At 69.5% G+C, this 56,095-nt stretch carries 50 protein-coding genes (2 of these 50 only partly in view); 23 read left to right on the top strand and 27 right to left on the bottom strand.

Features of this window, described 5'->3' with window-relative positions; translation table 11 throughout:
* Positions 1–36, bottom strand: the 5' end (the start) of a protein-coding gene (locus NM961_RS24260; RefSeq protein WP_369334890.1) for a hypothetical protein. The gene continues 663 nt to the left of window position 1, outside the view; 36 of the gene's 699 nt are visible here — the first part of the coding sequence; its start codon is at positions 34–36; the stop codon falls past the left edge of the window.
* A 193-nt stretch (positions 37–229) separates the two neighbouring features.
* Between NM961_RS24260 and NM961_RS24255 the strand changes: the two genes are divergently transcribed.
* The gene (locus NM961_RS24255) at positions 230–538 is read left to right on the top strand and encodes an ATP-binding protein (protein WP_369334889.1); all 309 of its coding nucleotides are present in this window, start codon (positions 230–232) and stop codon (positions 536–538) included.
* 20 nt (positions 539–558) lie between these two features.
* Here NM961_RS24255 and NM961_RS24250 read toward each other — a convergent pair whose 3' ends face one another.
* Positions 559–1,140, bottom strand: coding sequence for a hypothetical protein (locus NM961_RS24250; protein WP_369334888.1), 582 nt, complete (start codon positions 1,138–1,140; stop codon positions 559–561).
* Positions 1,141–1,399: 259 nt separating this feature from the next.
* Here NM961_RS24250 and NM961_RS04180 point away from each other — a divergent pair, with 259 nt between their 5' ends.
* Positions 1,400–2,731: a sigma-54-dependent transcriptional regulator gene (locus NM961_RS04180; protein ID WP_255911588.1), complete on the top strand. Its 1,332-nt coding sequence runs from the start codon at positions 1,400–1,402 to the stop codon at positions 2,729–2,731.
* Positions 2,732–3,008: 277 nt separating this feature from the next.
* On the opposite strand, the gene NM961_RS04175 is transcribed toward NM961_RS04180, so the two are convergent.
* Entirely contained in the window at positions 3,009–3,497 is a 489-nt protein-coding gene (locus tag NM961_RS04175; protein WP_255911586.1) for a hypothetical protein, read from the bottom strand.
* Between the two features lie 404 nt (positions 3,498–3,901).
* Between NM961_RS04175 and NM961_RS04170 the strand changes: the two genes are divergently transcribed.
* Positions 3,902–4,888, top strand: a complete 987-nt coding sequence (locus tag NM961_RS04170) for a magnesium transporter CorA family protein (protein ID WP_255911584.1) — start codon at positions 3,902–3,904, stop codon at positions 4,886–4,888.
* An 82-nt stretch (positions 4,889–4,970) separates the two neighbouring features.
* Positions 4,971–5,228: a hypothetical protein gene (locus tag NM961_RS04165; protein WP_255911582.1), complete on the top strand. Its 258-nt coding sequence runs from the start codon at positions 4,971–4,973 to the stop codon at positions 5,226–5,228.
* A gap of 26 nt (positions 5,229–5,254) precedes the next feature.
* Here the strand turns inward: NM961_RS04165 and NM961_RS04160 are convergent, their stop codons facing one another.
* Complete coding sequence (locus NM961_RS04160) at positions 5,255–7,042, bottom strand: YbhB/YbcL family Raf kinase inhibitor-like protein (protein WP_255911580.1); 1,788 nt, start codon at positions 7,040–7,042, stop codon at positions 5,255–5,257.
* Between the two features lie 230 nt (positions 7,043–7,272).
* Between NM961_RS04160 and NM961_RS04155 the strand changes: the two genes are divergently transcribed.
* Positions 7,273–7,896 carry an alpha-ketoglutarate-dependent dioxygenase AlkB gene (locus NM961_RS04155; RefSeq protein ID WP_255911578.1) on the top strand — a complete coding sequence of 208 codons (624 nt, stop codon included), beginning with the start codon at positions 7,273–7,275 and terminating at the stop codon, positions 7,894–7,896.
* A gap of 173 nt (positions 7,897–8,069) precedes the next feature.
* On the opposite strand, the gene NM961_RS04150 is transcribed toward NM961_RS04155, so the two are convergent.
* Both NM961_RS04150 and NM961_RS04145 read right to left on the bottom strand, forming a co-directional pair.
* Positions 8,070–8,750 (bottom strand): EF-hand domain-containing protein, encoded by a 681-nt coding sequence (locus NM961_RS04150; RefSeq protein ID WP_255911576.1) that lies wholly within the window; start codon positions 8,748–8,750, stop codon positions 8,070–8,072.
* Between the two features lie 502 nt (positions 8,751–9,252).
* A complete protein-coding gene (locus NM961_RS04145) occupies positions 9,253–9,699 on the bottom strand; it encodes a hypothetical protein (protein ID WP_255911574.1) in 447 nt (148 codons plus the stop codon).
* Positions 9,700–9,804: 105 nt separating this feature from the next.
* On the opposite strand from NM961_RS04145, the gene NM961_RS04140 reads away from it, so the two are divergent.
* Positions 9,805–10,629: a helix-turn-helix domain-containing protein gene (locus tag NM961_RS04140; protein ID WP_255911572.1), complete on the top strand. Its 825-nt coding sequence runs from the start codon at positions 9,805–9,807 to the stop codon at positions 10,627–10,629.
* Positions 10,630–10,750: 121 nt separating this feature from the next.
* Here NM961_RS04140 and NM961_RS04135 read toward each other — a convergent pair whose 3' ends face one another.
* Entirely contained in the window at positions 10,751–11,431 is a 681-nt protein-coding gene (locus NM961_RS04135; RefSeq protein WP_255911570.1) for a histidine phosphatase family protein, read from the bottom strand.
* Between the two features lie 533 nt (positions 11,432–11,964).
* On the opposite strand from NM961_RS04135, the gene NM961_RS04130 reads away from it, so the two are divergent.
* From NM961_RS04130 to NM961_RS04080, 11 genes are all read left to right on the top strand, one after another.
* Positions 11,965–12,345: a hypothetical protein gene (locus tag NM961_RS04130; protein ID WP_255911568.1), complete on the top strand. Its 381-nt coding sequence runs from the start codon at positions 11,965–11,967 to the stop codon at positions 12,343–12,345.
* Positions 12,346–12,364: 19 nt separating this feature from the next.
* Positions 12,365–13,300 carry a DUF2304 domain-containing protein gene (locus NM961_RS04125; RefSeq protein WP_255911566.1) on the top strand — a complete coding sequence of 312 codons (936 nt, stop codon included), beginning with the start codon at positions 12,365–12,367 and terminating at the stop codon, positions 13,298–13,300.
* A 10-nt stretch (positions 13,301–13,310) separates the two neighbouring features.
* On the top strand, positions 13,311–14,060 hold the full coding sequence (locus tag NM961_RS04120; protein WP_255911564.1) for a M12 family metallopeptidase: 750 nt from the start codon (positions 13,311–13,313) through the stop codon (positions 14,058–14,060).
* 5 nt (positions 14,061–14,065) lie between these two features.
* Positions 14,066–15,079: a caspase family protein gene (locus NM961_RS04115; protein ID WP_255911562.1), complete on the top strand. Its 1,014-nt coding sequence runs from the start codon at positions 14,066–14,068 to the stop codon at positions 15,077–15,079.
* A gap of 9 nt (positions 15,080–15,088) precedes the next feature.
* A complete protein-coding gene (locus NM961_RS04110) occupies positions 15,089–16,600 on the top strand; it encodes a hypothetical protein (protein WP_255911560.1) in 1,512 nt (503 codons plus the stop codon).
* A gap of 305 nt (positions 16,601–16,905) precedes the next feature.
* Complete coding sequence (locus NM961_RS04105; RefSeq protein ID WP_255911558.1) at positions 16,906–17,607, top strand: TorF family putative porin; 702 nt, start codon at positions 16,906–16,908, stop codon at positions 17,605–17,607.
* A gap of 42 nt (positions 17,608–17,649) precedes the next feature.
* Positions 17,650–17,739, top strand: a complete 90-nt coding sequence (kdpF, locus tag NM961_RS04100) for a K(+)-transporting ATPase subunit F (protein WP_255911556.1) — start codon at positions 17,650–17,652, stop codon at positions 17,737–17,739.
* 13 nt (positions 17,740–17,752) lie between these two features.
* The gene (kdpA, locus tag NM961_RS04095; RefSeq protein WP_255911554.1) at positions 17,753–19,465 is read left to right on the top strand and encodes a potassium-transporting ATPase subunit KdpA; all 1,713 of its coding nucleotides are present in this window, start codon (positions 17,753–17,755) and stop codon (positions 19,463–19,465) included.
* 57 nt (positions 19,466–19,522) lie between these two features.
* Positions 19,523–21,568 carry a potassium-transporting ATPase subunit KdpB gene (gene kdpB, locus NM961_RS04090; protein WP_255911552.1) on the top strand — a complete coding sequence of 682 codons (2,046 nt, stop codon included), beginning with the start codon at positions 19,523–19,525 and terminating at the stop codon, positions 21,566–21,568.
* Between the two features lie 19 nt (positions 21,569–21,587).
* Positions 21,588–22,211 carry a potassium-transporting ATPase subunit KdpC gene (gene kdpC, locus NM961_RS04085; protein ID WP_255911550.1) on the top strand — a complete coding sequence of 208 codons (624 nt, stop codon included), beginning with the start codon at positions 21,588–21,590 and terminating at the stop codon, positions 22,209–22,211.
* 91 nt (positions 22,212–22,302) lie between these two features.
* Positions 22,303–25,008, top strand: coding sequence for an ATP-binding protein (locus tag NM961_RS04080; RefSeq protein ID WP_255911548.1), 2,706 nt, complete (start codon positions 22,303–22,305; stop codon positions 25,006–25,008).
* A gap of 363 nt (positions 25,009–25,371) precedes the next feature.
* Here the strand turns inward: NM961_RS04080 and NM961_RS04075 are convergent, their stop codons facing one another.
* From NM961_RS04075 to NM961_RS04065, 3 genes are all read right to left on the bottom strand, one after another.
* Positions 25,372–26,481: an alpha/beta fold hydrolase gene (locus NM961_RS04075; protein ID WP_255911546.1), complete on the bottom strand. Its 1,110-nt coding sequence runs from the start codon at positions 26,479–26,481 to the stop codon at positions 25,372–25,374.
* Between the two features lie 322 nt (positions 26,482–26,803).
* Positions 26,804–27,700 (bottom strand): NAD(P)-dependent oxidoreductase, encoded by an 897-nt coding sequence (locus NM961_RS24105; protein ID WP_255911544.1) that lies wholly within the window; start codon positions 27,698–27,700, stop codon positions 26,804–26,806.
* The gene (locus NM961_RS04065) at positions 27,697–28,548 is read right to left on the bottom strand and encodes a dienelactone hydrolase family protein (protein WP_255911542.1); all 852 of its coding nucleotides are present in this window, start codon (positions 28,546–28,548) and stop codon (positions 27,697–27,699) included. Before NM961_RS04065 ends, NM961_RS24105 begins: the two co-directional genes overlap by 4 nt.
* Before the next feature lie 187 nt (positions 28,549–28,735).
* On the opposite strand from NM961_RS04065, the gene NM961_RS04060 reads away from it, so the two are divergent.
* Both NM961_RS04060 and NM961_RS04055 read left to right on the top strand, forming a co-directional pair.
* Positions 28,736–29,716 (top strand): GlxA family transcriptional regulator, encoded by a 981-nt coding sequence (locus NM961_RS04060; RefSeq protein ID WP_255911540.1) that lies wholly within the window; start codon positions 28,736–28,738, stop codon positions 29,714–29,716.
* Between the two features lie 189 nt (positions 29,717–29,905).
* Entirely contained in the window at positions 29,906–31,315 is a 1,410-nt protein-coding gene (locus tag NM961_RS04055; RefSeq protein WP_255911538.1) for an RtcB family protein, read from the top strand.
* A 107-nt stretch (positions 31,316–31,422) separates the two neighbouring features.
* Here NM961_RS04055 and NM961_RS04050 read toward each other — a convergent pair whose 3' ends face one another.
* Both NM961_RS04050 and olsE read right to left on the bottom strand, forming a co-directional pair.
* The gene (locus NM961_RS04050) at positions 31,423–31,794 is read right to left on the bottom strand and encodes a hypothetical protein (protein WP_255911536.1); all 372 of its coding nucleotides are present in this window, start codon (positions 31,792–31,794) and stop codon (positions 31,423–31,425) included.
* A 224-nt stretch (positions 31,795–32,018) separates the two neighbouring features.
* A complete protein-coding gene (olsE, locus tag NM961_RS04045) occupies positions 32,019–32,948 on the bottom strand; it encodes an ornithine lipid hydroxylase OlsE (RefSeq protein ID WP_255911534.1) in 930 nt (309 codons plus the stop codon).
* Between the two features lie 359 nt (positions 32,949–33,307).
* On the opposite strand from olsE, the gene lgt reads away from it, so the two are divergent.
* On the top strand, positions 33,308–34,153 hold the full coding sequence (gene lgt / locus NM961_RS04040; RefSeq protein ID WP_255911532.1) for a prolipoprotein diacylglyceryl transferase: 846 nt from the start codon (positions 33,308–33,310) through the stop codon (positions 34,151–34,153).
* Between the two features lie 134 nt (positions 34,154–34,287).
* Here the strand turns inward: lgt and NM961_RS04035 are convergent, their stop codons facing one another.
* From NM961_RS04035 to NM961_RS04010, 6 genes are all read right to left on the bottom strand, one after another.
* Complete coding sequence (locus NM961_RS04035; RefSeq protein WP_255911530.1) at positions 34,288–34,956, bottom strand: anti-sigma factor; 669 nt, start codon at positions 34,954–34,956, stop codon at positions 34,288–34,290.
* A gap of 39 nt (positions 34,957–34,995) precedes the next feature.
* Positions 34,996–35,598: an RNA polymerase sigma factor gene (locus NM961_RS04030; protein WP_255911528.1), complete on the bottom strand. Its 603-nt coding sequence runs from the start codon at positions 35,596–35,598 to the stop codon at positions 34,996–34,998.
* 332 nt (positions 35,599–35,930) lie between these two features.
* Positions 35,931–36,947, bottom strand: coding sequence for a magnesium and cobalt transport protein CorA (locus NM961_RS04025; RefSeq protein ID WP_255911526.1), 1,017 nt, complete (start codon positions 36,945–36,947; stop codon positions 35,931–35,933).
* 95 nt (positions 36,948–37,042) lie between these two features.
* Positions 37,043–38,062, bottom strand: a complete 1,020-nt coding sequence (locus NM961_RS04020; protein ID WP_255911524.1) for a zinc-binding alcohol dehydrogenase family protein — start codon at positions 38,060–38,062, stop codon at positions 37,043–37,045.
* Positions 38,063–38,241: 179 nt separating this feature from the next.
* Entirely contained in the window at positions 38,242–39,255 is a 1,014-nt protein-coding gene (locus NM961_RS04015; RefSeq protein ID WP_255911522.1) for a polysaccharide deacetylase family protein, read from the bottom strand.
* On the bottom strand, positions 39,252–39,689 hold the full coding sequence (locus tag NM961_RS04010; protein ID WP_255911520.1) for a VOC family protein: 438 nt from the start codon (positions 39,687–39,689) through the stop codon (positions 39,252–39,254). Before NM961_RS04010 ends, NM961_RS04015 begins: the two co-directional genes overlap by 4 nt.
* A gap of 85 nt (positions 39,690–39,774) precedes the next feature.
* Here NM961_RS04010 and NM961_RS04005 point away from each other — a divergent pair, with 85 nt between their 5' ends.
* Positions 39,775–40,719, top strand: a complete 945-nt coding sequence (locus NM961_RS04005) for a LysR family transcriptional regulator (RefSeq protein WP_255911518.1) — start codon at positions 39,775–39,777, stop codon at positions 40,717–40,719.
* Positions 40,720–40,764: 45 nt separating this feature from the next.
* Here the strand turns inward: NM961_RS04005 and NM961_RS04000 are convergent, their stop codons facing one another.
* Positions 40,765–42,015 (bottom strand): hypothetical protein, encoded by a 1,251-nt coding sequence (locus NM961_RS04000; RefSeq protein WP_255911516.1) that lies wholly within the window; start codon positions 42,013–42,015, stop codon positions 40,765–40,767.
* A gap of 451 nt (positions 42,016–42,466) precedes the next feature.
* On the opposite strand from NM961_RS04000, the gene NM961_RS03995 reads away from it, so the two are divergent.
* Positions 42,467–44,476 (top strand): putative bifunctional diguanylate cyclase/phosphodiesterase, encoded by a 2,010-nt coding sequence (locus tag NM961_RS03995; RefSeq protein WP_255911514.1) that lies wholly within the window; start codon positions 42,467–42,469, stop codon positions 44,474–44,476.
* 165 nt (positions 44,477–44,641) lie between these two features.
* Here NM961_RS03995 and NM961_RS03990 read toward each other — a convergent pair whose 3' ends face one another.
* The 7 genes from NM961_RS03990 to NM961_RS03960 all read right to left on the bottom strand — a co-directional run bounded on the left by NM961_RS03990 (position 44,642) and on the right by NM961_RS03960 (position 53,257).
* The gene (locus NM961_RS03990; RefSeq protein WP_255911512.1) at positions 44,642–45,430 is read right to left on the bottom strand and encodes a substrate-binding periplasmic protein; all 789 of its coding nucleotides are present in this window, start codon (positions 45,428–45,430) and stop codon (positions 44,642–44,644) included.
* A 134-nt stretch (positions 45,431–45,564) separates the two neighbouring features.
* On the bottom strand, positions 45,565–46,872 hold the full coding sequence (locus tag NM961_RS03985) for a lipoprotein N-acyltransferase Lnb domain-containing protein (RefSeq protein WP_255911510.1): 1,308 nt from the start codon (positions 46,870–46,872) through the stop codon (positions 45,565–45,567).
* Positions 46,862–47,707 carry a CorC family transporter gene (locus NM961_RS03980; protein WP_255911508.1) on the bottom strand — a complete coding sequence of 282 codons (846 nt, stop codon included), beginning with the start codon at positions 47,705–47,707 and terminating at the stop codon, positions 46,862–46,864. Before NM961_RS03980 ends, NM961_RS03985 begins: the two co-directional genes overlap by 11 nt.
* Positions 47,708–47,878: 171 nt before the next feature.
* Complete coding sequence (locus NM961_RS03975) at positions 47,879–49,243, bottom strand: DUF1501 domain-containing protein (RefSeq protein WP_255911506.1); 1,365 nt, start codon at positions 49,241–49,243, stop codon at positions 47,879–47,881.
* 13 nt (positions 49,244–49,256) lie between these two features.
* Positions 49,257–51,065 carry a DUF1800 domain-containing protein gene (locus NM961_RS03970; protein WP_255911504.1) on the bottom strand — a complete coding sequence of 603 codons (1,809 nt, stop codon included), beginning with the start codon at positions 51,063–51,065 and terminating at the stop codon, positions 49,257–49,259.
* A 111-nt stretch (positions 51,066–51,176) separates the two neighbouring features.
* Positions 51,177–52,235: a UDP-N-acetylmuramate dehydrogenase gene (gene murB, locus NM961_RS03965; RefSeq protein ID WP_255911502.1), complete on the bottom strand. Its 1,059-nt coding sequence runs from the start codon at positions 52,233–52,235 to the stop codon at positions 51,177–51,179.
* Positions 52,232–53,257, bottom strand: a complete 1,026-nt coding sequence (locus NM961_RS03960) for a quinone-dependent dihydroorotate dehydrogenase (RefSeq protein ID WP_255911500.1) — start codon at positions 53,255–53,257, stop codon at positions 52,232–52,234. Before NM961_RS03960 ends, murB begins: the two co-directional genes overlap by 4 nt.
* A 317-nt stretch (positions 53,258–53,574) precedes the next feature.
* On the opposite strand from NM961_RS03960, the gene NM961_RS03955 reads away from it, so the two are divergent.
* A complete protein-coding gene (locus tag NM961_RS03955) occupies positions 53,575–54,924 on the top strand; it encodes an OmpP1/FadL family transporter (RefSeq protein WP_255911498.1) in 1,350 nt (449 codons plus the stop codon).
* A gap of 309 nt (positions 54,925–55,233) precedes the next feature.
* On the opposite strand, the gene amaB is transcribed toward NM961_RS03955, so the two are convergent.
* Positions 55,234–56,095 carry the 3' portion of an L-piperidine-6-carboxylate dehydrogenase gene (gene amaB / locus NM961_RS03950; RefSeq protein ID WP_255911496.1) on the bottom strand. 674 nt of this gene lie beyond the right edge of the window, so only the last 862 of its 1,536 coding nucleotides appear in the window; the start codon falls outside the window, past its right edge — the gene reads right to left on this strand; the stop codon is at positions 55,234–55,236.

Genomic DNA, 56,095 nt, shown 5'->3' with positions numbered 1-56,095 from the left:
GAACTCCTGGGCCAGCAGAAGAAGACGCTGGAACACCTGGGCCGGCTGGCCGGCGACCTGGCCGCGCTGGGCCTGCGCAGCGGCCTGGACTGCCGGCCGGAGCCGGTGGAATTAAACGATCTGGCCACGCAGACGATGCAGGAAGTGGCGATGGAGTTCCCGGGCCGCCGCTTCGTACTGCGCTCCTGCGGGAGCCTGCCCGGTTCCTGGGACCGCGCGCATCGGCCAGGTGCTGCTGAACCTGCTGCGTCATGCGGTCCAGCATGGCCGTGCGCAGAGCACGGTGGTATCGACCCTGGACCGCGCCGGCCGCTGCGCGTTGCTGACCATCCACAACGACGGTCCGCTGCTGCCGCACGGCAACGCGGCGGCAGCGCCGGATCCGCTGTCCGCCGGCACCGAGGCACCGCTGCCGCGCGGGCTGGGCCTGTTCATCGCACGGGAGATCGTCCGGCGCCACCAGGGAAGGCTCAGTGTGAGCGCGGACGCCGGCGATGGCACACGCTTTTCCCTGCTGCTGCCGCTGGCGCAGGGCTGAGCCCGGCGCGCGCCGCCGGCTCAGCGCTGGCGCAGTGCGGCGACCAGTTCCTGCATCGCCTCGCAGCGCGCCAGGGCGGTGTCCAGGAAGCCGGCCAGCTCGGGATAGCGGCCGCGCCGGTACAGGGCCTGGACCACGTTCAACTGCATGCCGAGGCTGTTGGCCTGGTTGGCGAGCGTGTGCAGGCGGTCGCGGTCCAGCGCCGCGCCGGCGGCAGCCGGCAGGGCCTGGTGCAGTGCGCACAGCTGGCCCAGCCGCTGGGCTTGCTGCAACAGATCCGGCTGCAGCTGCTGCAGCTGCGCCGGCGCCGCGATGACTTCGATGCAGCCCATGACGGCAGCGCCGTGGATACGCACGCGGCAGCGTTGCAGCGGTCCGTCCGGATTGCGCCGGCCTTGCGCCTGCACCGCATGCAGCGGCGCGATTTCGCAGCGCGCGAATGCACAGCCGGCCGCGGTCACCAGCACGCGCACCAGGCGCGCCGCGGCGCGCTGCGGACAGAGCGCCGCGCGGCGGCTGCGGAACGGCGCCAGCGCGAGGCGGCTGGCCGCGACGAAGGCGTCGATCTCGCAGGCGGGAAGCTCGGGCGGCTGGCTGCTCATCGGACCTCGTCGCAGAGGGAACCCGGCACGGGACAGGCGCTGCGCAGGCGGCGCGCCGCGGGCCGCGCGCGAACGATACTCCAAACCTGCGCGGGCTTTTTCCCGTTGCGCGCGGGCGTGGCCTGTCTGCGCGGAACGGCGCTGCGTCGCGGGCGTCCGTACGGCGCCGTCTGTCGGCCCGAATATGAATGCAAAACTACACGAACGCTGAACGCCGCGTCGTTCATGATCGGGAGGATTTCCGCAATGGAGCAAACCCATGGAACGCCCGACTTTGCTGGTCGTCGATGATGATCATGAGTTTGTCGAAGCCGCCCGCACCTACGCCGGGCTGTGCCAGTTTGAAGCCACCGGTGCGCATTCCCTTTCCGGCGCACGCCGCGCCCTGGCGCGCGGCGCCTACTATCTGGTGCTGATGGATGTGGCGCTGCCGGACGGCTCGGGCCTGGACCTGATCGAGCAGTTCCGCCAGAGCGGATCGACCGTGGCCGTGGTCACCGGCAGCGCGCCGGCGCAGACGGGTACGGCCAGCCTGCCGGCGACGGACTATCTGCTCAAACCCTTGAGCGGATCGCGCCTGGAGACGCTGCTCACCGATGCCTATGAGCGCTGGTATCTGCGCACCGGCGGCGGCGCCGGGCGTCCGCCGGGTTTCATCGGCGATTCCCCGGCGATGAAATGGGTCTACCACCAGATCCGCCGCGTGGCGCCCACCGATGCGACCGTGCTCATCGTCGGCGAAAGCGGCACCGGCAAGGAAGTGGCCGCGCGCGCGGTGCATGAAAGCAGCGGCCGCGGCGGGCCCTTCGTCGCGGTCAATTGCGGCGCGGTCGCGCACGAGCTGCTGGCCAGTCATCTGTTCGGCCACGAGCGCGGCAGCTTCACCGGCGCGGTGCGCCAGCACAAAGGCCATTTTGAACAGGCCGAGGGCGGCACCCTGTTCCTCGACGAAATCACCGAGATGCCGCCGTCGCTGCAGGCGCATCTGCTGCGCGTGCTGGAGACGCGGCGCATCACGCGCGTCGGCGGCTACGGCGAGGTGGCGGTGGACGTGCGCGTGGTAGCGGCGACCAACCGCGATCCGGACAAGGCTATCGCCGCCGGCATCCTGCGCGAGGATCTGTATTTCCGTCTCGGCGAATTCTGTCTTTCCCTGCCGCCGCTGCGCGAGCGTGGCAACGATGTGCTGCAGATCGCGCAGGCCGTGCTGCACCAGTTGAACGAACGCTATGGCGAATCCAAGCAGCTGGATGAAGCCTGCTGGCACAGCCTGCAGAACCACGCCTGGCCGGGCAATGTGCGCGAACTGCGCAACCTGGTGCACCGCGCCTACATCATGAGTTCGGGCAGGAAGGTGCGCGTGATCTGTTCGCCCTACCAGCCGGTTCCCGCAGCGGATGCCTCCCTGGTCAGCTTCCGCGTGGGCACACCGCTGGAAGTGGTCGAACGCGAAATGCTGCTGCGCACGCTGGAGCATTTCCGCGGCGACAAGAGCCGCACGGCACAGGCGCTGGGCATCAGCGTGAAGACGGTCTACAACCATCTGACGCGGCACCAGGATGCCGGTATGGAACAGCTGGATCCGGCGTAGCGGAAATCTGCGTATCCGCACGGCGGTGGCGGAGCTGCGGCCGCAGCGGTTCGTACACGGCGCACTGCGGGAATGCAGGGATGCAACAGCTGCGGACTTCTCAGGCGGACACGCGGACAGGCGGAGCCGATTCCGCACCGCACGCGCGGGGCAGCGTGTTCTTCGCACGCTGCCCTGCGCATGCGGCGCAAAGGGACGAACCCGCACAAACCACCGCCGTTCCTGGCGATGGTTTGCGCTGTGCCGGCCTTTCTCACATCCCTGTCGGCGCCGCGGCTCAGACTGGCGGCGTGCGGTCGGGGCGATGCCAAGCATCGCGCACGGCGGGTTCGGCGCGGTCCCAGCTCAGGCCGGATTTGCCGGCCAGCGTAGGCCAGTCGGCGGCGAGTTCGGGCGAGACCTCGTTCCAGCTGCGGTCGGCAAAGCGCGCACGCGATTCCCAGCCGTAGCGATACGCCGGCGCGTACACCGCGTAGTCCGTTCCCGGCGCGACGTAGGGGCGGGAAGCGTAGTTGGCTTCCCAGTACGCCGCTTCCGCCGTGGGATCGATGGCCTCGGCCACGCCCTTGCCGACCAGGCCGCCGGCCACGGCGCCGACGGCTGCGCCTACCGCCGTGCCCACCGGCCCGGCCACGGTGCCTACCGCCGCACCCGCGGCCGCGCCGCCGGCAGCGGCGCCCAGGCCGGTGCCGACAGGATGCGCGCCCGGCGCGCCGGTGATGGGATCGCGATTGGTGTCGGTATTGGGATTTCTTTCGGTTGCCATGGTCTTCTCCTGAGCAGTGGGTCAGCTCCGGAGACAGGGCAACCCGCATGCCAGTCGCCCGCAGCGCCGCGCCGACGCGGAAATCGCTGTACACAGGCCATTTCCATACCTTCCTGCCCCGCAAGCGCGGCGGGCGCTGCCGCGCAAATCGCCTGCAGGCGCAGGACGGCAGCGCGGAATGCAAGATGCGGCGGTGCGGTCCGGACGCGTGCCGGCGTGCCGTGCGCGGGCTTGTGTGGCAAATTCCACTCTGCAAATTGGCGGCGCCCGCCTGCGCGGGAGGGCTGCGCAGCGTTTTCCGCATGCTGCGGCAGCGGCTGTTGACGCGGGACTCACCCGGCCGTCCGTAGCGTGCATCGGACAAAAACAGCGCAGGTTCGAGGTTTGGCATGGGCAAGGACGACATGGCCCGCAGTTCCGTCAACAGCTGCCGTGCGCGGCTGTTCGATGCGCACGGCGACGACCGCAGCCTCAGCTGCGAGGATCTGGCCGCGCTGCGCCTGCAGGATCACCAGCTGCTGTGGGTGGACCTCGAAGCGCCCGGCAAGGCCGAGCTGGATACGGTCTGCGCCGCGCTGGGAATCCCCCGCCAGGCTGTGGCGGAAACCGCCGCGGCCGCAACCACGCCGTGCCTGCGCAAATTCGGCGACTGCTTCTGCGTGCGCGTGGTCGCCGTCAGCGGCAACGATGGTCTCGCGCTTCAGGGCCAGGTGCTGACCTTGCTGGCGACGCAGAACACGGTGGTGAGCGTGCACGACAAGCCTGTGCCGTTCGTGGATTCGCTGCGCCAGCGCGAGGCCGCCGGATCGGATATCGGCGGCCTCAGCGCGGAGAGCTTCGTGGCAGCGCTGCTGGACTGGCATCTGACCACATACTTCGACGCCGTGGCCGATTTTGAAATGGCGGTGGAGCGCCTGGAAGTGGGCATCCTCGCCGAACTGCAGCGCGATCTGCTGCCCGAGCTGCGCCGGCTGCGCAAGGCCGCATCGCGGCTGCGGCGCATGCTGGCGCCGCACCGCGCGGTCTTTTCCGCACTGTCCCGGCCGGATTTCCGGCCCACCGAGACGGCCGCGGCCAATGCCCATTTCGCCGCGCTGGATACACGCTACGAACGCGCCATGGACGTAGTCGAGAACGCCCGCGACCTGGTGGTCGGCAGCTTCGAGCTGCTCAGCAGCCAGACCGCGCTGCGCACCAACGCGGCGATGCGGCTGCTGTCCTTCATCGCGGTGGTCGTGGGCACGCTGGCGGTGGTGGCGGGCATTCTCGGCATGAATTTCGACGCGCCTTTCTTCCGCACCCAGGCCGCCGGGTTCTGGACGGCGGTCGCGGCCATGGCGGCCATCGCTGCCGGCCTGATCGCCACGGCGCGCTTTCGCCGCTGGTTCTGAGCAGAACCGCAATGAATTGCAGAATTCAATGGATTTTCAATGACTGTCTTGTGCAGTCGCCGCGCCGGCGGCGGGACGGCGCATGAACACCGATCTTATCGGCTGGGCCGCCTCCGCCGTGCTGCTGGCCACGCTGATCCGCCAGATCGTCACCCAGGCCCGCGACCGCCAGGCCCGTGGCGTGTCGAAGTGGCTGTTCCTGGGCCAGATCCTGTCCTCGGCCGGCTTCATCGTCTACAGCATCCTGGTCGGCAGCCCGGTGTTCATCGCGACCCACAGCTGCATCCTGGTCACGGCGGTCGTGGGGCAGATCGTCACGGCGCGGAACCGCCGCGGCTGATCGCCGCGGCGTGCCTCTCCGTGGGACTACGGGCGTTTCGGTTCGGCCGGCCGCGCGAACGTGCCCACCAGCACGCCCTTGGCCAGTACGTGGCCGCGCATCGCGGCGAGCAGGGCTTCGCGGTCCGCACCGGCCGGCAGATCCAGCATCCGGTCCAGCGCGAACACCTGGGTGTGGTAGCGGTGCGGCGTATCGCCCGCAGGCGGTCTGGGGCCGTAATAGCCCGTGCGTCCAGGTGTGTTGGGGCCTTGCCGCAGGCCGTCGGGATCGGTCAGCCGATCCTGCGGCGGCAAGCCTTCGCGCAGCGCCGATACATCGGCCGGAATATTCCACGCGATCCAGTGGATGACCGGCTTGGGCGGCCGGGTGACGTCGGGATCTTCCAGGATGATCGCGTAGGAGCGCGTACCGGCGGGGCCGGCACTCCAGCTCAGCGGGAAGCTTGCGCCCTGGTCGTAGGCCGAATGCTTGAGCGGTATGGGCTGGCCGTCGCCAAAAGCAGCGGACTTCACCTGCAGCGCGGGCGCGTCGCCGCTCTGCGCGGTTTCCGCGCGGGCCTGCGCCAGCGGCACATCCGCGCCGCGCCCGGCCTGCTCCTGCATGGGGCCGGCCGGCGCTGCGGCGGCCGTCTTCGCACCGGGAGCACCGCCCGTGTAGCGCACGCGGTAGATCACGCCGTTGGCATCGTCGGAGAACAGCAGCGAGCCGTCCCCGGCCACGGCGAGGCCGGCCGGCCGCGCGGATTGTCCGCGTTCGCTGAGGAAGCCGCTGACGAAGGATGCGATGGCGCGGGGCCGGCCCTGGTCGAAGTCGATGCGCACCACCTCGTAGCCCGACGCCGGCTTGCGATTCCACGAACCCCGCATGGCCACGAAGGCATCGCCCTGGTATTCCGCCGGGAACTGTGCCGCTGTGTAGAAGGCCATCTGCATGGGCGCCGCATGGGCGGTATAGCCGAGCACCATGGGCGTGCTGCCGGCCTTCCATGCGGCCGGCGGCAATTTGCCGGGCGGCTTCTGGTGCGGGTTTTCCTGGTTGTCGGCGTAGAAGAAGGGCCAGCCGTAGCGCTTGCCGCGCTCGATGCGGTTGAGTTCCTCCGGCTGCGTGTCGTCGCCCAGCCAGTCGATGCCGTGGTCCATGCCCCAGAGTTCGCCGGTCTGCGGCTGCCAGTCGAAACCAATGGTGTTGCGCAGGCCGCTGGCGAAGATCGCGCGGCCCGTGCCGTCGAGGCGGGTGCGCAGCAGTGTCGCGTTCTCGGGGTTGCTCTCGTTGCATTCGTTGCAGGTGGAGCCTACCGAGATGTAGAGCATTTCATCCGGCCCTACGCGCAGAGTGCGGTTATTGTGCTGGCCCGCATCGGGCAGGTCGTGCACCAGCATCTGCAGTTCGGCCAGACCGCCGTCGGGCCTGATGTCGGCGGCGTAGATTTCCTTCGCCGTGGCCAGGTATATCCGCTGCTTGTGGATGGCGATGCCATGCACGCCGGGCCGGCTGGCTACCTGCTGCGGCTGGCCCTGCAGCCTGCCGGCGCCGTCGACGCGCAGCAGCAGCACATCGCCGCTGTCGCGCCGTGTGACATAGACGTTGCCGTTGTCGGCGACCGCCAGCATGCGCGCATTGCCCAGATCCCTGGCCAGCACCTCGACGGCAAATCCCGCGGCGACCTTGAGTTCAGCGGGATCGGGCGGCGGCAGCGCCGCGGGCTGGAAGACATGTCCGGTGACCTGTACATCCGCTACCGGAGCGGCCGCGTCGGCGCCGGCGCAGCAGAGGCCGGCGGTCAGGAACAGGGCGAAGGCATCGATATGTTTCATGGGGTTCTCCGGCAGGTGCAGCGTGTTGCGGCCCGGCGCGACACCGCAGCACGCGGCGTGCCATGGCGCGCCGCGGCCGCAGCTGCAATGAGCGCGGCAGCCGGGATTCGGAATGCATGGGCCGGTGGCGCAAAGTTGCAGAGTGCAATCCGTGCCTCGTCTGCTGTGCACGCCGCTTGTCGTTCCCGCCTGCCGCTTGCGCACCGCAGGCGCAAACCCATATTGCCGCCATGACGTCGCGCACCGATTCCGCTTCCACGGCACAGCCCGGCCTGTTCGGCACCGGGCCGCAGGTGCTGGCCGACGACGAGCGCGGCCGCATCGTCTACACGCCGGAATTTCTTTCCGCGGCACTGGCGCAGCAGAGCTTCGTGCGCCTGCTCGCGGACGTGCCCTGGCAGGCGGAGCGGCGCCGGATGTACGAGCGCGACGTGGCGGTGCCGCGGCTGCTGGCGAGCTATGCGCTGGATGGCGAGCTGCCGGCCCCGCTGCCGCAGCTCGCGCAGCAGGTGCGGGATCACGTGGGCGCGCCCTTCACGCATGTGGGGCTGAATCTCTACCGCGACGGACGCGACAGCGTCGCGCCGCACAACGATCATCTGTACGAGCTGCGGCCCGGCCAGCCTGTTGCGCTGCTGTCGCTGGGCGCGACGCGCGACATGGTAATCAGCACCAAGCTCCAGCCGCGGCGTTCGCTGCGCCTGCCGCTGCAAGCGGGCAGCCTGCTGTTGATGAGCCATGCCACCCAGCTGCACTACGACCATGGCATTCCCAAGGTGCGCGATGCCGTGGGGCCGCGCATCAGCCTGGCATTCCGCGTGCGCGCGGCGGGAGCGCGGCAGGCGCGCTACTGAGCCCGCGCGGTGGCCTCCGGCAGCAGGCCTCCGGTCGGCGCGTGTCCGCCGCTGTCGCCGCCGCGATTACAGCGTCGCGGCGCCGCCCGGGAAAAGGCGACGCCGGCGACGACCTGGGTGTGGATCTGCGGTGATGGGACGGCCGGCATTCCTGCCGCTGTTTCGTTCGATATTTAGCGATCCTGCTGTTCCTGCTGCCGTGCCTGTACGCAGCCGGTGTATTCGTAGCTGGCGATCTTGCCGTCGCGATCCGTGTCGCAGGCCGCGACCAGCACGCTGGCGCGCGGATTGCCGTTCATTTCCTCCGCCGAGACATAGCCGTCGCGATTGCGGTCGAGCACCGCCAGGCTTTCGGCCGGAGTGCGCGGCTGCTGCGCGGCAGTGGCCGCGGGCTGGGCCGGCGGCGCCGTGCCCGGCGCCGGCTGTGTCGTCGTCGCCGCCGGATTGGCCGGATTCGGCACAAGGCCGCTGGCATTCGGATTAGCTGGCTGGGCGGTGGCCGGGCTGTTCGACGAAGGGGCGCTGGTCTGCGGCGTATTCGGCGCGCTGAGTGTGGACTGAGGCGCCGCCGGTGTATTCGACGGCAGCGGATCGCGGATGGGGCGCGGGCTGGGCGTGGGCACGGCCGGCGGCGCATTGGAGCCCGGTGCCGGCGCGACCGGCGCGGGCACCTGCCCCGGCGCCGGTGCCGGGGCCGGTGGCGCGGTTGCCGGAGCCGGCGCGGATGCCGGCGCGCGCGTGTTCGCCGGCGGTGCGGCCGCGCCCGCCGGCGGTGCGGCGCCCTGGGCGAATACCGTCGCGGCGGCGAGCAGCAGCGGCGAAGCAAGCAGCGGACTCAGACGGGAAAGTTTCATGGCCAGTTCTCCGGAGCGGACGAGTCGCTGCAAGACACAGCAGCGGACGTGCCATGGCTGCAAAGGTGCGGCGCTTCGGCCGTTGCCGCCGCCAATCCGGGGAAAAAAGCGTATTTTTCCACCGCCGGCCGCGATAGGCCGCGGCCCGGCGCGCGGTGAAATGCACGATACCGCGGCGCAGTCGTGCGCCCGGCAGCGCTGTGCGGTGGAGCAAGGCCGGCTGATCGGTTCGTGCCGCGGCAGTCCGGCGTCGGGCGTTTCGTACCGGCGTCTGCGCGGTTCCGTCCGCTGCACGTGCCGGGCCCGCCGGCTGCGGATGACTCACCGCGCAGCGTGCGGCGCGATGCGTTGCCGGAAGACGCCAGTTGCGAGAAATCGGCCGATGCTGCTGCGCACCGGCGGTCTCCGTAGCGGTGCAAGCGACGCCTTGCCGATGCAACAGCGCCGCACAGGCCATGACAGCCGATGCGGCGCTGGGTTTGCTTGCGGCGCGTGCTGCGGATCAGGCGGCGTGCAGCGCCGCCGGCGCGGGTACGGCAGGCGCGCTCAGCACCTTGCCCTCGCGCCGCCAGGCATAGAGCTGCAACAGTGCAAGATCCAGCACGAACAGCGCCTGGCCGACGACGACGACCTTTCCCCAGAAGGTCGGCGCGTACCAGCCGCCGAAGGCGACGGCGAAGCTGGCGATCACCCACAGCAAGTTCAGTTCGATCAGGGTCCAGGCCAGCGCGCGGGGTATGCGTTCGGCGCGCTGCATGATGAGCAGCAGAGTGGCATAGCCCAGCAGGATCACCGCCGAAACGACAAGCAGGCGCTGGCTGAGGCCGAACAGCTCGGCCAGCGGCGCGGCGGCGACGAGCAGGGCCAGGCTGGTGATTGCGCCGGTGGCGAAATCCAGCAGCAGCAGGCGGCGGAACAGGGTGGGGCGGCGTTCGGTAGTGGCGTTCATGGCGTTCTCCTGTCGAATTCGACGCCATTTCGCCGCAGCCGCCGCGGCGCGTCCATTACATCGCAGGTAATGTGCCGCCGCGCCGGGCTGGTTTACAGTGGCCGCATGAACAGCACTGCGATCCGCCCCGTGGGCGAACAATTGCGCGACTGGCGCCAGCGCCGGCGCATGACCCAGATGGACCTGGCCGCCGCCGCCGAAACGTCTACCCGGCATGTGAGCTTCATCGAGACCGGCCGCTCCCTGCCCAGCCGCGCGATGCTGATGCGCCTGGCCGAACACCTGGCTGTGCCGCTGCGCGAACGCAACCACTTGCTGACCGCGGCGGGCCTTGCGCCGATGTACCGCGAAAGCCGGCTGGATGCGCCGGCGCTGCAGCAGGCCCAGGCCGCGGTGGAACTGGTGCTCAAGGGCCATGAGCCGTATCCGGCGGTGGCGCTGGACCGGCACTGGAACATCGTCGCGGCCAACCGCGCGGCGACGCTGATGCTGGCGGACGTGGATCCCGCGCTGCTGGCGCCGCCGGTCAACATGGTGCGGATCAGCCTGCATCCCGGCGGCATGGCCGGGCGCATCGTCAATTTCGCGCAGATCCGCGCGCATCTGCTGCACAACGTGCAGCGCCAGATCGACCTGACCGCCGATCCGCAGCTGCGCGAGCTGCAGCAGGAACTGCTGAGCTATCCGGTACCGCCGGATGCCGACGCCGCGCAGCCGCCGTCGCTGGCGGACAATGTCGCGCTGCAGCTGAAGCTGCGCAGCACGACCGGCGTGCTGTCCTTCATCAGCACCATCACCGTGTTCGGCACGCCGCTGGATATCACGCTGGCGGAACTCGCGATCGAATCCTTCTTCCCGGCGGATGCGCATACGGCGCTGGTGCTGCGCCAGGCCTTGCCGCGCGAGGATGACGGCACGACGCGGCAGTGACGCGCGCGCCGCGGGTACCGTCTTCGGCTGACGCATCTACGTGACGGGACCGGCGGCAATGCCCTGCCGCCGTCGTGCCGCGGAAGCCGCATGCCGCCGTTGCGCCGGCAGCACGCTACGGCTATGCCGCTTCGACTTCCTGCGCCGCCGGCACCGGCGCCGCACCGAAGGCATACAGCCGCGCATTCGGCACCCAGCCGTCGTCGTCGGTGGCGAGGGCGTCGCCTTCGTCGTCCAGCAGCAGATGGCCGACCGCGTTGACGACAATCTGGTGCGTCACCAGCAGCACGGGTTCGCCGCCGTGGCGGCTGCGCAGCTGGGCGAGGAAATCGCCGACGCGCTGCACCACATCGGCGCGGGATTCGCCGCCCGGTGGGCGGAAATGGAAGCGGCCCACGCGCTCGCGTTCGGCCGCCAGTTCGGGAAAGCGTTCGCGCACGCCGCGGCGGGTCAGGCCTTCGAGTACGCCGAAGGCCTTGGGCCGCAGCCGTGCATCCAGCGAGAACGCGACGCGGCTGTTGGCGTAGGCGTGGCGGATGATCGCGTCGGCGGTTTCCAGCGCGCGCCGGTACGGCGAACAGATCAGCCGCACCGGCCGCTGCGCCGGCGGCAGCTGGGCCAGGCGGCGGCCCAGCCAGGCCGCCTGCGCGTGGCCGGTGGCGGTCAGCGGCAGATCGGCGTCGCGATAGGCGCAGACCACTTCGGCCAGTCCGCGTTTCTCCGCGTCAGCGCGGGCGATGTTGCCCAGGCTTTCGCCGTGGCGGCAGGCATACAGGCAACGGGTCGGGTCAAACGATGGCATGTGCTCCTCCAATGAGCAGGACGCCGGCAGGGCCGTGCGTATTCCTGGTGATGACGCGGGATTGCGCCGGTGCCGGATACAGCAATGGCCATGCCATGTGAAGTAACGACGGCAAGCGGTGCGAAAGAACATCAAGCCTGCGCCGGCGCTGTCGCAGGAGTTCAGACGCGCCGGCGATCCGCACGCTGGCGCCGTGACGGCCCGTGCAATTTGCGGCGTGCGGCGGGTGTCTGCGGCGGGAAATGGCCGCTGCGCCTGCGCAACACGTTCCCGGCCCGGCGGACCGCAACCGCGCCTGGGCTTCACTGTTTGCCGACGTCGGGCATCGCGCTGTCCGGCGCCACTGCGCGGCTTCCCTGCCGCCGTCGTCCCGACTCAGATCCTGCGCATCGTTTCCGTGAAGAAGGCTGGCGGCGTCTTTTTTGCGTCGGCCCACGCCGCTCACGCGCGCGATGACCCAATGGCCTGAGAGATTCCGGCCACTGGCAGCACCTGGAATCTGCACAGCTGGAAAACGCGCAGAAAGTGCGGCGTTGACGAAGGTGAACAAGGCATCGTCCCGCGTGCTGTTCCGGCAGGGGCTCGCCGGCGGCGCAGCCGGCGCAGCCGGCGAAGGCAGATGCGCGGCACAGCGGCAGGTGGACATGTGGTCTGAGTCGGGAGCGCTTTGCATCGGTGCCGTTGCCGCGCTGACGGTCGCGGGCCGGGTCCTGCGCGAGCGGCCGGCCGCGGTCCGCACGCGAATGCATTTCGCCGTCTGGGCCTGCGCGTTCGCGCTGGCCGTGTCGGCCGCGACCTGGACCCTGGCCGGGGCCAGGCACGTGATCTGGCTGGCGGCCGGCGCGGCGGTGTCCGGCCTGGTACGGATGGCGATTTCGGTCTCCCGGCGCGGCAGCGCCGAATCAGAGCAATGACAGGGGCGAGGAAGCAGACATGGACTGGAAAATTCTGGGTGCGTTGCTGTTCGGCGCGGTGCTCGGCTGGAATGTCTATTTCGTCAACCGCTACCGGCGTGGCGACATCAGCTTCGGCGATATAGCGACGCTGCTTGGCGTCGTCGGCGGCGCGGCCGTGCTGTCGCTGTTTCCGGGCAACAGCGATTTGTTCGGCGCCTACGGCGTGGGTCTGGGCATCGGATTCTTCGCCTATTTCTTCGTGCTGCTGGGATTGGTGAACGCCTCACGGAATTTCGACTTCGACTGGTTCCTCGACGGACGCCGCAAGAACCCGGCGGAGGGCTACGGCTATGGCACCGAAACGCGCCAGACCGTGGCTCCCATGGCGCTGGATCCGACCCGGCCCGCAGCGCCGCCGGCCGCGCCGGGCGTCACCGTGAATTTCCACGGCAGCAATCCCGGCGAGGCAGCCCTGGCGGCCTCGCTAGTGCCGCCGGAGACGCTTTCCCTGCCTAGCTTCGCGGATACGCGCGTGCGGCAGGTTTGTGCCGATGTGTGGTCGAAATCGGGGCCTGGCGGTCCGTTCCGCGAAGGCAGCAACCGCTTCGTCATCGAAGTGGCCCACCACCTCGGCCTCAGTCTGTCCGGAACCTCCGACCAGATTCTCGACAGCCTGGAGCGCAATCCAACCTGGAGGCGGCTGCCCGGCGCCGGCGCGGCACGCGACGCGGCGCTGCAGGGCCGGTTCGTCATCGCCGGCGTGAAGTCGGATGCCGGATCCCCGCCGGCGCTGGACGGCCAGCTCGCCGTCGTGAGCGGAGGACCGCTGAACGCCGGCGGCTGGGCGCCGGCGGGGTATTGGGGCAGTTCCGATCCGGTCGTGGCGGCTCACGGCGGCGGCGGGTTCCCGCTCAGCGAGTGTTTCGGCGCCGAGCTGAAAGACCGCATCGTCTATCGCTGCCGCGACCTGTGAGGCTGCCGCCATGTCGGAAAACGACGTCATTCCCCACGATCACCGCTTCTGTTCCAGTCTCGAAGACATCGGCTTCCAGACGCCCGCCGCCAACGGACTGGTTGCGCGTGCCGCGCTGCTCAATGCGGCGTTCTGGGGGCGGGGCGTCAAATTGCGCGTGTCCTTCCTGGACGGCGCGCCGGAACTGCACCGGCGCGTTGCCGCGCTGGCGCAGGCCTGGCCGCAGGAAACCGGCGCTAACTTCAGTTTTGAATTCTGGATCGGCAACGGTCTCGATCCGGCCGGCGCCGATATCCGTGTCGCCTTCCAGCCCGGCATAGGCAGTTTTTCCAGGCTGGGCCGTTTCGCCCAGGCGGTCGACCGCAGGGAACGCACCATGAACCTGGGATGGATGACGATGGCGCTGCCCGAGGACGAGGCCCGCGCTGTCGTGCTGCATGAATTCGGCCATGCGCTGGGCCTGGTCCACGAACACATGAATCCCGCCAGGCCCATAGACTGGAACAAGGAGAAAGTGCGCCAGGATCTGCGCGCTTCGCAGGGCTGGAGCGACGACAAGATCGACGCCAACATGTTCCATCGCTACGACCCGGGCCAGATCTTCGGCACCGATGTCGATGCGGCCTCGATCATGATGTATCCGATCCTTCCAAGCTGGACCAGGAACGGCTTCGCCGCAGGTTTCAACACCGTGCTGAGCGAGGCCGACAAGGCGCTGATCCGCAAAGCCTACGGCCTGCGCCCGGTGTTCGGAGGCTAGCCGTCATGGCGGACCAGGCCATCGTGATAGGCATAGGCAGCTATCCGAACTTCGGCGCGGACGGCAGTTCGCCGAATGACCTGGCCGGTGCGGTGCAGGATGCCGAGGATGTGGCGGACTGGCTGGTCAAGGTCGGCCAGGCGGACGTCACCTTGATTACCTCCACCGGTGTCAACGGCGCGCCCTGGGCGGTGACCAATCTGCACACGGCCCGCCCGGTGGTGTCGGATGTCGATGCGGCTTTCATTCCTTACGTGAAATCCGCCGCGCCCAAGGTCGCCAACCGGCTCTACGTCTACGCGGCAGGCCACGGCCTGGCGCCGGATCCGCGTTCGCGCTGCCTGATCCTGGCCGATGCCGCCGGCGTGCGCTGGGTGCCGAATCTGGAAGTGCCCGCCTGGATAGACTGGTTCGCCAACCAGACGCATTTCGACGAACTGGTGCTGTGGATGGACTGTTGCGGCACGCAGGCGCTGGAATACAACCGCACCCGGCCCGCAGGCCTCGCCAACACGGCCGAGCGCCCGCCGCCGCCGGCCCGGGTGTTCACGGCATTCGCCTCGGGCTATGGGCGCAAAGCCTACGAAGGCGCCGTCGGGCCCGGCGGCGCCGTGCGTGGGCTTTTCACCCGGCGGCTGCTCAATGGCCTCAACGGTGCGGCGGCGAATCTCCAGGGCGAGGTGCGTTCGGGCTCGCTGGCGAATTTCCTGCGCAACGGCGCACTCGACGGTGCCGCAGGCGAGAGCCAGTTCGCCATGGTGCCGCAGGAGGACGACATGCTGTTTGCGATCCGCCCGCATCCGATCTACCGCGTACGCGCCAGGCGCAAGGACGGGACCCTGGCACCGGACGGCACGGTGCTGACGCTGACCAGTCCGCCCGGCCCGCTGCAGAAGACGGCGCCGGTTATCCAGGGCTGGGTGAGCTTCGATCTGGGCGTAGGCCTCTACAAGCTCGGCGGCGACGGTGTGGACAGGCTGTTCGAGATCGGTGCGCTTACTCCGCGGGACATCGACTAGGAGCACGCCGTGCCGGAACTCGCCGTCTATACCAACAACGATGCCGAAGTCTTCGTCATGGATGCCAGCTTGACCCGCGTGGCGCGGTCGGTCGGTGTCTACAGAGGCAAGCTGCCTCGCGGGCTTTACAAGATCCGCGTGGTTCGCGCCGGTGCGCTGCGCGAGCAGCTGGTCGAACTGGATGAGCGGGCCCAGGATCACTACCTCTTCATCACACAGTTTTCCGCCATCGCGCCGATCGGGCCGATGCTGCGCGACGTCAACCGCATCGAAACCTTCGCGCGCGAGGTTCTGGAGCAAGTCCGCGGACCCGCCATCCTGGTCTTGGCGCACGGGGACGCAGCTGTTGTTGACAGGAAAAGGCCTTTTGCCGGCGCGTCGATCTTTCCGTGGCAGGGCACACGCCACGCGGTGAAACTGGATAGCACGCCGCACAGCGCGCTGATCGGCGAGGAGGTGTGGTCGGCGGCCGCCATCGCCGCGGATCCCGCGCAGGGGCCTTTCGTGCTGGAGCTGAGGAATGGATCGCGGGTATCGCGCCAGTCGGTGCTGGTCGCGCAGGGCTGGCAGACGCGCGTCTTTCTGCGCGCACAGCGCGCGGATGGGCCATCGCCTTTCGACGTTTCGATACAGATGGCCAGGCCGGAGAGCAACGTTGTCTACCACGACCACTGGGAAACCGTGGAAGTGGCGAGAAGCGCGCTGGAACGGGGCCGGGCGATCTTCACCAGCGACCGTCTGGTCGACGAATTGCTGCACCAGAAATACGACAACCCGATTGCCGGGATTACCGGACTGCATCTTTTCCTGGATGCCCGCGCGCGCAGCGAGGCGGGCAATACCGCCTATGAGCTGGGACCCCATGCGGCAGCCCGGGCCGGCGGTGCGGAAGGCATCGTCGCGGAGGTGCTTGCCAATCTCACGGCGTTGCTTCATCCGGATCGCGCAAGATGGCTGGGAGAGCGGCTGAAGTCCTATGCGGCGATACAGGAGGAGCTTGCCCACGAGGACCCGCAATGGCCGGACGCTCCCGATCTGACGGCGTTGCGGCTGAGGGCCGGCCGCCTCAGGGAACAGGTCGCGATTTCCAGCCCGCCCATGTTCCGCGTGAGCTGGGACGTGCTGAAGGCCAGCGCCGCCCGCGACGGCGACACCTGGATAGGCCGCGGGTTGTGGAGCGTCACGGGGGCCGCCGGCGCGGCGGGTCCTTATCTCGCATGGGCGCCGGGCCGGCACTCGGCCCGGCGTACACTGCATGGCCTCGTTGAACAATTGGCAGCTGCGGGACTTTCCGATAGTTCCCCGCCGCGATCCATTGCCACGGATCGTTCGGATCCGGCGCGCGCTGAATCCGCTGCGCGCAGCCCTGATCGCGACCTGGCGGAAACGCTGAAGCTGGACGAAGCCCGGTTTTTGCCGGAGTTCAAGAAGGTGGTTGCCGCTATTGCCGAAGGCAAAGAGCAAGCTTTCGCCGACAGCTTCGGCATCCCCCTTTCGATTTTCCAGGAAAAACTCCGCTGAACTGTGCTGCGCCCGGAGCGTCCGCTTCGAAAAGGCCTGGCAACCGCCGCTGCGCGGTATTCCGCGAGCAGACATAAGTCATTCCGTTTGCGCTCGCCGTGACGGCGCCATTCGCGCCGCGCCGCCGCATAAATTCGGTCTGAACCATCACGCCGAGCCCTGCACGGCAGCAGCCGGAACAGGCGGGTCCGATGCCGATTTTACGCAGCGTTTACGCGCCGGCCGCCGCGTGCATCTGGTCCGTTTACGCGCCTTCGCCGGACACTTTCCCCGCTCCATTCCGGAGTGGAAATGTGCCGGTGGCAATGACTCCTTTCACACCCAACTGTCGCGGCGCCGCTGTGCTGGCCGCTGCTGTGTTCGCGGCGCCCGCGGCGCAGGCGCTGGATTTCAGCGGCTCCGCCGCGCTGACCAGCGATTACGTGTTCCGCGGCATCTCGCAGACCCAGGGCAACGCAGCGCCGCAGCTCGGCGCCAGGCTGGTGCTTGATTCGGGCTTCTACGGCGCGCTGTGGGGCTCCAGCGTCGATTACGGCGACGCCGCAGGCAGCGATGCCGAGGTCGATCTGGTCGCCGGCTGGAACCGCACCTTCGCCGGGCGCTGGAACCTTGATGTCAACCTGACCCGCTTCACCTATCCGGGCACGCGCGCGCCGCTGAATCTCGACTACAACGAAGTGATCGCCACGCTCGCCCTGGACCAGCGCTGGTGGCTGCTGCTGGGCTGGTCGGAGAATGTGCTGGCCAGCGGCGAGCGCGGCATATACACCGAAGTGGGCGCGAAATTTCCGCTCGGCGACCGTTTCCGTTTCGAGACCGTAGCGGCGCACTACGACCTGGACGATGCCTACGGCGCCAGCTACAGCCGCGCCCAGCTCTCGGCCATCTATACCCTGGGAAACGTGGACCTGCGCGCTTCCGGCCATTGGACCAGCGACAGCGCCGAACGGATTTTTCCCGGTGTCGCCGGCAGCCGCTTCGAGGCAGCCGCGAGCTGGAATTTCTGAGCCGGCGCCGCCGGCCCGCCAACGCAAGCAAAAGGGGGCGCCATGAGCGCATCGACGATTTTCCTGCTGCTGCTGAGCCTCGCGCTCGGCGCCTATCTGCTGGTCGCGCTGCTGCGGCCGGACAAGTTCTGACCGGGAGCGTGCCGTGGCTGAAGTCATTCTGATCCTGGGCCTGGCAGTAGTGCTGGCCTGGCCGCTGGGACATTACCTCGCCCGCGTGCTCAAGGGCGAAACGAGCCGCGCCGATGTGGTGTTCGCGCCGGTCGAGAGCATGATCTACGGATTGCTGCGCGTGGACCCGCAGCGCGGCATGAGCTGGCGCGGCTATGCGCTGGCCTTCCTGCTCAGCAATGCCGTGCTCGGCGTGTTCGCCTGGCTGGTATTCATGCTGCAGCATCAGCTGCCGCTGAACCCGGACGGCATTCCCGGCATGCGCTGGGACCTGGCGCTGCATACCGCGATCTCGTTCCTGACCAATACCAACCAGCAGCACTATTCCGGCCAGGCGCAGCTGTCCTACCTGTCGCAGATGGTCGGCATCGTCAGCCTGCAGGTGCTCACGCCGATGATGGGCCTGGGCATTGCCGCGGCCATGCTGCGCGGCCTGTTCGGCGGCCGCAACGCGGCCACGGCGAAAGAAGGCGAGGCGCGCGACCTGGGCAATTACTGGGTCGATGTGACGCGGCTGACCCTGCGTGTATTCCTGCCGCTGGCGCTGCTGGTTGCACTGGCGCTGACCATGCAGGGCGTGCCGAGCACCTTCGCCGGCGCCAAGACCGCGCAACCCATCGACGCCAGCACCGGCATGAGCGAGCAGGTGATTCCGCTGGGACCGGTCGCGGCCATGGTCGCGACCAAGCAGCTGGGCACCAACGGCGGCGGCTGGTATGGGCCCAACAGCGCTGTGCCGCTGGAAAACCCCACGCCGCTGGCCAATGCCATCGAGATCATTGCCATCGTCGTGATTCCGCTGGCCGTGGTGTTCATGCTCGGACCGTTCACCGGCCGGCGCCGGCTCACCGCGCTGGTCTTCGGCGTGATGGCAACCCTGTCGCTGGTATCGCTGGGCGCGGCGCTGTATTCCGAACAGCAGCCCAACGCGGCCACGGCGGAACTGGCGGCGCCGGGGCCGAACCTGGAAGGCAAGGAGGTGCGCTTCGGCGCCACCGCCTCGTCGCTGTGGGCGGCGGTGACCACGCAGACGGCCAACGGCTCGGTGAACGCGATGCACGATTCGCTCAACCCGCTTGCCGGCACGGTCGCCCTGGTCAACATGCTGATCAATTCGATCTGGGGTGGCATAGGCTGCGGCCTGGTCGGCCACCTGGTGTTCCTGCTGCTCAGCATCTTCATCGCCGGGCTGATGACGGGACGCACGCCGGAAGTGTTCGGCCGCAAGCTGGAAACCGGCGAAGTGCGCCTGCTGTCTTTCCTGGTGGTGCTGCAGAGCCTGACCATACTCGGCTTCAGCGCACTGGCGCTGGCGCTGCCGGATGTGGCCGGCACCTCGAATCCGGGCCTGCACGGCATCGCCCAGGTGTTCTACGAGTACACCTCGGCCTATGCCAACAACGGTTCCGGCTTTGAAGGCCTGGGCGATGCGACGTACTGGTGGAACCTCAGCACCTCGGCCACCTTGCTGCTGGGCCGCTATCCCTGCCTGATCGTCCCGCTGATGGTCGCCGGCAGCCTGGCGCGCAAGCGGCAGGCACCGCACACCGCCGGCAGTCTCGACATCGAAAGCGCCACCTTCGGCGCAACCATGATCGCGGTCATCGTGCTGATTACGGTGCTCTCCTACCTGCCGGCCCTGGTGCTGGGCACGGTGGGCGAGCAGCTGATGCTGGCCGCGCCCTGATCGCCGCAGTCCCGCGCAGCTGCGCGGGACGCCGCTCCCCACGCAACGAGAATTCCCATGCAAACCTCATCCCGCCATGGCGTCAAGGCGCATGCAGCCCGCTTCACGGCGCAGGCCGTGCAGGAAGCCGCGCGCGACGCCTTCCTCAAGCTTGCGCCGCGCACGGCGATGAAGAATCCGGTCATGTTCGTGGTGCTGGTCGGCACCGTGCTGACCGCGGCGCTGGCCGTGCAGGCGATGTCCAAGGGCCAGCCCTGGCTGTATCAGATGGTCGTCGCGCTGATCCTGTTCGTCACCGTGCTGTTCGCCAACTTCGCCGAAGCCGTGGCCGAGGCGCGCGGCCGCGGCCAGGCGGCCAGCCTGCGCGCGGCGCGTTCGCAGCTGGTCGGGCGGCGCTGGCGCAACGGCCAGTTTGAATACCTGCCGGCGGCGGAATTGCGTCCGGACGATATTGTCGTGGTCGGCGCCAACGAGCAGATCCCGGCCGACGGCGAGATCGTCGAAGGCGTGGCCTCGATCAACGAGGCCGCGGTCACCGGCGAATCCGCGCCGGTGCTGCGCGAGGCCGGCACCGACCGTTCCGGCGTGATCGCCGGCACCACCGTGCTGTCCAACGAGATCAAGGTGCGCGTCACCGCCCAGCCGGGCGCGAGCTTCCTCGACCGCATGATCGCGCTGGTGGAAGGCGCGCAGCGGCAGAAGACGCCGAACGAACTTGCCCTGACCGTGCTGCTGGCGGCGCTGACGCTGGTCTTCCTCATCGTCGTCGTCACCCTGCCGGCGCTGGGGCAATTTGCCAATGTGCACATCGACGTGGTGGTGCTGGTGGCGCTGCTGGTCTGCCTGATCCCGACCACGATAGGCGGCCTGCTGCCGGCGATCGGCATTGCCGGCATGAACCGCGCGCTGGAAGCCAATGTGATCGCGAAATCCGGCAAGGCGGTGGAACTCGCCGGCGACATCGACACGCTGCTGCTGGACAAGACCGGCACCATCACGCTGGGCGACCGCCGCGCGACCGAGTTCATCGCCGTCGGCGGCACGCGCGTACCGGATCTGCGCGAAGCCGCGCTGCTGGCGTCGCTGGCCGATCCTACGCCCGAGGGCAAGTCCATCGTCGCGCTGGCCCAGGCCCAGGGAGCGACGGCGGGCGACATCACGGGTTCGGTATTCGTGCCGTTCAGCGCGGAGACGCGCATGTCCGGCGTCGACCTGGACACGCGGCCTATCCGCAAAGGCGCGAAAAGCGCGATCGTGGCCTGGGCGCGCTCGGTGCAGGCACAGGTGCCGTCCGATCTGGATGCCGCAGTGGACCGCATTGCCCGCGGCGGCGCCACGCCGCTGGTGGTGGCCGACGCCGGCCGCGTGCTCGGCGTGATCGCGCTGGCCGACATCGTCAAGCACGGCGTGCGCGAGCGCTTCGCCCGCCTGCGCGCCATGGGCGTGCGCACCGTCATGATTACCGGCGACAACCCGCTCACCGCCGCGGCCATCGCCGCCGAAGCCGGCGTGGACGATTTCCTCGCCGAGGCCAGGCCCGAAGACAAGCTCGCCCGCATCCGCGCCGAGCAGGCCGAGGGGCGCCTGGTTGCCATGGTCGGCGACGGCACCAACGATGCGCCGGCCCTGGCCCAGGCCGACATAGGCCTGGCCATGAACTCGGGCACGCAGGCGGCCAAGGAAGCCGGCAACATGGTCGATCTGGACTCCGACCCGACCAAGCTGCTGTCGGTGGTGGAGATCGGCAAGCAGCTGCTGATTACCCGCGGCGCGCTGACCACATTCTCGCTGGCCAACGATGTGTCCAAGTATTTCGCCATCATTCCGGCCATCTTCGTCGCGGCCATTCCGGGCATGGCCGCGCTGGACGTGATGCGGCTGTCCGGCCCGGTCAACGCCGTGCTGGCCGCGCTGATCTTCAACGCACTCATCATCCCGGCGCTGATTCCGCTGGCCCTGCGCGGCGTCTCGTTCCGGCCGGGCAGCGCCGAGGCGCTGCTGCGGCGCAACCTGCTGGTATTCGGCGTCGGCGGCGTGGCGCTGCCGTTCGTCGCGATCAAGCTGATCGACCTGCTGCTCGCCGCCCTGTTCGGCGCGCGCTGAACCGTTTCTGGAGAACATCATGAATTCCACTGCATCCCCGCGTATTCCTGCCGCCGCGCCGCTGGACGACAGCGGCGGCGGCCTGCGGCCGGCCGTACTCGGCAGCGCGCTGTTCGTCGTCTTCTGCGGACTGCTCTATCCGGCCGTTGCGACCTTGCTCGGCGGCTTGCTGTTTCCGCACCAGGCCGGCGGCAGCCTGATCGAACGCGATGGCCGCATCGTCGGTTCCAGCCTGGTCGCCCAGCCGTTCGCCGATGCGCGCTATTTCCAGCCGCGGCCGTCGGCGGCGAATTTCGATCCGAAGGCGTTGTCGGGCAGCAACCTCGCCAGCAGCAATCCGGCCCTGCGCGAGCGCATGGCCCGGGATTCCGCCGCCGTCGCGGCGCGCGAGGGCGTGCCGGCCAAGGCGATACCGGCCGAGCTGATCAGCGCCTCGGGTTCCGGCATCGACCCGCACCTGTCGCCGCAGGGCGCGCAGGTGCAGGTCGCGCGCGTGGCGCAGGCGCGCGGCCTGCCGACCGAGGCCGTCGCCGCGCTGGTGCGCAGCCATACCCAGCGCCGCACCCTGGGCGTGCTGGGCGAGCCGCGCGTCAACGTGCTGGCGTTGAACCTGGCGCTGGATGCGCAGGGCGCGAGGCCGTGAAGCCTGCGGCGCTGCTACCCTTGCGCCCTGGTCGCCGGCGCCGGGATGCGTCGCGCCGTCGTCCTGCGCCGTTGTCCGCCGAGCCCAGCTGATGCCTGAGACGCCGCCTCCCGACCAGCGTTCCCGCCGCGCCAAGGCCGACGCCCTGCTCGAACAGATCGAGCGCGAGCAGGCCGGCCAGCTGAAGGTATTCCTCGGCGCCGCGCCCGGCGTGGGCAAGACCTTCGCCATGCTGTCGGCGGCGCGCGAGCTGAAGCGCCAGGGCTGCGATGTCGTCGTCGGCCTGGTCGAGACCCACGGCCGCGCCGAGACGCAGGCCCTGCTTGAAGGGCTGGAACTGCTGCCGCGCCGCGCCGCTGCTTCCGGCGGCCGCGCCCATGACGAATTCGACATCGACGCCGCGCTGGCGCGCCGGCCGCAGTTGCTGCTGGTGGATGAACTTGCCCACCGCAACGTGCCCGGCAGCCGCCACGAGCGGCGCTACCAGGACATCGAGGAACTGCTCGCCGCCGGCATCGACGTCTACACCACGGTCAATATCCAGCATCTGGAAAGCCTCAACGACGTGGTGCAGCAGATCACCGGCGTGCGCGTGCGCGAGACCGTGCCGGATGCCTTCCTCGACCGTGCGGTCGATGTGGTGCTGATCGACCTGCCGCCGCGCGAGCTGATCGCGCGCCTGCGCCAGGGCAAGGTGTATCTGCCCGAACTGGCGGCCAGCGCGCTGGAGCGTTTCTTCACCGCATCCAACCTGACCGCCCTGCGCGAACTGGCGGTGCAGGCCGTGGCCGACCGCGTCGATGCGGATCTGCGCGAATACCAGGCTGCCCAGGGCAGCGGCCCGGTGCCGGTGCGCCGCCGCGTGCTGGTCGCCGTCGACGGCAGCGAAAACAGCGAATACCTGGTGCGCGTGACGCGGCGCATCGCCGAGCGCCGCCACGCGCCCTGGACCGTGCTGCATATCGACACCGGCCGCGCCGTGCAGGACGCGGATCACCGCGCACGCCTGGATGCGGCGCTGCGCCTCGCGCGGCGCCTGGGCGCCACGACGGAAACCCTGCAGGGCGTGGACGTGGTGGACGAACTGCTCGGCTATGCCGGCCGCAACAGCGTCGCCACCCTCGTCATCGGCCGTACCCGCGAACGGCCGCTGGCGCGCCTGTTCAACCGCACCCTGACCCAGCAACTGCTGATGCGCGGCGCGCATTTCGAGCTGACCATCGTCGCCACGCCGCTGGCGCGGGCGCGCTCGCGCCGCGCGCTGCAGCAGAACGCCCGGGCGCCGCTGCGCGACTACGGCTTTGCCCTGGCCGTATCGCTGGTCGCGCTGGCCCTGGCGCACCTGGCCGACCGCGTGCTGTCGGTTTCCAATCTGTCGCAGCTGTTCACGGTGGCGGTGCTGATCGTCGCGGTGCGCTCGCGCATGAGCGTGGCGGTGTTCAGCGCGGTGATCTGCTTCCTCGGCTACAACTTCTTCTTCGCGCCGCCGCGCTACACCCTGGCCATCGCCAACGGCAGCGACGCGCTGACCGTGGCGCTGTTCCTCGCCACTGCGCTGATCTGCTCGCGCCTGGCCACGCGCCTGTCGCTGCAGGTGCAGATGCTGCGCGAGGCGAACGCGCATGCAGGCATCCTCGGCCGGCTCGGGCGCGAACTCGCCGCGGCGGCCGATGCCGGCCAGGTCACGGCCATAGGCTCGCGCACCCTGGCCCAGGCCTTCGATGCGGAAGTCGCGATACTGACGCCGGATCCCGGCGCCGGCCTGCTCGCCACGGCGGCCGCGGTGCCTGCGGCGCTGCAGCTGAGCGCGACCGACCGCGCCGCCGCGGACTGGAGCCTCACTCACGACCAGCCTGCCGGCCGCTACACCGACACGCTCAACGCAGCCAGCTGCTGGCTGCTGCCGCTGAGCGACGACGGCGTGCGCCTGGGCGTGCTGGCGCTGCGTTTCGATCCGGAACAAAGCGTGCTGTCCTCGCAGCGCCGCGACCTGATCCAGGCCATCGCCCACGACATCGCCCAGGCGCTGGCCCGCACGCGCCTTGCCGACGAGCTGGAGAACGCCCGCCTGCAGGGCGAAACCGAACGCCTGCGCGCCGCGCTGCTGTCCTCGGTCTCGCACGACCTGCGCTCGCCGCTGGCGGCCATGCTGGGTTCCGCCGAGAGCCTGCAGCGCTACGGCGCGCAGCTGGGCGCGGATGAGCGCGCCGAACTGCTCGGCGGCATAGTCTCCGAAGGCCAGCGCCTGGACCGCTATATCCAGAACCTGCTCGACATGACCCGCCTGGGCCACGGCACGCTCAAGCTCGCGCGCGACTGGGTATCGCTGGACGAGATCATCGGGTCCTGCCTGCTGCGGCTGCGCAAGGTGTATCCGGAAACGCCGTTTGAACGCAGCGGCCCGGCGGAAGAACTGCCGCTGCTCTACGTGCATCCGGCGCTGATCGAACAAGCGCTGTTCAACATCATGGAAAACGCGGCGAAATTTTCACCGCCCGGCGCCGCGGTGCGCATCCGCTACGCCCAGCTCGGCCAGGAGATCCGCATTGATGTGACCGATTCCGGCCCCGGCATACCCGCGGACGAGCGTGGCCGCATCTTCGACATGTTCTATTCGGTGGAACGCGGCGATCGCGGCAAGCAGGGGACTGGTCTGGGTTTGTCCATCTGCCAGGGCATGATCGGCGCCCACGGCGGCTCGGTAGAGGCCCTGCCCGGCGCCAATGGCACCGGCACCACGATACGGGTCAGCCTGCCGCTCGGCGGCGTGCCGGGGATGGTGGAGGACGAGGGCTGAGGCGAGACGCAACGTGAAGCGGGGCGGGAGTTGAGACGTCGCAAAGCGGTGAAGTGAGGCGGGGCGAGAGGCTAAGGCGAAAAGCCAAGGCGAGGAAACAAGCCGAAGCGGAGGCGTGCATGACCAGCCTGCCGGCGCCACCCATCCGCGACGTCGTTCGCCATACAAAACCAGGCCCCGGCGCACAGGGCGGGCAACGCCGAACCCCGGCGGTCAAGTTTGAATCTTCACCTGAAAATTCAGCAGGCCGCGGAACGGCGAAACCCCCGACATCGATCCGACGGAAGCGCCGCCCCCAGCCAACCCTCTCCCCGAGCGCGTGAACGCGCTGGGGGGAGAGGGCCAAAGCTGCCGCGTGAACCGCTATTTCTTCGCCTGTTCCGCCGTGTCCTGCCCCCGCACTACGTCCAGCAGCCCCGCCACCGCATCCACCACCGCATCCGGCCGGTCGATCTGGATATTGTGATGCGCGTTGGCCACCATCTCGTGCCGGCCGCGCCGCGACAGGGCTGCCGTCATTTCGTTGGCCCGGCGCCAGCTCAGGTAATGCACTTCACCCAGCGGGTCGGCCAGATCGTAGAAACCGTGGGTCAACACCACCAGCGGCAGATCCTCCAGCGGATGCCGGCCGCCGAACAGGCGGCGGTAGCCGGCATCGGCGGCAGGATTCACCGCATACATGCTGTTGGCGATCTCCGAGGCCTGGGTTTCCTGATAGGCAACGGTCTGTTGCAGGGCCCGGCGTTCTTTCAGGATCACTTCGCCCAGCGGCCGGCGTACCGGATCCGTGCAGCGGCGGTATTTTTCTTCATCCAGGCCACCGGCGCGGGTGGTCTGCGCGCAGTCCTGGAAATGCGCGATGGCCGCGGCCATGTCGGTCTCGTCCTCCCTGGCCGCCGCGCGTACCGGCTTGGCGCCGAAGCGCCGCGCCAGCCCGGGTGTGACACGCTGCCACAGGCGTTCCTCGGCCGGATCCACCAGCACCAGTCCGGCGACCTGCTGCGGATAGGTGCGCGCGTACAGCTTGATGTAGAAGCCGCCCAGCGAATGCCCGACCAGCACCACCGGCCCGCCGATGCCGCCGCGTTCGAGCAAGGCGTGCAGATCTTCCACCGCCGCCTGCGGCGTGCGCGGCAGCGGCGAGGGATCGCTATAGCCCATGCCGGGCCGGTCGTAGGAGCAGGCGCGGGTGCTCCTGGCCACCGTGGGCTGGATCAGCGCCCAGGTGCTGGACCAGTCGCTGAGGCCGGAATCGAATACGACGGTGGGACTGCCTTCGCCCAGGCAGAACAGATTGATGCGGCGGCCGCCGCCTACATCGACGAGCTGGTGCGGCTTCACGTATTCCTGTTCCACCTGTGCCACCGGCACCAGTTCCGTCTTCGCGGCGGCGGCCGTCGCGCCCAGCAGCGCGGCGAGTGCCAGTGCGGCGCAGCGCGGCACCTGGCGCTGCCGTTCGCGTGCGGTGGACATGCGCGGCGCAACTGCGGGCCTGTTAACGGCAGCCTGGGCTGCGCGGCGGGACATGGCGGTGTTTCGCATCGGCGTATCAGATCCGTTTTTGGGTGTCTGCCGGTTCGCGAGGAAGCGGCGGTGGCTGTCGCCGGGATCGGCTTGATGAGGTGCAGCTGTGCCTGCGACAGGAGGATTTCGGTACGGTGTGGTGGTGTGCTTCATGAGCGGATGCGCCAGCCGTGCGGCTGGCGCCGCGCACGTGCATGGAAGTGTTTTCGCGCGGCGTGGATGCGGTGGCCGATGCGGGCTCTGCGCGGTGCTTGCCGCTGCGAAGCCGGCTTCATGGCGTCGCATCCCGTGCGGCCGCGGCGAAGGCATGGATGACGGCGCTCATGTCGCAGTCGCCATGCCCCGCAGCCTCGGCCTGGCGGTACAGCGCCGCGCAGTGTCCGATCAGCGGCGCCTCGGCTGCCGCCGCCGCGCATTGCGCGGATACCAGGTGTGCAATCGTGCGTACATCGCGGATCGCGGCCTGGGCGGAGAAATCCCCCCTCACCAATTTTTCCAGCTTGCCGCGCGATACCGCGCTGGCCATGGGGCCGGCGTCCAGCACCTGGCGCAAGGTCGCCAGATCCACGCCGGCGGCGCGCGCCGCGTGTACGGTTTCGGCCAGCACCGTCACCAGGCCGATCAGGAAATGGTTCACCGCCAGTTTCATGCGCAGCGCGCCGGGTACGGCGCCGCAGCGGAATACGCGGGCGCACAGCGGCGCGAGCAACGGCTGTATGCGCGCCATGTCGGCCTCGTCGCCGGCCAGCATGCACACCAGCTGTCCCTGCTCGGCGGGAACGCGCGAACCGGATACCGGCGCTTCCACATACGCGCCTCCGGCCGCGCGCACGTCGCCGGCCAGCGCCGCGGAGTAGTCCGGCGAAGTGGTGCCGAGTTGAACCAGCGTTTTTCCCGAAAGAAGGGCCGCGAAGCCGGCCGTGCCGCGGGCCAGTACGGCATCCAGAGCCGCTTCGTTGAGCAGCATGACGAACACCGTGTCGCAGCCGCGGAACAGGGCGGCGGCGGATGCGGCGCGCGAGGCGCCCAGCTGTACCAGTTCCTCGCATTTTTCCGCCGTGCGGTTCCACACGCGCAGGGCAATGCCCGCGCGCAGCAGATTGCGCGCCAGCGGCAGGCCCATATGGCCGGTGCCTATGAAACCGATGGTGCCGACGGGCTGGGTCACAGAATGGTCTCCGCCTCGAACAGCGGTTGCGGATACAGCCGCCGGCGCAGGAATGCGAGCACTTCGTCGCGCGCCTGCAGCGTGGGTTCGCCGGCGGCGTCGATCAGATGCGCCGTCAATACGCTGTGCGGGCTGGCGACCACGTCGCGGAAGAAGGGCGGCGGATCCGGATTCGCCGCGGAATCGGGCAGCACGCGCGCGACGAAACGTTCGCCCAGCGCGGCGCGGTAGGCGGCGAAGCGCTCGGCGCGGCAATGGCGGTCGCCTTCGAAGCGATAGGCCAGCACGCTGAGTCCGTCGCGCTCCAGGCGCGCGCGGATCGCGGCCAGTTCTTCGGTATCGCTTTCCAGCGCGGCCGGATCGTCCAGCGGCAGGGAAGGCTGTGCCACTACCGGCGCGAGTACCGCCGGTTCCAGCGTCATGGACAGGGCGAAATTGCCGGTGAAGCACATGCCTACCGCGCCCACGCCCGGTCCGCCGCATTCCTCGCGCACGCGCCGCGCCAGCGCGCGCAGCCAGGCGGTGACGGGGCTGGCGCCGCGTCCGGCCAGTGCATGGAATTCGGCGCTGATGCAGGCGCGGCGCAGTACGGCCAGTCCTTCCTCGGCCCGCGCCACGGCGCCGTCGACGCCGAACAGCGACGGCAGATAGACGCTGAATCCGCCTTCGCGCACCCAGCGCGCGAAGCGTGCGACATGCGGGCTGATGCCGGGCATCTCCGCCAGCACGATCACGCCGGGGCCGCTGCCGGATACGAACACGCGCCGGCTGGCGCCTTCCAGCGTGAAGGTGCGCGCGTGGAAATCGGCGAGATCGTCGTCGTGCTGGTGCTGCGCTGCGGTTTCCATCGTGTCCTCCGCGGATGAGTGTGTGCGCGCCGACCGCAGTCTGCCGTCGCTGTGCATGGTCAGGCTGCTGCAGCGGCGGCGCTGCGCATCCGCGTCGCGGCCGCTGCGCGGTCTTCCAGGTGCATTACAGCCTCGACAGCGCCGCCGGCCCAGTGTCCAATGGGACGTCTTTCGGGCTGGAACGGACATGAAGGATTTCGAGATCCTGGTCATCGAAGGCGCCTACCCCAGCAGCGTGGCCATGAGCCGGGACATCCTGGATGCGGCCGCCCAGGTGGCGTCCCGGTTGGGTGTCGCCGCGCCCGGCTGGGGCCTGTATTCGCTGGCCGGCGGCCGCGTGCCGCTGCGCGACGGCATCAGCGTGGAGACCCGGCCGCTGCCGCCGCGGCGGCGCGACAGCCGCTCCGTCTGCGTGATTCCCGGCCTGGGCGCCGATCCGCAGGCGATCGCCGCGCGCATGGCCACGGCCGAGGGCCGCGCCCTGGTCCGGCGGCTGCGCGCGCAGGTACAGCGCGGCGGCACGGTGGCGGCTTCGTGCTCCGCGGTGTTCGTGCTGCATGCGGCCGGCCTGCTGGCCGGGCGGCGCGCGACCACGACCTGGTGGCTGGCGCCGGCCCTGGCCGGGCTGGCGCCGGATTGCACTGTCGACGCGGCGCGCATGGTCTGCGCCGACGGCCCTGTCGTCACCGCGGGCGCCGCCTTCGCCCATGCCGACCTGATGCTGCACCTGCTGCGCGAACGCTGCGGCCCGGCGCTGAGCGACAGGGTGGCGCGCCTGCTGCTGCTGGAACACCGCCAGTCGCAGTCGCCGTTCGTCGTGCCCGAAGTGCTGGCCAGCGGCCATGCGCTGGTGGCCCAGCTCACGGCGCGGCTGGAAAAATCGCTGCCCGGCATTCCGCCGATCTCGCGCCTGGCGCGCGAGCTGTGCGTGTCGGAAAAGACCCTGAGCCGCCACGTGCGGCGCGCCACCGGCAAAAGCACCAGCGGCCTGATCCAGAGCATCAAGCTGCGCCGCGCACGCACGCTGCTGGAAAACAGCCGCATGACGATAGAGCAGATCGCCGCCGCCGTCGGCTATCGCGACGCGACCGCGCTGCGCCGGCTGATGCGCAAGGCGGCGGGGGCGAGTCCGCGGCAGTTCCGGGCGAATACCACGGTCGCGCGCTGAGGCTTTGCCGCGGAAGAGGCGTGTGAAAATGTTGGCCGGGTTTCAGCGCGGGAATGCCGCGTCGCGTTGACAGGCTGTTGCGCCCCGTGTTCCACTCCGCGCGCCTTCATCGGCTGCTGAATTTCACTGCGTCCGTTCCTGTTTCCAGGGGCGACGCCTGTGCTTGTTCGATTCAGCAGGTTCTTTCCGATGACTTCCTCTTTGTTTCCTTTGACGCCCCGCCTGGCGAAAGCGCTGGCGCGTGCGGGCGTGACCGTCGAGCGTGCGGGACTGGTATGGCGTGTGCGCCGCGGCGACGCGGCCGCCCAGCTGCTGCTGCCCGACGACTTTCCGCTTGAGATCAAGGCCGTGCAGCAGCTGCTCGATTTCGCCGGCGTGGGCTGGCCGGACCGGCCCGCGCCGGTGCGCTGCGCCTGCGCCACGCCGGACTTCCATCCGGGCAGCCTCGCACCGGTCGGCAGCATCGTCGCGACCGATGCGGATGTGGTCGTGCCGGCGGCGATAGGCACCGACATCAATTGCGGCATGCGCCTCATCACCACCGGCCTGACCCAGGCGCAGCTGGCGGCGCACGAAGCCCGCTGGACCGGCGCGCTGACGCGGCGCCTGCTGCATGCGGAGACCGACGTGCCGCTGCGCGCGGGCGCCTTCCGCGCCCTGTTCGACGATGGCCCCGAAGCCTGCCTGGATGCGCTGGACGCGCAGGGTGTCTGGGCCGGCGCCGATCGCACGCGGCTGCTGCGCGAAGTGCGCGACTGCATTGCGCTGCAGTCCTTCGGCGGCAATGCGGCGCATGCGCCGGAGGCCTGGACCGAGGGCAGCGGCACGGTGCGCGCCCCTGATCTGGGCACGGTCGGTTCGGGCAACCACTTCGTGGAATTCCAGATTGTCGAAGCGGTGCTGGACCGGCATGTCGCCTACGCGGCCGGCCTGCGCGTGGGCGAGGTCGTCGTGATGATCCACAGCGGTTCGCGCGGCATGGGTTTCCATGTGGGCCAGCGCTGGATGGACCGCGCCCGCGCCCTGTGGCCGGCCGGCCACAAGCATCCGCAGAGCCGCCTCTACGCGCTGCGCGGCGCCGAAGCGGAGGGCTTCCTGCAGGCCATGGGCACGGCGGCGCGCTATGCCTGGCTCAATCGCGTCGTCATCGCCGAATGGGTGCGCGAGGCGCTGGAAGCCTGCGTCGGCGCCGGCGGCTCGCGGCTGGTGGTCGATGTGCCGCACAACGTGGTGACCCGCGAGCAGGGCCTCAATCTGCACCGCAAGGGCGCGACGCCGGCACAGGCAGGGCAGTGGGCGCTGCTGCCGGGCTCCATGGGCGATGCGTCGTATCTGGTGTCGGGTCTGGGCAATGCGGACTGGCTCTGGTCGTGCAGCCACGGCGCCGGCCGCGCGGTGCGCCGCCAGGCCATGCGGCGCGAAGCGGCCGCATCGCAGGGTACTGAAACCTGGCGCTGCCTCGCGCTGCGCGAAGAGCGCCGCTGGGAGGAAGCGCCGGAGGCGTACAAGCCGATAGGTCCGGTGATCGCCGCACAGGAAGATGCCGGACTGCTGCGTGCGGCGGTGCGGCTGCGGCCGTGGCGGACGTTCAAGGCTTGAGTGGCAGTGAAGTAGGTGGCGCCCCGGAGCAATCCGGGGCTGTCCTCACTGCGTGCGGGGAACGTGCCTGCGCTCAGGCGGGGAACCTTGCCGCAACGCCGCGCCTGTCACTTGCCCGCACACTTCGCCGGCGCCTTCCACGCCGAAATGATCCGTTCGCGCGAATTGTCGGTATGGATCAGGTCCACCGAGTACCAGTAGTCGCGCTTTGGATCTATTGCCTCGTCGCGGTATTCGTAGTTGTGGGTTTCGTCGGTGGTGCCGGCGGCGAGGATGGGATTCCGGGTGATCCTGGCCGCTTCGCCGTTCTCGCTTTCGGCGCGGAATACCTCGAAGCCGAAGCTGTCCTGTTCGCTCGCGGTGGCCCAGCGCAGGCGATTGCCGTGAGGCTTGCCGTCGGCCGGCGGCGGGCAGTCGGCGGCGATGGCGTGGGTGGCGGTCAGAAACAGGGGCAGGCTGAGCAGGAGAGGCAGTCGCATGGGCAGGCTCGGTAGTGAAGCGGTTTGCTGGCGCGGGACCGGCAGGCCGCGCGATGGACAATGAGAAAAAAGCAGGCCGGCGAGAAGTAGCGCAGACCCTGAGCACTGCGCCGGGTTCCGCGGCTGGCGCAGCGTACGGCAATCGAAGTGTGCCCGGCCGATGCCGCGGAGGATCCCGTGCGCCGCGATCAACGTCGGCGCAGAGACCGGCATCGCGGCGTGGATCAGTTCTTGCGCTGCACGTCGAACCGCTTGGTCATGATCTGCCTGACGCCCTCCGCATGGAACGGCTGCAGCAGCTGGGCGACAAAGCCGCGGGCGATCTTGCCCGGTATGCCTATGTCCACCGGCGGGCGCTGCGGCGGGTTGTGGTAGGTGCCGAACAGCTGGTCCCACAGCACCAGGTTCTCGCCGTAGTTGCGGTTGCCTTCGGGCAGTACCTTGGAGTGGTGCCAGCGGTGCAGGGCGGGCGTGGAGAAGACCCAGTCCAGCATGCCGGTGCGCATGACCACGTTGCAGTGGGTGAGCAGGCCGGTCACCGCGGTGACGGCGCTGATCCAGAGGAATACCGGCAGCGGCGCGCCCAGCAGATACAGCGGGATCTGCCCCAGCACGGCCTTGAAGCAGGTATCGACGATGTGGAAGCGGCCGGTGTTGACCACCCACAGCCGCGTGACGCTGTGGTGCAGGGCGTGGAAGCGCCAGAATGCCGGCCATTCGTGCGCGACGCGGTGAGCCACGTACAGGCCCAGCTCGGCGATGACCAGGCCCAGGATCACCTGCGGCAGCAGCGGCCAGTGCGCGGGCCACAGCGACAGCGCCGGCGTGGTCGCCGGCTGCAGCGCACCGGCGGTGACCATGCTGACGGTGGCGGCCAGCGCCGCGCCGATCTGCACCAGTCCCTTGGTGAACAGGGTGTGGGCGAGATTGCTGCCGGTCTCGCCGTCGTCGAGCAGCCATTGCGGTTCATGCGGCATCAGCCGTTCGAGCACGGCGATGCACAGCACCAGCGAGATATAGACCACGTTGAACCAGGCCAGCGGATGCGCGCTGGCCAGGGCGAGATGGCAGCCGTACAGGCCCAGCCCGTACAGCGACGGCCACAGCAGCCATGAAAGCAGATAGGCCAGGCGGCCCGGATTTGCCGTATCCATGTGTATGCGAACTTCCCCCGACGGTACGCGCAGCGCGGCGTGGGGCGGGCCGTCAATTGCGCGTGAAAGCCCAGTCAAGCATAGCGCGCGATCCTGGGCAAGCCGCGGCGCCGGGCGGGAATGGCGGTTTGCGCGGGACGGAGCGGAGGCTGGGTCCAGCGCCGGAGTGCCTGTACGGACCGCGTTGCGGCACCGGCTCGCGACGGTTGCCGGTGGCGTGCATCGGCTGTCGCCGGACGGCAATACGCCGTCGCCTTCCTCGCCGGACCCGGCGCCGCGCGCGCCACCCGTCCCGCGCCGGCTGGACGGGGCCGCCCGGCCCGACCGAGAATCCGGGTTTGCCTTGCCGGAACTGCGCGATGCCTTATTTCCACGACATCGATCCGATCGCCATTTCGCTGGGGCCGGTCGCCATCCACTGGTACGGCCTGATGTACGTGCTGGGCGGTCTGTTCGGCTGGTGGCTGGGCAAGCGGCGGCTGGCGGCGGGACGTCTGCCGGTGAGCTACGAGCAATATTCCGACCTGATCTTCTACGCCATGATCGGCGTGATCGTCGGCGGGCGACTGGGCTACATGCTGTTCTACGGCGGCAAGCAGATCATCGCCGATCCGGTTTCGCTGCTGCGCGTATGGGAAGGCGGCATGTCCTTCCACGGCGGCCTGCTCGGCGTGATGGTGGCGTGCTGGGTCTGGTCGCGGCGCAATGCCGTGCATTTCTTCGACACCATGGATTTCGTCGCGCCGCTGGTGCCGATAGGCCTGGGCTTCGGCCGCCTGGGCAATTTTATCGGCGCGGAACTCTGGGGCGGCAAGACTGACCTGCCCTGGGGCGTGATCTTCCCGCGCACGCTGGAACACATGAACAAGACCCACCAGGAGCTGCTGGCCCTGTACCAGGCCGGCCAGCTCAATCACGAGGCGCGCCATCCTTCGCAGCTGTACGAGATGCTGCTCGAAGGCGTGCTGCTGTTCGTCGTGCTGTGGCTGTTCTCGGCAAAGCCGCGGCCGCGCTATGCGGTGTCGGGCCTGTTCGCGCTGCTGTACGGCATCTTCCGCTTCAGCGTGGAATTCGTGCGCGAGCCGGATGCGCAGCTGGGGTATCTGGCGTTCGGCTGGGTCACCATGGGGCAGATCCTGTCGCTGCCGCTGATCCTGATTGGCCTCTATCTGCTGTGGCGTTCGCGCCGGGTGCCGGCCGCCTGAGCGCAGTGCCGGCGGCGCAGCCGGCGCGCAACCTGCCGCGACCTGGATCAGGTACGGGACGCGGCGCGTTCAGCGCGGCGCCGGTTGCCGCGCGCCCGGGACGACGGGCCGGCTGCGGCGCATGGCCGCGCCGTTCAACGCGCGGCGGCGAGCTTTTCCAGCTGGAAGTTCAGCTCGCCCACGGTCTCGCTGCCGCCATCCCTGCGCCGGGCGATGATGCGTCCGCTGTAGTCGCCGGCCAGCAGCTGCGCCGCCGGCACGGAGAAGCTGAGCTGGCCGTCCAGCCCCGGCACCAGCTTGTCGCGTTCCAGGCGCAACGCGCCCGGCCCCTGTATCTCCACGCGGTAATTGTCCACGCCCTCGCGCGCCAGCTGAGGGATCAGCAGCAGCAGGTTGTCGGCCTGGGGCGGCAGTTGCAGCCGCACCGCGGCGCCGCGCAGCTGGCCCAGCTGGGCCTGGTGCACATTGCCGACACTGGCGGCGGGATTGCCGTGCAGCCAGAGCAGGCCGGCGGGGATCAGGCCCAGCAGCAATGCGGCGGCCATGGGCAGCAGCGGCAGGGGCGGGCGCCGCGCGGCGGCGGCCGCAACGGCAGGGGGCGGGCCCAGGCGCTGCACGCGCTCGCGCAGCTCGGCATCGAGATCGCGCAGGCCCTGGCGCAGCAGGCGTTCGGATTCGACCGCGTCCAGCAGCTGCGGATCGCTGAACAGCTCCAGCTCGAAGTGCTCCAGTTCGTCCTCGTCCAGCTGGTCGTCCAGATAGGCGCGGATGCGCTCGCTTTGCGGCGGGAAGGACACGTTCATCGTCGCGGCTGCCGCGGCAGGCTGGCCTGCGCTCGGGATTCAGGGCGCGGACACATGGTATTTCTCCACCAATTCCTTGAAACGGGTACGCGCGCGGTGCACCACCCGGTCGAAATGTTCGAGACTCAGGGTGAAGGCATGGCACAGCGAGGCTTTGTCGTGCTCCAGCACGTAGTAGCGCCAGAGCAGGTCGCGGTCGCGCGCCACCGGCATCTCGGCGATGACGTGGCGCACGATGTGGTTGGTCTGCTCGCGTTCGAGCACGGCGGCCGGGCCGGCGGCCTCGTCCAGGGTATCGGCGATGCTGCCGCTGTCGGCGTCGGTGCGCCGGCGCGCGGTCTTGCGCAGTTCGCCGATGACCAGGTGGATCGCGGTCTTGCGCAGGAAGCCGGCCAGGCGCTCCGGGTCGTCCATGCCTTCGCCGCGCAGGCGGGCGAAGGCGATGATGAAGGTTTCCTGGGCCAGGTCGCGGGCCAGTTCCGGCTGCTGCGGCAGGCGCTTGTGCAATACCGCCAGCACGGCGCGGGTGTAGCGCAGCACCAGCAGCGTCTCGGCGGCGCGGTCGCCGCGGGCGACGCGCGCGGCAAGCTCTGCATCAGGTGGCGGCGTGGCGGCGGGCACGAGGTCTAGACCGTTCGGCATGCAGGGCGGTCGCGGGCTGGTATCTGCAGCCGATCGTAACCAAACGGTTAAAACCTGCCTAGGCGTGTGGTGGACTTGTGAAGATCTGAAATGTGGCTTATGCCGCCGGGCCGGCGCGGCAGGGCTCGCGATGGTGCGGCGCCGCGACGGCGCGGGGGCGGTGACAGCCAGCATGGGCAAGCTCGGCATTCAGGGGGGCGGCCGGCAGACGGTGCTTTCGCCGCGCCGCTGCCGTCAGTCCCTGGCTGAACTGTCGCGGCGGCGGCGATCCTCGCAGCCCGGCGCCGGGCCGCGGCGGAAACTGCGGACTGCCTGGCAATTCCGGCCGGGTGCTACAGCCACTTGGCCCGGCGCAGCACCAGGAACAGCCCGCCGATGATGGCGACGGTGGCGATGATGAAATAGTGATAGCCGCTTTCCAGCTCCGGCATGTTGCGGAAGTTCATGCCGTACCAGCTGGTCAGCAGGGTGGGCGCGGCGAGCAGGGCGGCCCAGCCGGCCAGGCGCTTGACCACCTCGTTCTGCGCCACCGTGACCAGTGACATGTTCACGCTCATGGCCGCGGTGAGCATCTCGCGCATGGTGTCGGTGGCTTCGTTGATGCGCGCAGCGTGGTCGGATACATCGCGGAAGTACAGCCGCACATCGTCGCGGATCAGGCTGGGGTGGAAGCGCATCAGCTGGTTGAGGATGTCCTGCAGCGGCGCCACGGCCAGGCGCAGGGTGACGAGTTCCTTTTTCAACTCGTACAGATTGCGTATGGTGTCGCGCTTGAAGGTGTCCTCGAAGATGTCCTTTTCCAGGTCCTGCAGCTCGCTGCGGAAATCGCGCACGATGGGCAGGAAGTTGTCGACGATGAAATCGAGCACCGCGTAGAGGCCGTAGCTCGGCCCCAGCGCCAGCAGTTCCGGCGACTGTTCGCAGCTGCGTCGTGCCGGCTGGTAGGAAAGCGAGGCGCCGTGGCGCACGGTGACGAGGTAGTTGCGGCCGAGGAAGATGTGGGTCTCGCCGAATTCGATCTTGCTGCCGACGGCCTGGGCGGTGTGCACGACGATGAACAGGGAATCGCCGTAAACCTCGATCTTGGGGCGCTGGTGCGCGGCGTGGGCATCTTCCACCGCCAGCTCGTGCAGGTCGAATTCCTCCTGCAGCCGCTCCAGCAGGCTTTCGTCGGGCTCGTGCAGGCCGACCCAGACGAAATTGCTCTTGTCCTTGAGCACCTCGCTGATCTCGGCGATGGTGATGTCGCGCAGGCGCTGCCCGGTGTCGGTCGAATACGCCACGCAGTTGACCACCATGGTGTGCGGGTCCACCGGCAGGGGCGGGTTGGCGCTGGGAGCAAGATTCATGGGCGGCTCGCACGTAAAGGCGCGGCAATGATGCCGCAAGCCGCCGGCAGCGCAAACCGCCGCGCGGCCGGCCCGGAGCCGGCCGCGGCCGGGTCTCAGGCGGCGAAGCCTTCCAGCACGATCTTGCCGCGCGCCTTGCCGCTTTCGATCAGCGCGTGGGCGCGGCGCAGGGTGGCGGCGTCGATGCGGCCGTAGTGCTCGCCCAGCGTGGTCCTGATCACGCCGGCGTCGATCAGGCGCGCCACTTCGCCGAGCAGGCGGTGCTGCTCGATCATGTCCGGGGTCTCGAACAGGGGCCGGGTGAACATCATCTCCCAGTGCAGCGACAGCGCCTTGCGCTTGAGCTTCATCACGTCCAGCGGCGTGGCCGGATCGTCGATCAGGCCCAGGCGGCCCTGCGGCCGGAGGGCTTCGACGAAGGCATCGTAGTGCTGGTCGGTATGGGTCAGGCTGGCGACGTAGTCGAGCGCGGACACGCCGATGCGGCCCAGTTCCCCGGCCAGCGGACGGCTGTGGTCGAGCACGTCGTGCGCGCCCAGGCCCAGCACCCAGTCGCGCGTTTCCGCGCGCGAGGCAGTGCCGATCACACGCAGGCCGGTGAGGCGGCGCGCCAGCTGCACCAGGATGGAACCCACGCCGCCGGCGGCGCCGGTGACCAGCAGGGTCTGGCCGCCGCTGTGCTCGCGGCTGACCTGCAGGCGGTCGAACAGCAGTTCCCAGGCGGTGATGGCGGTCAGCGGCAGGGCCGCGGCCTGGGCGAAGTCCAGGCTGGCCGGCATATGTCCGGCGATGCGTTCGTCGACGAGTTGCAGCTCGGCGTTCGAGCCCGGCCGCACGATGGAACCCGCATGCCAGACGCGGTCGCCAGGCTTGAACAGGCTCACTTCAGAGCCGACCGCGCGCACCACGCCGGCGGCGTCAAAGCCGAGCACGCGGGCCTGGCCCTCGGCCGGCGCGGCGTTGCGGCGCAGCTTGGTGTCTACGGGATTGACCGAGACGGCGCGGATCTCCACCAGCAGGTCGCGTGGACCGGGCTGGGGTTCGGGCAGGTCCAGGTCGACCAGGGCATGGGCGTCGTCGATGGGGAGGTTCTTGTAGTAGCCGATGGCTTTCATGGGATGGATCCGGGGTTGGGATTCGGGATTGGCGGTTCGAAGCGTGTGGCTTCGGGGCGTTTGCGGGCGTTCGGGTAACGGATATAGCCGCGTGCGCGGATGCCGGGAAGTGCAGCGCTGGCGCAGGCTGGAGCTGACGGCGTGTGCCTGGAAATCAGGCGGATCTTTCAACCGGCAGCTCAGGTCGCGACGGCCTCGCGCCGCGTGGCGCTGTCCTTGAGCGCCCATTCGGCGATCTGGTCCTTGCGTGCGGCGGCGACGCCGGGTTTGGCCAGGGCGTAGGCGAGGAAATCGTCCAGCGCCTTGACTACGGCGGGGCGGCCGCCGATGCGGTCGTGGGTGCTGAGCGACATCATGCGGCGGCGGCTGCCGGCCTCGGCGTAGAGCTGGTCGAACTCGTCCTTGAGCTGTTCGTAGAACTGGCGGCTGGAGAAATGGCGGCCTTCGATCAGCACGATGTCATTGCAGTGCAGGGTATAGGGCACGACGGCGAAGTCCTTGCCGTCTACCGGCACGATGAAGGGCTCGTCGCGGCTGAGGTCGTCGATGTGATAGATGAAGCCCAGTTCCTGCAGCACCGACAAGGTATCCGGGCTGCGCCGCAGCCAGTTGCAGTTGTAGCCGCGCGGGCGCTGGCCGGTGGTCTTTTCCACCGCTTCAGCGCCGGCGCGGACGAAGGCCAGCTCGGCAGCCCGGCCCAGGCCGAACTGCGGCTTCCAGTCCATGCCGTGGGCGGCGGCTTCGTGGCCGCGGCGCACGATCTCTTTCGCCAGCGCCGGATTCTTCAGCACTGCGGCGCCGACCATGTGTGAGGTCACCTTGACGCCGTGCTTGTCCCACAGGTCCAGCAGACGCGGCACGCCTTCGCGGTAGCCGTACTGGAACCAGGTCTGCGCCGCCAGGTCCGGCGTGCCGGCGGGCAGCGGACTGGCCGAGAACGGACTGTCGGCGCCTTCGGCCGGCTCGCCGCCGGCTTCGAACTGCATGGAGATGGACAGGATGAGACGTGCGCCATTGGGCCAATGCCGGGCCTCGGCCGGCGCAGCCGCGTTGCTGCTGCCGCTGCGCGGCGCGGATGCGGTTTCCTTGGCCGAGGCACTACTGGCCAGGCCGGCCAGCGCGCCGGCGGCGAGACCGGCCTGGCCGGCGGTGTGGAGAAATTCGCGGCGGCCGCGGTCGGTCGGCGTGTTCATGCAAAGTGTTCCTTATGGTCGGCAATGCAGCCGGCAGCAGTGCCGGCGTCCAGCGGTGCGGCCAGTTCCACCACCAGGCCGGGCAGGCGCACGAAGATCTGTGCACAGTTCTCTTGTGGAATTTTCCGCAGCTCGTGGTGCAGGCCGCTGGCGCGCACCCGCGCCAGCAGGCGCGGGGCCGGCTCGTCGGTGCGGAAGGCGATATGGCCGAACTGCACCTGCTCGCCCTGGCCGGTGCCGCGCACCAGGTGCAGCCAGGCCTGGCCGTCGCGGTATAGCCAATCGCCCGGAAACGGGAACGGCGGGCGGTAGCCGGGCTGCAGGCCCAGGATCTGGCCGAACAGTTGCTGCAGCCCCGGGCTGTCGCCGGCGCGCAGGTTGATATGGTCGAACTGCCAGCGGTAGGGCGGGGTGCTGGCGTCGGCGGCGTCCATGGGGCTCTCCCGTGCTGCGATGGCGCTAGCGTGATTGATTGACTTGGCGAGAAAAACGCGGCAATTACCGAATCAGTTTCAATCAATGGTTGAAGATGAGGCCGGCGGCGCAGCGATGAAGGCCCTGATCGAGCTGGAATTTTTCGTCCGCGCCGCCGACAGCGGCAGCTTTTCCGCCGCCGCGCGCAGCCTGGACCTGAGCCCGGCCGCGGCCAGCGCCGCGATCAAGCGCCTGGAAGCCGAGCTGCACACCCGCCTGTTCGTGCGCTCCACCCGCAGCCTGCGTCTGACGCCCGACGGCGAACGTTTCCTGCAGCATTGCCGCCTGGCCCTGCAGACCCTGGCTGAAGGCGAGCAGGCCCTGCGCGGCGCCGCCTCGGAACTGCGCGGCAGCCTGCAGCTGTCGCTGCCTTCGGACCTGGGCCGCAACGGTGTGCTGGCCTGGCTGGACGATTTTCTCGCCGCGCATCCGGCGCTGCGCCTGCGCGTGCAGCTGTCGGACCGTCTGGCCGATGTCTACCGCCAGCCGGTGGACCTGGCGCTGCGCTACGGCGCGCCGGCGGATTCGGCCCTGGTCGCGCTGCCGCTGCTGCCGCACAACCGGCGCGTGCTGTGCGCGGCACCGGCGTATCTGCAGCGCCACGGCCGGCCGCAGCAGCCGCAGGATCTCAAGCAGCACAACTGCCTGCGCTTCCTGCTCAGCGACGAGTTGCACGCACGCTGGCGTTTCCATGGCAGCGGCGGCGACTGTGTGGTGACGGTGGACGGCGACCGCATCAGCGACGACGGCGACGCGGTGCGGCGCTGGGCCGTGGCCGGGCGCGGGCTGGCCTACAAATCCTGGCTGGATATTTGCGCCGATGTCGCCGCCGGCCGGCTGGAGGCGCTGCTGCCGGACTGGCGCGGCGAAGCCGCGCCGCTGCATCTGATCTGCGCCGACCGGCGCCTGCTCAGCCCCGCGGTGCAGGCGCTGCGCGAATTCCTCGCCGCGCGCTGCGCGCAGCTGCCGCCGCCGCCGGGCGGTCGTTGAAATATTCGCAAATATTTCAATCGACGGCCGCGCCGTGGTGCAGGGCTATCGTTCCGTTGCGGGCGCGTTGCCGCAGTGGCGCGCGGTGCGGGCGCGTTCGCCCCACTGCGCCAGACGTTCGCGGTACAGGCGGCCGGCGCGGCCGCGGGCGGCAGCGTCCAGCTGCGTATCCAGCTGCTGCAGCGCGCGCAGGTCGTCCGCGAGCAGGGCGTCGTCCGCGCGGGCGGCCCGGACGTAACAGCCCTGTGCATTGAGCCACACCCGCCAGGCGCGCCAGGACCAGGCCTGTTCGGCTGATGCGCGCACCGGCTCCTGCTGCAGTTCGCCGCCGATGGCGCTGTCGCTGCCGAGATCGGCGGCGCGGCGCTGCCAGGTTGCGGCCAGCACGGGCTGCCGCGGCAGCTTGCCGTAGCCCTGGTTCAGCACCGCGGCCACGAAGTCGGCCTGGCTGTCGTCCTGTTCGCCCAGTTGCAGCAGCAGGCGCAGGCCCAGCTCGCGCCGCGTCGCATCGTCCTCGTTCAACAGCAGCAGGGCGAGATTGCGCCCGACCGCGGCGTCGCTGTTCTGCCGCCACACTTGCTCCAGGCCCTGGCGCAGGCGCGCGAGCAGATCCGGCGTGGCCGGTTGCAGCTGCTGCTGTACGCGCAGCGCTTCGTGCGCATCCGCGTTGGCCCGGCCGGCATAGTCGCGCCGCGCCGTGGCCAGCGTGGCCTGGGCCTGGTTCCAGGCGGCGCAGCGGCGCGCCTGTTCGCGCAGGCGCTGCAGGCGCGCATCGAAACGGGCGCGCAGCAGCGGCTGCAATGGCGCTGCGATGTCCTGCAGCAAGATCGGCGGCGCCGATTGCAGTGCGGCGGCGTCGAACTGGCTGCATTCCTCGTGCAGTGCCGCGGCGGCCTGGGCGGCGGCGCGGTCGCCGCGGGCCAGGCCCTGTTCCAGCGCGCGCGGCAATTGGGCCGGATCGCGCGCGGCGACGGCGGCCAGTGCGCCGAGTTCGCGCTGCAGCAGCGCGGCCGCGGCGCGCTGCTGATTGTCGCGCCATTGCTGCGGAGTGAAGGCGCGGCGCGGATCGTCGGCGGCGGGGATCTCGTCGTCGGTAACTGCTGTTTCACTGCGGCGCTGCGCGTCGGGCCTGGGCGTGGTATTGCCCGGCGGCGCGGTTTCCGCGCGCGCCGCGGTGCGTTGCGGCGACGGTGCGAACGCAGGCTGGCGCAGCGCCCAGGCGAAGACGCCGGCATGCAGGGCGAGCACGGCGAGCAGCAGGGGATAGTTGATGCCTTGCGTGGCGTGAGTGCGCATGGAGGCCGCGGACCGCTGGGGTAGCGCAAGAGTAGCAGGCGCGGAAAAGCTTCCGCGCGCAGCGAATGCAACAGGCGGTGCTGCAATGCAGGCGCTGGATTGCGGTGTTGCGGGCAGATGCCGCGGCGCTGGAAAACCGCGCAAACCGTTCATGCAAGGCGCTTGCGCTGCGCACTGCGGCATTCGCCGGTGCAGAACGCGGCCGGTGGTGCGGCGCGCGCATGCGGAAGGCGAACCCGGCCGGCATCCGTACGGCGTCGCGCTTGTCCGGCCGATGCGCGCATGCGGACGATGCGCGGCGGCGACAGCGCGCCGCGACTGCGCTCACGCGGAAATTCGCCTGCGACCGCCGCGATGCCGGGCACCAAGTCCGGGCGAGTGGGCTACACTCGACCGGCCCATCTCCCAGGTTGCCCGCGTGGAATCCGATCGACTGCCGCGCCGTGATCGTTTGAGTACGCGACTGACCCGCATCGTACTGCTGGGGACGTTGCTGATCGGCGGCGCCCTGTCGCTGGGCCAGGTGCTGGCCGATGCGCGCAGCCACAGCCAGCAGCTGGATCATTCCGGCCATCAGGCGCTCAATACCTTGCACCGCGCCGCGACCGAGGCGGTGTACGAGATCGACACCGACCTGGCCGGCCAGGTGCTGGAAGGCCTGACCGCCTATCCCGGCGTCTACCGCGCCGAGATCCGCATGTTTCCCGACACCGTGCTGGCGCGGCGCGAGGGCGAGCTGCTGCGCAGCCCCTGGCGGCGCATCAGCGACAGCCTGTTCGGCGCCGAGCGCGACTACCGCGGTACGCTGGAGAACCCGCGCGGCGGCGCCGCCCTGGGCGAGCTGCATGTCGGCGTGGACACCTTCGTGCTCGGGCGCGATTTCCTCGCCCGCACCGGCCTGGTGCTGGGCGCCGGGCTGATCTGGGCGGCGCTGCTGGGGCTGGTGCTGCTGGCCGTGGTCAGCCGCGTGCTGACCGGCCCGCTGGAACGCCTGGCCGACGAGCTGGCCGATACCGATACGCTCACGCCGGAGACGGCCTCGGTCAGCGTGCCCGCCGGGCACGAGCACGACGAACTGGGCCGCCTCGCCAAAGCCATGAACACGCTGCTGGCCGGCATCCGCGAGAATCTGGTGCGCCGTGCGGAGGCGGAGGCGCGCGCGAGCTATCTGCAGCAGTTCGATGATCTCACCGGCCTGCCCAACCGCCAGCTGCTGCTGACGCGCCTGGGCCATGCCGTCGCCACCGCGTCCAGCCGCGGCGCGCCGCTGGCCCTGCTGCTGCTGGATCTGTGCGGCCTGCGCGCGATCAACGACACCTATGGCCGCGCGGTCGGCGACGACATCCTGCGCGAATTCGCGCGCCGGCTGGATGCGATCGAAGGCGTCTTCGTCGCCCGCGTGGTCGAGGACAAGTTCGCCCTGCTGCTGCACGAAGGCGGCAGCCGCGCCGCGGTGGAGGAATTGTTCCAGCAGGTGCAGCAGGCCCTGCTGCGGCCGCTGGAGCTGGCCGCAGGGCAGTTCCAGCTGGCCGTGCGCGGCGGCAGCGCCATCTATCCTGACGACGCCGACAGCGCCGAGGGACTTTTGCACAATGCCGAATCTGCCCTGGCCCAGGCCAAGGGCGACGGCCTCGGCGGCGCGGCGTTCTTCGACGCGGCGCGCGACGACGAGACCGCGACGCGGCGCCGGCTCAGCCAGGATCTGCGCCGCGGCAGCCTGGGCGACGAGCTGGACCTGGTGTTCGATCCGCTGGTGCAGGCGCGCAGCGGGCGCGTACAGGGCATGGAGGCGCTGCTGCGCTGGCAGCATCCGCAGTTCGGCCTGCTGCGTCCGGCCAGCTTCATCCGCCTGGCCGAGGAGAACGGCACCATCCCGGTGCTGGGCGACTGGGTGCTGCGCCAGGCCTGCGCGCGCGCGGCGCTGTGGCGCGCCAACGGCCAGCCCGGGCTGGCGGTGTCGGTGAACGTATCCGGTGCGCAGCTGCGCGAACGCAACCTGCACGAGCGCGTCGCCGCCGTGCTGGAGGTGCACAACCTGCCCGGCGCGGCGCTGGAGCTGGAGATCACCGAGACCGCGATCGTCGACAACGTCAAATACGCGGCCGAATCCCTGCGCCGCCTGCGCGCGCTGGGCGTGGGCATCGCCATCGACGATTTCGGCACCGGCCATGCCTCGCTGGGTTATCTCAAGGAACTGCCGGTGACCAAGCTCAAGATCGACATGAGCTTCGTGCGCGACGTGCTCACCGATCTCAGCGACGCGACCATCGTGCGCGCCATCGTCGGCCTGGGCCACAGCCTGGGGTTGCAGGTCGCTGCCGAAGGCGTGGAGACGGCGGGGCAGCGGCGTTTCCTCGAAGACATAGGCTGCGATCTGCTGCAGGGCCAGTTGTTCGGCTGCGGCCTGCGCGAGAGCGAGGCGCTGGGCTATGCGCGGCAGAGACAGGTGCAGCACAGCTGAGGTGGGGCGGCCTGCTGCGGGCCAGGCTCAGCCGCCGTTCGCACCGACTGCGCCGCCGGCACCGGAAAGCCGCCGGTTTGTTACTTCGGATGTGAGCCGGCCGGCTGGTTCTTGTACGTCGCCGCGTTTTTGCAGCCATACAGGACTGGCCGAGCCAAGGCATGCTCAGTCGCCGGCACCGCCCACGCCATGGCGCTGGCGCAGCTGCGCGATGGTGCCGTCGCGCCGCAGCTGGTCCAGGCCGGCGTCGCAGGCGCCGCGCGCCCGCGCGGCGGCGGCGGACTGGCGCGACCAGGCGATATGCAGGGCCGGTTCCTCGATCGGCGGCTGCAGCATTTCCAGCTGCGCGCCGCGCAGCAGCGGGTCGGTGTGCAGCAGGTGGCCGGCCACCCAGCGGTCGATGAAGACCAGGTCCAGCCGGCCGTGGGCGAGCTTGCGCAGGTTGACGCCGTCGCTGGCGCCTTCCTCGCGCTGCAGATAGTCGGCGCGGTCGAAGGTGGCGTTGTTGACGTAATCGCGCACGATGCCGATGCGATGGCTGGCGATGCTGCGCAGGGCGGCGTCGAGATCCTGTCCCGGATTGACCGCGTAGGCGATGTCCGCGCCGCGGCGTTTGTACAGGCCCACGGGACCGCCGGGAAACGGCGCGGAGAAGGCGAACTGCGCCTCGCGCTCGGCATTGCGGTATTCGGGCATGACGCCGGCGACATCGCCGCGCAGGGCCAGCAGCAGCGCGCGCGCCCAGGGCATCAGGTCCAGCTGCACTTCCACGCCGCCGCGGGCGCAGGCCGCGCGCACCACTTCGGCGGCATAGCCCTGGCCGGGCAGCTTCGCGCCGACGTAGGGCGGCCATTCCAGCGAAGCCAGGCGCACCTGCAACGGGCCGGACGCCTGCGCTGCCGCGGTGCAGGCGAACGACAGCAGCACGGCGAGCTGGCGCAGGTACGAGGGCATGCGGCGATTCTAGTGGCCCGCGGCACAAATACCATTGGACGATTTCGCCAACTTTGCGCGTTCACCGGCGAAGCCAAAAAGCGCAGCGCCCGCGCGCCACGCCTTTTCCAATCCCGGGTCCCGGTTCCCGGCCCTCAGCGCCGCAACAGCCGCCACCCCAGCGCCAACTGCGGCGGCAACAGCAGTGCCAGCCAGACCGCGTTGTCCTGCACCGAGGCCGGCAGCAGTTTCAGCGCCAGCGCGGCCAGCGCCGACAGCAGCACCAGCCAGGCCAGGGCGCGGCTGAAGCCGCGGCTGCGCCAGTCCGGATCGCGCGTGCGCCACAGCGCCGGCAGCAGCAGCAGCCACAGCGGATTGAGCAGCAGCAGATTCTCGTTGCGCCAGGCGGAGACGTGTTCGGTCAGGCTCCACAGGCCCAGCAGCAGCAGCCCGGCCAGCGTGGCGACGAGCGCGAAGCCGATGCCGGCCAGTGCGAACAGCAGTCCCGCGCGCGGCCGCTGCGTGCGGGCGAGCAGCAGCAGGCCCAGGGCCAGGGCGGCGCTGATCGCACCCACCGGCAGGGCGTAGCCCAGCGGATACGGGCCGTGGCGGCGCAGAAAGCTGCGTTCGGCCGCGGCCAGTGCGGGCGCGGCGCGGCTGAGTTCCTGCGTGGCGCTGACCAGCGGCCGCGGCCGGCCTTCGTCCTGGCCGATCTGCACCTCGCCCAGGTGCTGGGCGAAAGCGGCGGGGATGAAGCTTTCCTCCCAGAACGACAGGCGCCGGTCCGCGTACGGGCCCAGGCCCAGGTCCATGGGCAGCATCAGTTCGGGAATCGGCGCCATCAGGCTGTCGGCCTGCAGGCGGTAGGTATAGCCGCGCGAACGGCCTTCCAGCGCGCGACGTATCGCGCCGCCGAGTACTTTGTCCAGCGCGTCGCGGACCTTGGTGGAGCAGTTCGAGGTGAAGTATTCGTAGCGGTACTTGGCGTTTTCCGGGCGCAGGTTCCAGCGCAGGAAATCGCGCAGGGCCAGGCGCTGGCGCGGGCTGAGGTCCAGCTCCTGGCGCAGCACGGCGCGGCCTTCGCGGCGGTAGTAGGCCAGTTCTTCCTCCAGTCGCACCACTTCCATGCTGTAGCGCATATGGCCGCGCAGGAAGTTGAGGAAGAAATCCGCCTCCTCGAAATCGAAGATGCCGTAGTTGTAGCTCAGCGTCTCGCCGCTGCGGCGGTCGTGGACGGCAATGGCGTTGTGGCCGAAGCGCTCCCAGTAGATTTCGCCCGGGCCTACGGTCAGCAGTGCGATCTGCAGTTCCGAGCCCGGCTCGGCGGCATCCGCCGCCGTGCCCTGCGCCGCGTCCGGCATTGCCGCCGGCGCCGTCTGCACCTGCGCCGCGGCGGCGCCGGCCAGCAGCCAGAGCAGGGCGAGCAGCAGCGCCGCGCCGGCGCGGCGCGCCTCAGCCCGCATGCACGCGCACGGCGAACTGGTGTACGCGGCGGTCGTCGGCCTTGGTGACGTGGAAGTCGAAGCCGCCGAGGGCGATTTCCTCGCCGACCTCGGGCAGGTGGCCGAACTCCGCCGTGACCATGCCGCCGACGGTGTCGAATTCCTCGTCCAGGAAGTGGCTGCCGAAGCGCTGGTTGAACTCGCCGATCGGTGTCAGCGCATTCACCAGCCACTGGCCGTCGACCTCGGCCAGGATCTGGCGCGATTCGCCTTCGTCGGCGTCGTCATGCTCGTCGTCGATGTCGCCGACGATCTGCTCCAGCACATCCTCAATCGTTATCAGCCCGGCCACGCCGCCATATTCGTCGACGACGATGGCCATGTGGTTGTGCGAGAGGCGGAATTCCTTGAGCAGGATGTTGAGCTTCTTGGACGCGGGAATCAGCGCGACCGGACGCAGCAGCATGCGGATGTCGGCCGGCACGCCGTCGGCCAGGCAGCGCAGCAGGTCCTTGGCAAGCAGGATGCCGAGGATCTCGTCCTTCTCGTCGCCGTGCACCGGGAAGCGCGAATGGCCCGACTCGATGACGATGGCGAGGTTGTCCTGGAACGGCGCGTTGGCCGGCAGGCTGACCACTTGCCCGCGCGGCACCATCACATCGGCGACGGTGAGGTCGGCGACCTCGATGGCGCCTTCGACCATGGACAAGGTGTCATTGGAAAGCAGGCCGTTGGCCTGTGCCTGGCGCAGCTCGTCGAGCAGCTCTTCGATATTGCGCGGTTCGCCCGACAGTGCCTGGCTGAGACGTTCAAACCAGGAACGGTGGGCGGGCGTACTAGGGGAGTCCTCGCTCATCAGCGGTGTATGCGTGCCCAGGGGGGCGGGAGGTCGAGTTTAGCAGAGCGTCGCGGCAGCGCTATTTCAATCGCCGCGCCGCGCCGCATGCTGCGGCGCGGCAGAAAAAATCCCGTGGCTGCAGACACTTGCGGGCGCGGCGGACGCGCCCGGTGCGCCCGCCGCGGGGCTTCAGGCCTGGAAGCCGTTGCGGAAGATCTGGTCGAAGTTCGCCGGCGGCAGGTCGCTGCCCTGGAACACGCCCAGTGGCGCATAGCCGGAATAGCCGGGGAAGGCGTAGTACACATTGGGATTGCGCAGGCGCCGGATCAGCGCCTCGGACATGACGCGGCGGTAGTCGGTGGTGACCTGCACGTCGGCGCCTTCAAACAGCTGCGCGTTGGCCAGCCCGCCGAAGGTGCCGTAGGTCTGGCCGCCGTTCACCGCGCCGCCCAGGGCCAGCATGATGCTGCCGTAGCCGTGGTCGGTGCCGCCGCCGTCGTTCTCGCGCACGCGGCGGCCGAACTCGCTCATCACCACTACGCTGGTGGTGGCGGCGTAGTTGTTCGCGGCCGAGCCGTTGAGATCGGTGAAGAACGCATGCAGCCCGCGCGACAACTCTTCCACTTTGTTGCCGAACGGATCGTAGCTGTTGACCGGGCTGCCCTGGCTTTCGTGGGTGTCCCAGCCGCCGAGGTCGATGGTGGCGATACGCAGGCCCACGTCGCGCTTGATCAGCTGGGCCAGCATCTTGAGGCGATCGGCGAAATCGGTGTCCGGATAGACCGCGCCGTTGGCCGGCGCGTAGGCGTCGAAGTCGATGGGTTTGACGACGCTGAGCGCGTCGAGGGTCTGGCGTCCGGCTGCTTCGAGGGTGCCGGAATCGGTCCACAGTTCGGGCAGCACGCTGAAGATGCCGCGCGCGCCGGCGGGCGCCGTGCCGAGGAAATCCGGTTCCATGTTCCAGGCCCAGGAGCCGCTGTCGATGCGGAAATCCGCGCCGCTGCCCAGGGTGATGGATTCGGTGCTGCCGAGCAGGGCCGTGGCGGTGATGCTGCCCGCACTGACTGCCGGCATGGTCACCGACGGCGGCAGGCCGGCGCTGGCCAGGGCGCGCGCCAGCCAGCCCACGCCGTTGCCCTGGCCGGCCAGGCCCAGTTCCATGTTGAGCTGGGCGTCGAAGTGGCTGCGCGTGACTGGCGCCGGCATGCCGGTGCCCAGCACCACGGCCAGCTTGTTGCCGGTGTACAGGTCGCGCAACTGCGGCGCGCGCGGATGCAGCCGCCACTGGTCGCCGGCGATGGCCAGGCCGGCGCCGGTGCCGGTCAGCGGCACCTTGAGCGAAGGCCGCTTGGTCTCGTAGTCGCCACGGCTGGGGTTGCTGCCGCCGGGGGAAAGCAGGCTGAGGGCGTCCATGCCGCCGCGCAGGAACACCACGACCAAGGTGTCGTAGCTGTTGGCGCGCTCGGCGGCGAAACCCAGCTTGCCCGCGGCGGCCAGGGCCAGCGCGCTGGAGCCTATGCTGCAGGTCTTGAGGAAATCACGACGATCGAACATGGCTAGTGTTTCCTCAGCGGCGCAGCGCGTCGGGGCAGCACAGGATCAGCGCGACGGTGGCGCGCAGCCGCGACTGGGTGTAGTGGTTCCGGAGATTGGGATTGGCGCCGCCGGCCCAGGTCTCGTTCAAGGTCAGCACATCGGTGGGCGCGGCGTTCTGACGCAGGAAATTCACCGCCTTGCTGTACACCGGCTCCGGGCGGAAGCCGAGGATGCGGTCGCACCAGTAGCCGACGATGTTGGCGGCGGTGCGGTCGTTGCTGGCCAGCGCAGTGTTGGTCTGGCCCAGAATGTCGATCAGGAACGGGCGGTTGTTGTCGTAGCCGACTTCCTTGTGGATCTCGGTCAGGCGCACCAGCAGCTTCCAGGTCATGGCCAGGCTGCCGCTGCTGGACCAGGCCGCGAGCTTGTCCGGATAGCCGTTGGGCGATGGCCAGTAGAACTTGCGCTGGCCGCACTGCTGCAGGCGCGAATTGATTTCGTCCTTGGTCGGCCAGGTGTTGGCGCCGTAGGTCGCCAGGGTGGGCGTGTAGTCCGCGCCGGTGGCGCGCAGCGCGCCGGCCAGGGAATTGAAGGGGCGCTTCATCTTGCTGCCCCAGCTGTTCTTGAATTCGCTGCTGAGCAGGACGGCCTGGGTCACCTGTTTGAGCTGGTCCGGCGCCTGCCAAGTGCTGAGGAACAGCGTGGCGATGCTGCTGACCAGGCTCTGCGGCGGCTCGTCGCTGATGAAGCGGCGGCACAGCTTGCGCGCGACGAACATGGCCGTGCCCGGGTGCGAGGCCAGCAGGTCGAACAGCTTGATGCCGTCCTGCTGGCCCATGTCGGGGGCGAAGCGCCGGCTCAGCACGTATTTGGTGAAGCGGTCGTGCCAGGAGAGCCCGCTGGAATACAGCTCGCGGTAGATGAAGGTGCCGTCGTTGTCGCCGGGATAGCTCCAGTGGCCGTTGCGCAGCGTCCAGCCGGTCAGCGCGCGGCAGGCTTCGTAGACATCCTCGTCGACGTATTTGAGGCGGATGCTCAGGCCGTCGCCGCCGGTGCCCATGGCCAGCGAGGGATCGTCCGGACTGAGCACGCCGGCGTAGTTTTCCGCGCCCAGCGTATGCAGCTCGATCAACTCGCGTGCGTAGTTCTCGTTCGGGCCGGCCGCGGAGCTGCCATGCAGGTCCAGGTAGTACATCATCACCGTGGACTTGCACACCGCTTCGAGCAGGGTGCGGAAATTGCCGAACACGTTGGGCCGGATCACGTCGCGGTCGTAGTGCGGGAAGACCGGCGCGCAATCGTAGTCCCAGCCGAAGGTGCTGAAGTGGTCGTGCCAGAAATCCGTCATCACCTCGAACAGCTGGCGCTGGGAGTAGACCGCGCGGATGGTGGTCGCGCATTCGACTTCGGCGATGGGCTGGATGCGGGTGAGGTAGTCCTCGACGCGGTGCTGGGTCCACAGCTGGGGCAGGGTCTTGCCCAGCGTGGTGAAACCGCCGCTGGCCAGGCGCGCATCGCAGGCGCTGTCGCTGATCGCGGCGGGATTGAGCTGGCGCGCGACCCAGTTGCTCCAGCGTTCGTCGTCGCTGGCCCCGGGCAGGGCCTGGAACTGGGCGTATTCGGTGCTGCTGTAGCCGTAGGTGGCCTTCTGCAGCCAGCGCACGCCGGCCGGCGGCAGGCTCAGGTTCGGTTCGGGCTGGGACTTGGCTTCGCCGGTGTCGGCGAGCGGCGCCTTGCCGGGACGGTGCATGGCGGGCGCCGTGTCGGCGCCCACGGCGCCGGCCAGGGCCTGGAACAGGTTGCGGCGGGAAAACACCTGGCTGGCGAAGGCGCTGGCCATGGGCAGGTCCGGAAAGAGCGGAAGGGAGCGCCGCAGGCTAATCCATACGCAAATGAATGGCGTGAAGAGCGTCGCAAATGGCGCAAGGTCCGGGATCGGCGGTAGCGTTCCTCAGACTACGCGCGGCTCTGCTTCCAGCTGCACGCCGAAGCGTTCGGCCACGCCGGCGCGCACCGTCTGCGCCAGCGCCCACAGCTGCGCGCCGCTGGCGCGGCCGTGGTTGACCAGCACCAGCGCATGCTGTTCGGCAATGCCCGCGTCGCCGGCGCGGAAGCCCTTGTAGCCGCTGCGTTCGATCAGCCAGGCCGCGGACAATTTGCTGCCTCCTCCGGCCGCGGGCCACAGCGGCAGATCCGGATACGCCGCCTTGAGCGCCGCGGCCTGGTCCGCGTCGACGAGGGGGTTCTTGAAGAAGCTGCCCGCATTGCCGATGACGGCCGGATCCGGCAGCTTGCGCCGGCGCAGGCGCGAGACGGCCTCGGCGACGAGAGCGGCGCCAGGCGTTTCCACCTGCATCGCGGCCAGTTCCTGGCGGATGCCGGCATAGTCCAGGCGCAGCGGCGCATTGCGGACCAGGCGCAGTTCCAGCGCCGTGACGATGTAGCGCTGCGGCTGCTGCTTGAAGCGGGAGTCGCGGTAGGCGAAGGCGCAGTCGGCCGCGCTCAGCTGCACGCTGCCGCCGCCCTGGCGGTCCCAGGCATGGACGCGGTGGACGAATTCGCCCAGTTCCACGCCGTAGGCGCCGATGTTCTGGATCGGCGCGGCGCCGACCGTGCCGGGAATCAGCACCAGGTTTTCCAGGCCGCCCAGGCCGCGGCCCAGGCACCAATGGACCAGGTCGTTCCAGGATTCGCCGGCTTCGGCACGCAGGATCACGGCATCCGCATCCTCGGCCAGCACGCGGATGCCGCGGGTGGAAAGCGTGAGCACGGCGCCGGCCACGTCGCCGGTGAGCAGCAGGTTGCTGCCTTCGCCCAGCACCAGCAGCGGCGCGGCGCGCAGCAGCGGGAAGGCCAGCACCTCGGCCAGCGCGGCCGCGTCGCGCACATCGACCAGCAGCTCCGCGCGTGCTTCCACGCGCAAGGTATTGCGGCCGGCCAGCGAGGCATCTTCGAGAATGCTGTAGCCGTTGCCCTGCAGGCGCGCGGGTGCCGGGCGGAACCCGCTCATGCGCCGGCCCGTGCGCGCAGCGCTTCCACGCATTCGCCGATCAGCGCCGGGCCGCGGTAGACCAGGCCGCTGTAGACCTGCACCGCACTGGCGCCGGCGGCGATCTTGGCCGCGGCATCGCGGCCTTCGAGAATGCCGCCGACGCCGACCAGCGGCACCTTTCCGCCCAGGCGCGCGGCCATGCCCTTGAGCACCGCGGTCGATGGCGCGAACACCGGCCGGCCGGACAGCCCGCCGGCCTCGCCGGCCAGCGCATGGCCGGCGACGGCGTCGCGCGCGATGGTGGTGTTGGTGCAGACCAGGCCGTCGATCCGCGTGGCCAGCAGCACGTCGGCGATGGCGTCCAGTTCGGCCTCGCCCAGGTCCGGCGCGATCTTCAGCAGCATGGGCTTGCGCGCGCCGTGCTGCGCGGCCAGCTGTTCCTGGCGTTCGCGCAGGGTGCTGATGAAGCGCTTGAGGGTTTCCTCTTCCTGCAGGTCGCGCAGGCCCTGGGTATTGGGCGAGGAAATGTTCACCGTGATGTAGCTGGCGCGGGCGTAGACGCGCTCCAGGCAGTGCAGGTAGTCGTCTACCGCGTTCTCGTTCGGCGTGTCCTTGTTCTTGCCGATATTGATGCCGAGCACGCCGCCGAAGCGCGCCGCCTCGGCATTGCGTACCAGCGCGTCCACGCCGGCGTTGTTGAAGCCCAGGCGGTTGATGACGGCCTGGTATTCGGGCAGGCGGAACATGCGCGGGCGCGGATTGCCGGGCTGGGGCCGCGGCGTGGTCGTGCCCACTTCGATGAAGCCGAAGCCCAGCGCGGCGAGCGCGTCCACATGGGCGGCGTTCTTGTCCAGGCCGGCCGCCAGGCCCACCGGATTGGGCAGCTGCAGGCCGCAGAGCGCTACGCTCAGCGGCGCCGGACGCGAGGCCAGCAGCGGATTCAGTCCGCTGCGGTAGGCCAGTTCCAGCGATTTCAGGCCCAGCTCATGGGCTTTTTCCGCATCGAGGCAGAACAGGAAGGGGCGGGCTAGCTGATACATCGGTCGGCGTTTCTTCTTCAATTGCGGCCTGCCGGGAGAAGCGGGCGGCCGTGGCGCGGCGCGATTATGGCGATTGCGGCGGCGCGGCGCTGCTGCAAAGTCTGCGGGCCGGGCCATTCCGGCGCGCATCGTGCCATGGATGGAGCGCGCCGGCACTGCCGGCCCGGGCCGGCTCCGGCGTGCGGCGCAGCGGGGGCGGCGGTTAACGCGGCGAAGTGTATCGTGCGTGAACGGCCGTGCGCCGCCGTGGCCGCGCGGCCGCGGCGGCGGACTAGCATGCGCGCGGGGGAGTCGGGACCACTGCTGGAGCTTCTCCCTTGAAAAATCACAATGTAAAAAAATCCCGTAGTTTTGTAGTCCGCGGCTTGGCCGCCGGCGTGGTCGGCGCACTTGCCGCCGGCCAGGCGCCGCAGGCCGCCGCCAGCGCCTTCCAGCTCAAGGAAAACAGCGTGCGGGCGCTGGGCCGCGCCTTCGCCGGCTCCGCCGCCGCGCCCGGCGATGCGGCGGTGGTGGTGAACAACCCCGCGGCGATGAGCCTGGTCGACCGCGCGATCTTCCAGGCCGATGTCACCGGCGTGCAGTTCAGCACCGAATTCTCCGGCGCCGGCACCGATGCGGCCGGCCGCCCGCTCACCGGCGGCGACGGCGGCAACGGCGGCGTGACCAAGCCGATACCCGCCCTCTACTACATCGCGCCGCTGGGCGATCAATGGCGCCTGGGCTTCGCCGTCAGCGCGCCGTTCGGCTTCGAGACCGACTACGACCACGGCTGGGCCGGGCGCTACAGCGCATACAAGTCGATGTTCCAGTCGGTCGATCTCACGCTGGCGGCGTCGTACCAGGTCAGCGATACCTTTTCCGTCGGCGCCAGCGTTGCCGCCCAGCACACCAAGGCCGAGCTGACCCAAGCCATCGACTTCGGCGCCGTGCTGGCCGGCGCAGGCGCGCCGGTACTGCCGCAGTCGCAGGACGGCTACGGCCGCATCGAAGGCGATGACTGGGGCTGGGGCTGGGGCCTGGGCCTGCTGTGGAAGCCGACCGAGGCCGACAGCATAGGCCTGAATTTCCATTCCCAGGTCACCCATACGCTGTCGGGCACCGGCAGTTTCCAGGTGCCTGCTGCGGTGACCGCGATCAATCCGGCGCTGGGCAATGCGGTATTCGTGGGTACACCGGGCCGGGCTGGTTTCACCACACCGGCCTATGCCTCGGCCAGCTGGTGGCATGTGGCGAACGAGCGCGTGAGCTTCGGCGCCGACGTGGGCTATACGCGCTGGTCCACCTTCAAGAACCTGGTGGTCGATTACGCCAACCCGTTGCAGCCCAACACCGTGGAAGCGTTCAACTGGGAAGACACCTGGTTCGGCTCCCTGGGCATGGAATACCGCTTCGATCCGGCCTGGGTGCTGCGCGCCGGCGTCGCCGTCGACGGCTCGCCCACACAAGTGCAGACGCGCACGCCGCGCGTGCCCGACGGTACGCGGCGCTGGGTCACGGTCGGCCTGGGCTATGCGCCCAGCGACAGCACGACGATCGATTTCGGCTACGGCCATATCTTCGTCAACGACGCCCAGGTCGATACCCGCACCGCCACCGGCGACCGGTTGCGCGGCGAGTTCGAGAGCAGCGGCAATCTGCTGGGGGTTTCGGCGCAGTTCCGCTTCTGAACCCTGCGGCGCCGGTCTGAAAGGCCGGCGCTGTCGGCGCTGCCTGAAGCGGCGATGCGCGAGCGCAGCGGCGCGAGTCGGGCAGAGCCGTGCGGAGCGGGGAAATTCCGCGCGTGCCGCGGCGAGCCGCCGGGTGCGCCGCTGCGAAGAGTCCGGCCGCGGCTGATTCCCGCCCACCCTTCGAACGAACCGGTCTGCATCAAAAGAAAAGGCCGCGGTCTGCACCGCGGCCTTTGTCTTGCCGCCGCGCCCGCAACGGGCGCAGCGATGAGCGGATCATCCACGCGGCCGCCAGCGGCCGCGCGAGGCTCAGAACTCGAACTTGATGCCCTGGGCCAGCGGCAGCGCGTCGGAGTAGTTGATGGTGTTGGTCTGGCGGCGCATATAGGCCTTCCACGCATCCGAACCGGATTCGCGGCCGCCGCCGGTTTCCTTCTCGCCGCCGAAGGCGCCGCCGATTTCCGCGCCCGAGGTGCCGATATTCACGTTGGCGATGCCGCAGTCAGAGCCCGCGGCGGACAGGAAGGCTTCGGCGGTCTTCACGTTCTGGGTGAAGATGGCCGAGGACAGGCCCTGCGGCACGCCGTTCTGGTAGCCGATGGCTTCGTCGATGGTCTTGAACGGCATCACGTAGAGGATGGGCGCGAAGGTTTCGCTCTGCACCACCTCGTCGGTGTTCTTCAGGCCGGTGATGATGGTCGGCAGGACGAAGTTGCCGGGACGGTCGGTGAGCGCCGCGCCGCCGGTGACGACGGTGCCGCCGGCCGCCTTGGCCTTCTCGATCGCGCCGAGGTAGCGCTGCACCGACGCCTTGTCGGTGAGCGGGCCCATCAGCGTGGTCGGCAGGGTGGGATCGCCGATCTTGCCTTCGACCTGCTTGTAGGCGCTGACCAGGGTATTGAGCACGCCGTCGAAGATGGATTCATGCACGAACAGGCGGCGCGTGGTGGTGCAGCGCTGGCCGGCCGTGCCGACCGCGCCGAACACGATGCCCGGGATGGCCAGCTTCAGGTCGGCGGTTTCGTCGACGATGATGGCGTTGTTGCCGCCGAGTTCCAGCAGCGAGCGGCCCATGCGCTGGGCCACGCGCTCGCCGACCAGGCGGCCGACCTGGGTCGAGCCGGTGAAGCTGATCAGCGGGATGCGGTGGTCGTCGACGAACTTCTGCGCC

The organism is Tahibacter harae, from assembly GCF_024437735.1.
In the GTDB taxonomy this organism is placed as follows: Bacteria; Pseudomonadota; Gammaproteobacteria; order Xanthomonadales; family Rhodanobacteraceae; genus Tahibacter; species Tahibacter harae.
Note: the sequence above shows the minus strand (reverse complement) of the source record. Positions and strands in the feature narration are given on the sequence as shown.

What these genes read in the sequence shown, in the direction of transcription:
- NM961_RS24250 (WP_369334888.1), bottom strand. Translation starts at nt 1,140, where the DNA reads ATGAGCAGCCAGCCGCCCGAGCTTCCCGCCTGCGAGATCGACGCCTTC.
- NM961_RS04180 (WP_255911588.1), top strand. Translation starts at nt 1,400, where the DNA reads ATGGAACGCCCGACTTTGCTGGTCGTCGATGATGATCATGAGTTTGTC.
- NM961_RS04175 (WP_255911586.1), bottom strand. Translation starts at nt 3,497, where the DNA reads ATGGCAACCGAAAGAAATCCCAATACCGACACCAATCGCGATCCCATC.
- NM961_RS04170 (WP_255911584.1), top strand. Translation starts at nt 3,902, where the DNA reads ATGGCCCGCAGTTCCGTCAACAGCTGCCGTGCGCGGCTGTTCGATGCG.
- NM961_RS04165 (WP_255911582.1), top strand. Translation starts at nt 4,971, where the DNA reads ATGAACACCGATCTTATCGGCTGGGCCGCCTCCGCCGTGCTGCTGGCC.
- NM961_RS04160 (WP_255911580.1), bottom strand. Translation starts at nt 7,042, where the DNA reads ATGAAACATATCGATGCCTTCGCCCTGTTCCTGACCGCCGGCCTCTGC.
- NM961_RS04155 (WP_255911578.1), top strand. Translation starts at nt 7,273, where the DNA reads ATGACGTCGCGCACCGATTCCGCTTCCACGGCACAGCCCGGCCTGTTC.
- NM961_RS04150 (WP_255911576.1), bottom strand. Translation starts at nt 8,750, where the DNA reads ATGAAACTTTCCCGTCTGAGTCCGCTGCTTGCTTCGCCGCTGCTGCTC.
- NM961_RS04145 (WP_255911574.1), bottom strand. Translation starts at nt 9,699, where the DNA reads ATGAACGCCACTACCGAACGCCGCCCCACCCTGTTCCGCCGCCTGCTG.
- NM961_RS04140 (WP_255911572.1), top strand. Translation starts at nt 9,805, where the DNA reads ATGAACAGCACTGCGATCCGCCCCGTGGGCGAACAATTGCGCGACTGG.
- NM961_RS04135 (WP_255911570.1), bottom strand. Translation starts at nt 11,431, where the DNA reads ATGCCATCGTTTGACCCGACCCGTTGCCTGTATGCCTGCCGCCACGGC.
- NM961_RS04125 (WP_255911566.1), top strand. Translation starts at nt 12,365, where the DNA reads ATGGACTGGAAAATTCTGGGTGCGTTGCTGTTCGGCGCGGTGCTCGGC.
- NM961_RS04120 (WP_255911564.1), top strand. Translation starts at nt 13,311, where the DNA reads ATGTCGGAAAACGACGTCATTCCCCACGATCACCGCTTCTGTTCCAGT.
- NM961_RS04115 (WP_255911562.1), top strand. Translation starts at nt 14,066, where the DNA reads ATGGCGGACCAGGCCATCGTGATAGGCATAGGCAGCTATCCGAACTTC.
- NM961_RS04105 (WP_255911558.1), top strand. Translation starts at nt 16,906, where the DNA reads ATGACTCCTTTCACACCCAACTGTCGCGGCGCCGCTGTGCTGGCCGCT.
- kdpF (WP_255911556.1), top strand. Translation starts at nt 17,650, where the DNA reads ATGAGCGCATCGACGATTTTCCTGCTGCTGCTGAGCCTCGCGCTCGGC.
- kdpB (WP_255911552.1), top strand. Translation starts at nt 19,523, where the DNA reads ATGCAAACCTCATCCCGCCATGGCGTCAAGGCGCATGCAGCCCGCTTC.
- kdpC (WP_255911550.1), top strand. Translation starts at nt 21,588, where the DNA reads ATGAATTCCACTGCATCCCCGCGTATTCCTGCCGCCGCGCCGCTGGAC.
- NM961_RS04080 (WP_255911548.1), top strand. Translation starts at nt 22,303, where the DNA reads ATGCCTGAGACGCCGCCTCCCGACCAGCGTTCCCGCCGCGCCAAGGCC.
- NM961_RS04075 (WP_255911546.1), bottom strand. Translation starts at nt 26,481, where the DNA reads ATGTCCACCGCACGCGAACGGCAGCGCCAGGTGCCGCGCTGCGCCGCA.
- NM961_RS04065 (WP_255911542.1), bottom strand. Translation starts at nt 28,548, where the DNA reads ATGGAAACCGCAGCGCAGCACCAGCACGACGACGATCTCGCCGATTTC.
- NM961_RS04060 (WP_255911540.1), top strand. Translation starts at nt 28,736, where the DNA reads ATGAAGGATTTCGAGATCCTGGTCATCGAAGGCGCCTACCCCAGCAGC.
- NM961_RS04055 (WP_255911538.1), top strand. Translation starts at nt 29,906, where the DNA reads ATGACTTCCTCTTTGTTTCCTTTGACGCCCCGCCTGGCGAAAGCGCTG.
- NM961_RS04050 (WP_255911536.1), bottom strand. Translation starts at nt 31,794, where the DNA reads ATGCGACTGCCTCTCCTGCTCAGCCTGCCCCTGTTTCTGACCGCCACC.
- olsE (WP_255911534.1), bottom strand. Translation starts at nt 32,948, where the DNA reads ATGGATACGGCAAATCCGGGCCGCCTGGCCTATCTGCTTTCATGGCTG.
- lgt (WP_255911532.1), top strand. Translation starts at nt 33,308, where the DNA reads ATGCCTTATTTCCACGACATCGATCCGATCGCCATTTCGCTGGGGCCG.
- NM961_RS04035 (WP_255911530.1), bottom strand. Translation starts at nt 34,956, where the DNA reads ATGAACGTGTCCTTCCCGCCGCAAAGCGAGCGCATCCGCGCCTATCTG.
- NM961_RS04030 (WP_255911528.1), bottom strand. Translation starts at nt 35,598, where the DNA reads ATGCCGAACGGTCTAGACCTCGTGCCCGCCGCCACGCCGCCACCTGAT.
- NM961_RS04025 (WP_255911526.1), bottom strand. Translation starts at nt 36,947, where the DNA reads ATGAATCTTGCTCCCAGCGCCAACCCGCCCCTGCCGGTGGACCCGCAC.
- NM961_RS04020 (WP_255911524.1), bottom strand. Translation starts at nt 38,062, where the DNA reads ATGAAAGCCATCGGCTACTACAAGAACCTCCCCATCGACGACGCCCAT.
- NM961_RS04015 (WP_255911522.1), bottom strand. Translation starts at nt 39,255, where the DNA reads ATGAACACGCCGACCGACCGCGGCCGCCGCGAATTTCTCCACACCGCC.
- NM961_RS04010 (WP_255911520.1), bottom strand. Translation starts at nt 39,689, where the DNA reads ATGGACGCCGCCGACGCCAGCACCCCGCCCTACCGCTGGCAGTTCGAC.
- NM961_RS04005 (WP_255911518.1), top strand. Translation starts at nt 39,775, where the DNA reads ATGGTTGAAGATGAGGCCGGCGGCGCAGCGATGAAGGCCCTGATCGAG.
- NM961_RS04000 (WP_255911516.1), bottom strand. Translation starts at nt 42,015, where the DNA reads ATGCGCACTCACGCCACGCAAGGCATCAACTATCCCCTGCTGCTCGCC.
- NM961_RS03990 (WP_255911512.1), bottom strand. Translation starts at nt 45,430, where the DNA reads ATGCCCTCGTACCTGCGCCAGCTCGCCGTGCTGCTGTCGTTCGCCTGC.
- NM961_RS03985 (WP_255911510.1), bottom strand. Translation starts at nt 46,872, where the DNA reads ATGCGGGCTGAGGCGCGCCGCGCCGGCGCGGCGCTGCTGCTCGCCCTG.
- NM961_RS03980 (WP_255911508.1), bottom strand. Translation starts at nt 47,707, where the DNA reads ATGAGCGAGGACTCCCCTAGTACGCCCGCCCACCGTTCCTGGTTTGAA.
- NM961_RS03975 (WP_255911506.1), bottom strand. Translation starts at nt 49,243, where the DNA reads ATGTTCGATCGTCGTGATTTCCTCAAGACCTGCAGCATAGGCTCCAGC.
- NM961_RS03970 (WP_255911504.1), bottom strand. Translation starts at nt 51,065, where the DNA reads ATGGCCAGCGCCTTCGCCAGCCAGGTGTTTTCCCGCCGCAACCTGTTC.
- murB (WP_255911502.1), bottom strand. Translation starts at nt 52,235, where the DNA reads ATGAGCGGGTTCCGCCCGGCACCCGCGCGCCTGCAGGGCAACGGCTAC.
- NM961_RS03960 (WP_255911500.1), bottom strand. Translation starts at nt 53,257, where the DNA reads ATGTATCAGCTAGCCCGCCCCTTCCTGTTCTGCCTCGATGCGGAAAAA.